This is a genomic window from Agromyces sp. CCNWLW203 (assembly GCF_036576125.1).
Lineage (GTDB): Bacteria > Actinomycetota > Actinomycetes > Actinomycetales > Microbacteriaceae > Agromyces.
In genome coordinates, this window is the sequence record NZ_JAZHYX010000004.1 from 284,345 (window position 1) to 341,634 (window position 57,290).

48 protein-coding genes (2 of these 48 running past the window's edge) are annotated in these 57,290 nt (G+C 70.6%); 21 read left to right on the plus strand and 27 right to left on the minus strand.

What is annotated here, in order from left to right:
• On the minus strand, positions 1–1,091 hold the 5' portion of the coding sequence (locus VPH61_RS11635; protein ID WP_332063648.1) for an amidase. The gene continues 334 nt to the left of window position 1, outside the view; 1,091 of the gene's 1,425 nt are visible here — the first part of the coding sequence; the start codon lies at positions 1,089–1,091; its stop codon lies beyond the left edge, outside the window.
• Positions 1,092–1,139: 48 nt separating this feature from the next.
• Here VPH61_RS11635 and VPH61_RS11640 point away from each other — a divergent pair, with 48 nt between their 5' ends.
• Positions 1,140–1,757, plus strand: coding sequence for a hypothetical protein (locus VPH61_RS11640; protein ID WP_332063649.1), 618 nt, complete (start codon positions 1,140–1,142; stop codon positions 1,755–1,757).
• Positions 1,758–1,811: 54 nt separating this feature from the next.
• Here the strand turns inward: VPH61_RS11640 and VPH61_RS11645 are convergent, their stop codons facing one another.
• From VPH61_RS11645 to VPH61_RS11670, 6 genes are read right to left on the minus strand one after another with little or no spacing between them, the layout of a single operon-like run.
• A complete protein-coding gene (locus VPH61_RS11645) occupies positions 1,812–2,390 on the minus strand; it encodes a GNAT family N-acetyltransferase (protein ID WP_332063650.1) in 579 nt (192 codons plus the stop codon).
• A 57-nt stretch (positions 2,391–2,447) separates the two neighbouring features.
• Entirely contained in the window at positions 2,448–3,143 is a 696-nt protein-coding gene (locus VPH61_RS11650; protein WP_332063651.1) for a uracil-DNA glycosylase, read from the minus strand.
• Positions 3,144–3,875, minus strand: a complete 732-nt coding sequence (locus VPH61_RS11655) for a Type 1 glutamine amidotransferase-like domain-containing protein (protein WP_332063652.1) — start codon at positions 3,873–3,875, stop codon at positions 3,144–3,146. It lies immediately after the preceding gene.
• On the minus strand, positions 3,872–4,396 hold the full coding sequence (locus VPH61_RS11660; RefSeq protein WP_332063653.1) for a phosphoribosyltransferase: 525 nt from the start codon (positions 4,394–4,396) through the stop codon (positions 3,872–3,874). The genes VPH61_RS11655 and VPH61_RS11660 overlap by 4 nt, the downstream gene beginning before the upstream one ends.
• Positions 4,393–5,118: a potassium channel family protein gene (locus VPH61_RS11665; RefSeq protein ID WP_332063654.1), complete on the minus strand. Its 726-nt coding sequence runs from the start codon at positions 5,116–5,118 to the stop codon at positions 4,393–4,395. Before VPH61_RS11665 ends, VPH61_RS11660 begins: the two co-directional genes overlap by 4 nt.
• Positions 5,115–5,900 carry an SDR family oxidoreductase gene (locus tag VPH61_RS11670; protein WP_332063655.1) on the minus strand — a complete coding sequence of 262 codons (786 nt, stop codon included), beginning with the start codon at positions 5,898–5,900 and terminating at the stop codon, positions 5,115–5,117. The genes VPH61_RS11665 and VPH61_RS11670 overlap by 4 nt, the downstream gene beginning before the upstream one ends.
• 96 nt (positions 5,901–5,996) lie before the next feature.
• Here VPH61_RS11670 and VPH61_RS11675 point away from each other — a divergent pair, with 96 nt between their 5' ends.
• The 6 genes from VPH61_RS11675 to VPH61_RS11700 all read left to right on the plus strand — a co-directional run bounded on the left by VPH61_RS11675 (position 5,997) and on the right by VPH61_RS11700 (position 13,047).
• Positions 5,997–7,049: an acyltransferase family protein gene (locus tag VPH61_RS11675; protein WP_332063656.1), complete on the plus strand. Its 1,053-nt coding sequence runs from the start codon at positions 5,997–5,999 to the stop codon at positions 7,047–7,049.
• A 148-nt stretch (positions 7,050–7,197) separates the two neighbouring features.
• Positions 7,198–8,520: a bifunctional o-acetylhomoserine/o-acetylserine sulfhydrylase gene (locus VPH61_RS11680; protein WP_332063657.1), complete on the plus strand. Its 1,323-nt coding sequence runs from the start codon at positions 7,198–7,200 to the stop codon at positions 8,518–8,520.
• A gap of 112 nt (positions 8,521–8,632) precedes the next feature.
• Positions 8,633–9,838: a homoserine O-acetyltransferase MetX gene (metX, locus tag VPH61_RS11685; RefSeq protein ID WP_332063658.1), complete on the plus strand. Its 1,206-nt coding sequence runs from the start codon at positions 8,633–8,635 to the stop codon at positions 9,836–9,838.
• Positions 9,839–9,980: 142 nt separating this feature from the next.
• Positions 9,981–11,138, plus strand: a complete 1,158-nt coding sequence (locus tag VPH61_RS11690) for a sensor histidine kinase (protein WP_332063659.1) — start codon at positions 9,981–9,983, stop codon at positions 11,136–11,138.
• On the plus strand, positions 11,135–12,397 hold the full coding sequence (locus tag VPH61_RS11695) for a hypothetical protein (RefSeq protein WP_332063660.1): 1,263 nt from the start codon (positions 11,135–11,137) through the stop codon (positions 12,395–12,397). Before VPH61_RS11690 ends, VPH61_RS11695 begins: the two co-directional genes overlap by 4 nt.
• Positions 12,397–13,047 (plus strand): response regulator transcription factor, encoded by a 651-nt coding sequence (locus VPH61_RS11700; protein WP_332063661.1) that lies wholly within the window; start codon positions 12,397–12,399, stop codon positions 13,045–13,047. The genes VPH61_RS11695 and VPH61_RS11700 overlap by 1 nt, the downstream gene beginning before the upstream one ends.
• 64 nt (positions 13,048–13,111) lie before the next feature.
• Here the strand turns inward: VPH61_RS11700 and VPH61_RS11705 are convergent, their stop codons facing one another.
• Genes VPH61_RS11705 through VPH61_RS11715 form a run of 3 tightly spaced genes read right to left on the minus strand, consistent with a single transcriptional unit; the run spans position 13,112 to position 16,096 of the window.
• A complete protein-coding gene (locus VPH61_RS11705) occupies positions 13,112–14,386 on the minus strand; it encodes an MFS transporter (RefSeq protein ID WP_332063662.1) in 1,275 nt (424 codons plus the stop codon).
• Between the two features lie 54 nt (positions 14,387–14,440).
• Positions 14,441–14,758: a thiamine-binding protein gene (locus tag VPH61_RS11710; RefSeq protein ID WP_332063663.1), complete on the minus strand. Its 318-nt coding sequence runs from the start codon at positions 14,756–14,758 to the stop codon at positions 14,441–14,443.
• A 36-nt stretch (positions 14,759–14,794) separates the two neighbouring features.
• Positions 14,795–16,096 (minus strand): hypothetical protein, encoded by a 1,302-nt coding sequence (locus VPH61_RS11715; protein WP_332063664.1) that lies wholly within the window; start codon positions 16,094–16,096, stop codon positions 14,795–14,797.
• A 94-nt stretch (positions 16,097–16,190) separates the two neighbouring features.
• On the opposite strand from VPH61_RS11715, the gene VPH61_RS11720 reads away from it, so the two are divergent.
• From VPH61_RS11720 to VPH61_RS11730, 3 genes are all read left to right on the plus strand, one after another.
• Complete coding sequence (locus tag VPH61_RS11720; RefSeq protein ID WP_332063665.1) at positions 16,191–17,021, plus strand: ABC transporter substrate-binding protein; 831 nt, start codon at positions 16,191–16,193, stop codon at positions 17,019–17,021.
• Between the two features lie 92 nt (positions 17,022–17,113).
• Entirely contained in the window at positions 17,114–17,992 is an 879-nt protein-coding gene (locus tag VPH61_RS11725) for an amino acid ABC transporter permease (RefSeq protein ID WP_332063666.1), read from the plus strand.
• Positions 17,989–18,750 carry an amino acid ABC transporter ATP-binding protein gene (locus tag VPH61_RS11730; protein ID WP_332063667.1) on the plus strand — a complete coding sequence of 254 codons (762 nt, stop codon included), beginning with the start codon at positions 17,989–17,991 and terminating at the stop codon, positions 18,748–18,750. The genes VPH61_RS11725 and VPH61_RS11730 overlap by 4 nt, the downstream gene beginning before the upstream one ends.
• A gap of 11 nt (positions 18,751–18,761) precedes the next feature.
• Here VPH61_RS11730 and VPH61_RS11735 read toward each other — a convergent pair whose 3' ends face one another.
• Positions 18,762–19,610, minus strand: coding sequence for an ADP-dependent NAD(P)H-hydrate dehydratase (locus tag VPH61_RS11735; protein WP_332063668.1), 849 nt, complete (start codon positions 19,608–19,610; stop codon positions 18,762–18,764).
• A 23-nt stretch (positions 19,611–19,633) separates the two neighbouring features.
• On the opposite strand from VPH61_RS11735, the gene VPH61_RS11740 reads away from it, so the two are divergent.
• Positions 19,634–20,275, plus strand: a complete 642-nt coding sequence (locus VPH61_RS11740) for an HAD family hydrolase (protein ID WP_332063669.1) — start codon at positions 19,634–19,636, stop codon at positions 20,273–20,275.
• A 24-nt stretch (positions 20,276–20,299) separates the two neighbouring features.
• Here VPH61_RS11740 and VPH61_RS11745 read toward each other — a convergent pair whose 3' ends face one another.
• From VPH61_RS11745 to VPH61_RS11760, 4 genes are all read right to left on the minus strand, one after another.
• Positions 20,300–20,674 (minus strand): VOC family protein, encoded by a 375-nt coding sequence (locus VPH61_RS11745; RefSeq protein WP_332063670.1) that lies wholly within the window; start codon positions 20,672–20,674, stop codon positions 20,300–20,302.
• A gap of 41 nt (positions 20,675–20,715) precedes the next feature.
• Positions 20,716–21,753, minus strand: coding sequence for a hemolysin family protein (locus VPH61_RS11750; RefSeq protein WP_332063671.1), 1,038 nt, complete (start codon positions 21,751–21,753; stop codon positions 20,716–20,718).
• The gene (locus VPH61_RS11755) at positions 21,750–23,078 is read right to left on the minus strand and encodes a hemolysin family protein (RefSeq protein WP_332063672.1); all 1,329 of its coding nucleotides are present in this window, start codon (positions 23,076–23,078) and stop codon (positions 21,750–21,752) included. Before VPH61_RS11755 ends, VPH61_RS11750 begins: the two co-directional genes overlap by 4 nt.
• 136 nt (positions 23,079–23,214) lie before the next feature.
• On the minus strand, positions 23,215–24,654 hold the full coding sequence (locus VPH61_RS11760; protein ID WP_332063673.1) for a GuaB1 family IMP dehydrogenase-related protein: 1,440 nt from the start codon (positions 24,652–24,654) through the stop codon (positions 23,215–23,217).
• A 141-nt stretch (positions 24,655–24,795) separates the two neighbouring features.
• Between VPH61_RS11760 and VPH61_RS11765 the strand changes: the two genes are divergently transcribed.
• Positions 24,796–28,572 (plus strand): multifunctional oxoglutarate decarboxylase/oxoglutarate dehydrogenase thiamine pyrophosphate-binding subunit/dihydrolipoyllysine-residue succinyltransferase subunit, encoded by a 3,777-nt coding sequence (locus VPH61_RS11765; RefSeq protein ID WP_332063674.1) that lies wholly within the window; start codon positions 24,796–24,798, stop codon positions 28,570–28,572.
• An 81-nt stretch (positions 28,573–28,653) separates the two neighbouring features.
• On the opposite strand, the gene VPH61_RS11770 is transcribed toward VPH61_RS11765, so the two are convergent.
• The 3 genes from VPH61_RS11770 to VPH61_RS11780 all read right to left on the minus strand — a co-directional run bounded on the left by VPH61_RS11770 (position 28,654) and on the right by VPH61_RS11780 (position 31,927).
• Positions 28,654–30,858, minus strand: coding sequence for an MMPL family transporter (locus VPH61_RS11770; protein ID WP_332063759.1), 2,205 nt, complete (start codon positions 30,856–30,858; stop codon positions 28,654–28,656).
• Positions 30,859–30,974: 116 nt separating this feature from the next.
• Positions 30,975–31,226, minus strand: coding sequence for a mycothiol system anti-sigma-R factor (rsrA, locus tag VPH61_RS11775; RefSeq protein WP_332063675.1), 252 nt, complete (start codon positions 31,224–31,226; stop codon positions 30,975–30,977).
• The gene (locus tag VPH61_RS11780; RefSeq protein ID WP_442879094.1) at positions 31,223–31,927 is read right to left on the minus strand and encodes a sigma-70 family RNA polymerase sigma factor; all 705 of its coding nucleotides are present in this window, start codon (positions 31,925–31,927) and stop codon (positions 31,223–31,225) included. The genes rsrA and VPH61_RS11780 overlap by 4 nt, the downstream gene beginning before the upstream one ends.
• A 49-nt stretch (positions 31,928–31,976) precedes the next feature.
• On the opposite strand from VPH61_RS11780, the gene aroA reads away from it, so the two are divergent.
• From aroA to bcp, 3 genes are all read left to right on the plus strand, one after another.
• Entirely contained in the window at positions 31,977–33,347 is a 1,371-nt protein-coding gene (gene aroA, locus VPH61_RS11785) for a 3-phosphoshikimate 1-carboxyvinyltransferase (RefSeq protein WP_332063677.1), read from the plus strand.
• Positions 33,348–33,363: 16 nt separating this feature from the next.
• Positions 33,364–34,437, plus strand: coding sequence for a ribosome small subunit-dependent GTPase A (rsgA, locus tag VPH61_RS11790; RefSeq protein ID WP_332063678.1), 1,074 nt, complete (start codon positions 33,364–33,366; stop codon positions 34,435–34,437).
• A gap of 78 nt (positions 34,438–34,515) precedes the next feature.
• A complete protein-coding gene (gene bcp / locus VPH61_RS11795) occupies positions 34,516–34,992 on the plus strand; it encodes a thioredoxin-dependent thiol peroxidase (RefSeq protein WP_332063679.1) in 477 nt (158 codons plus the stop codon).
• Here the strand turns inward: bcp and VPH61_RS11800 are convergent.
• Positions 34,989–35,468 carry a hypothetical protein gene (locus VPH61_RS11800; protein ID WP_332063680.1) on the minus strand — a complete coding sequence of 160 codons (480 nt, stop codon included), beginning with the start codon at positions 35,466–35,468 and terminating at the stop codon, positions 34,989–34,991. The genes bcp and VPH61_RS11800 overlap by 4 nt on opposite strands.
• A gap of 203 nt (positions 35,469–35,671) precedes the next feature.
• Between VPH61_RS11800 and VPH61_RS11805 the strand changes: the two genes are divergently transcribed.
• On the plus strand, positions 35,672–35,920 hold the full coding sequence (locus tag VPH61_RS11805; RefSeq protein ID WP_022893204.1) for a WhiB family transcriptional regulator: 249 nt from the start codon (positions 35,672–35,674) through the stop codon (positions 35,918–35,920).
• Positions 35,921–36,013: 93 nt separating this feature from the next.
• Here the strand turns inward: VPH61_RS11805 and rdgB are convergent, their stop codons facing one another.
• Genes rdgB through murI form a run of 3 tightly spaced genes read right to left on the minus strand, consistent with a single transcriptional unit; the run spans position 36,014 to position 38,264 of the window.
• Complete coding sequence (rdgB, locus tag VPH61_RS11810; protein WP_332063681.1) at positions 36,014–36,625, minus strand: RdgB/HAM1 family non-canonical purine NTP pyrophosphatase; 612 nt, start codon at positions 36,623–36,625, stop codon at positions 36,014–36,016.
• Positions 36,626–36,630: 5 nt separating this feature from the next.
• Positions 36,631–37,404 carry a ribonuclease PH gene (gene rph / locus VPH61_RS11815; RefSeq protein WP_332063682.1) on the minus strand — a complete coding sequence of 258 codons (774 nt, stop codon included), beginning with the start codon at positions 37,402–37,404 and terminating at the stop codon, positions 36,631–36,633.
• Positions 37,401–38,264: a glutamate racemase gene (gene murI, locus VPH61_RS11820; RefSeq protein ID WP_332063683.1), complete on the minus strand. Its 864-nt coding sequence runs from the start codon at positions 38,262–38,264 to the stop codon at positions 37,401–37,403. Before murI ends, rph begins: the two co-directional genes overlap by 4 nt.
• A gap of 55 nt (positions 38,265–38,319) precedes the next feature.
• Between murI and VPH61_RS11825 the strand changes: the two genes are divergently transcribed.
• The gene (locus tag VPH61_RS11825) at positions 38,320–39,639 is read left to right on the plus strand and encodes a nicotinate phosphoribosyltransferase (RefSeq protein WP_332063684.1); all 1,320 of its coding nucleotides are present in this window, start codon (positions 38,320–38,322) and stop codon (positions 39,637–39,639) included.
• A gap of 41 nt (positions 39,640–39,680) precedes the next feature.
• On the opposite strand, the gene VPH61_RS11830 is transcribed toward VPH61_RS11825, so the two are convergent.
• Genes VPH61_RS11830 through VPH61_RS11840 form a run of 3 tightly spaced genes read right to left on the minus strand, consistent with a single transcriptional unit; the run spans position 39,681 to position 43,271 of the window.
• A complete protein-coding gene (locus VPH61_RS11830; RefSeq protein ID WP_056014257.1) occupies positions 39,681–39,968 on the minus strand; it encodes a DUF3039 domain-containing protein in 288 nt (95 codons plus the stop codon).
• Positions 39,969–39,978: 10 nt separating this feature from the next.
• Entirely contained in the window at positions 39,979–41,553 is a 1,575-nt protein-coding gene (locus VPH61_RS11835; RefSeq protein ID WP_332063685.1) for a hypothetical protein, read from the minus strand.
• The gene (locus VPH61_RS11840; protein ID WP_332063686.1) at positions 41,529–43,271 is read right to left on the minus strand and encodes an ABC transporter ATP-binding protein; all 1,743 of its coding nucleotides are present in this window, start codon (positions 43,269–43,271) and stop codon (positions 41,529–41,531) included. The genes VPH61_RS11835 and VPH61_RS11840 overlap by 25 nt, the downstream gene beginning before the upstream one ends.
• A gap of 295 nt (positions 43,272–43,566) precedes the next feature.
• Between VPH61_RS11840 and VPH61_RS11845 the strand changes: the two genes are divergently transcribed.
• Complete coding sequence (locus VPH61_RS11845) at positions 43,567–44,259, plus strand: phosphocholine cytidylyltransferase family protein (protein ID WP_332063687.1); 693 nt, start codon at positions 43,567–43,569, stop codon at positions 44,257–44,259.
• A gap of 81 nt (positions 44,260–44,340) precedes the next feature.
• On the opposite strand, the gene VPH61_RS11850 is transcribed toward VPH61_RS11845, so the two are convergent.
• The gene (locus VPH61_RS11850; protein ID WP_056014263.1) at positions 44,341–44,889 is read right to left on the minus strand and encodes an ECF transporter S component; all 549 of its coding nucleotides are present in this window, start codon (positions 44,887–44,889) and stop codon (positions 44,341–44,343) included.
• Between the two features lie 82 nt (positions 44,890–44,971).
• On the opposite strand from VPH61_RS11850, the gene VPH61_RS11855 reads away from it, so the two are divergent.
• The gene (locus VPH61_RS11855) at positions 44,972–45,784 is read left to right on the plus strand and encodes an ABC transporter permease (RefSeq protein WP_332063760.1); all 813 of its coding nucleotides are present in this window, start codon (positions 44,972–44,974) and stop codon (positions 45,782–45,784) included.
• Positions 45,784–46,551: an ABC transporter ATP-binding protein gene (locus VPH61_RS11860; protein WP_332063688.1), complete on the plus strand. Its 768-nt coding sequence runs from the start codon at positions 45,784–45,786 to the stop codon at positions 46,549–46,551. The genes VPH61_RS11855 and VPH61_RS11860 overlap by 1 nt, the downstream gene beginning before the upstream one ends.
• Before the next feature lie 57 nt (positions 46,552–46,608).
• Here VPH61_RS11860 and VPH61_RS11865 read toward each other — a convergent pair whose 3' ends face one another.
• On the minus strand, positions 46,609–56,646 hold the full coding sequence (locus tag VPH61_RS11865; protein WP_332063689.1) for a calcium-binding protein: 10,038 nt from the start codon (positions 56,644–56,646) through the stop codon (positions 46,609–46,611).
• 161 nt (positions 56,647–56,807) lie between these two features.
• Between VPH61_RS11865 and VPH61_RS11870 the strand changes: the two genes are divergently transcribed.
• On the plus strand, positions 56,808–57,290 hold the 5' portion of the coding sequence (locus VPH61_RS11870) for a hypothetical protein (protein ID WP_332063690.1). It continues 552 nt past the right edge of the window; only the first 483 of its 1,035 coding nucleotides appear in the window; it begins with the start codon at positions 56,808–56,810; its stop codon lies beyond the right edge, outside the window.

Here is a 57,290-nt window from a genome sequence, read left to right on the forward strand (position 1 = left end):
AGCCAGGCGAGCGCCTCCGCGAGCTGGCGGGCCGGCAGCGCGCGGCCCCGTGCGAGCAGCCAACGGGTCAGCGGTTCGAGCAGCGCCTCCCGCTCCCCGTCGACCGGCACGGTCGCGGCACCGGCCTGCCAGATCGTGCGGAACGCCTCGGGGTACCCGGGCTCGGGGGCGGGCGCCATGGCCTCCATGCCATGCCCCAGGCCCTCGAGGGCCTCGATCGCGACGTCGAGCGCCGAGCGGGCCTCAGGGTCGATCACGATGTCGTAGGCCTCGTCCCACGGCGAGTCCGTCATGACGCCGAGCTGGTACCGGCCCTCGCCCCGGATCGCCGCACCGAGGAAGGGTCCGTCGTCGCCGGCGGCCCGAAGCGCGAAGCGATGCGCCGCCGGATACCCCGACGGGGCGATGAGCCCGTCGAGGAGCAGGGCGGCGTCGGCGACCGTTCGGGCGAGCGGTCCGGCCACGCTGAGGCCGGCGAGGCTCGCGATGCCGGAGCCGGCCGGCACCCGGCCGCGGCTGGGCTTGACACCCACGAGCCCGCAGGAGGCCGCCGGGATGCGGACCGAGCCGCCGCCGTCGGATCCGGGTGCGACGGGCAGCATTCCGGATGCCACGGCCGCCGCCGCTCCCCCGCTGGATCCGCCGGCGCCGAGCGCGAGGTTCCACGGATTTCTGGTGGGGGCCGCGCCGACACCCTCGGTGTAGGAGGGCAGTCCGAACTCGGGCGTCTGCGACTTGCCGAGGCTGACCGCGCCGGCGGTGTCGACCGCGCGCACGAGCTCGTCCGAGGAATCGGGCACGAAGTCGGTGAAGGCCCGCGAGCCGAACCGGGCGGGCACGCCCGCGCGCAGGTGCAGGTCCTTGTCGGCCAGGGGCAGCCCCCAGAGCGGCGCGGTCTTCGGCACCTCCGCCGTCACGTGACGCGCCCGCAGGAGCGCCGCCTCGGGCGTCACCGTCGCGAACGCGCCGACCTCGGGATTCAGCCGCTCGATACGGGCGAGGTAGTGCTCCGTCAGTTCGACCGGCGAGACGTCGCCCCGCTGCAGCATCTGGTGGAGTTCGAGGGCGGTGTGATCGTGCAGCGACGTCATGCTCCGAGCCTACGTCCGCGCGCGGTGCCGCGGCGCTATCGTGGGGCCATGCAGGCGATCACGAGGCATCCGCTCGTCTGGGGTGCCGCCTGGGCCGCATTCTTCGGCGCCGTCATCCTCGTCGCCGCCGCCCTCGACTGGCCGACCTGGTCGTGGTTGCTGCTCATCGTGCTGCTCGTGGCCCCGAGCCTCACCGCGACGATCGTCGTGCTGCGCGCGACGCCGCGCGACCACCTCGAGCATCGCAGTTCCGTGTTCGGGCACTTCTTCTCGCGCTACGTGACGCTCATCTTCGCCTTCTTCGCCTGGTCGGGTTCGGTCGTGCTGGGCGCCGCCATCTCGACCTCGATCCAGCTCGCCGCCGAAGGCAAGGAGGACGAGATCACGGGCATCGGCTTCGACGTGCTCTCCGCTCTCACACCGATCGCCGCGACCGTGCTGTGGACCGCGCTCATCGTGCGCTGCTCGTGGTTCCTCGCACGGCTCCGCGGCTGGGGCGAGGCGCCGGCGGCGAGCGAGGTGCCCGACGCGCTGTTCGCGAATCGAGCCGATCTGCGGCGGGTCGCCGTCGGCCTCGCGCACCCGGGCCTGCTGCTCGCCACGGGCCTCGCCTCCGCGTTCCTCGCGATGCTCGCCGCGGAGGTCGAGCTCAGCTTCTTCACGTGAGGCGCGAGGCACATGGCCCGGTGCGCGCAGCGCCCGCGCGCAGCATCCGCTCGGCTACTTGAGCGACTTCTGCAGCAGCACCGTGCCGAGCCAGCGCTCGAACTTGAAGCCCACCCGGCCCATGCGGCCGATCTCCTCGAAGCCGAACTTCTCGTGCAGCGCGATCGACGCCTCGGCGCCCTGATCGGCGATGACGGCGATCATCTCCTTGAGGCCCGCGGCCTTCGACCGGTCGATGAGCTCGGCGAGCAGCACACGGCCGAGTCCTTTCCCGGATGCCGCGGGGCCGAGGTAGATCGAGTTCTCGACCGTGAAGCGGTAGGCGCGCTTCTGCTTCCACGGCGACACGAGGGCGTAGCCGAGCAGCTGCCCGCTCGGCGACTCGGCGACGATGAACGGCATGCCGAGCTTGTCGAGGTAGGCGAACTTGTCCTTCCACTCCCGGAGGGTCATCGCGTCTTCGTCGAAGGTGACCGTGGAGTTGGCGACGTAGTAGTTGTAGATCTCGCGCACGGCGGGCAGGTCGGCGGCGCGGGCCTCGCGGATCGCGTACTCGAACGGCGCTTCTTCGGGCACGGGCCTGCGAAGGTGGGGCGGCAGCACGCGGCGCTCCTGGTATTCCTCTTCGAGCATCGGCCCAGAATACCCGCGGCGTGTTGCCGCCGGGTTACGCGTCTGGTCGCCTGCAGGTCACGCGGGCAGGCTCCAGTCGACCGGTTCGGCGCCCTGCCCCTCGAGCAGCGCGTTCGCGCGGCTGAACGGCCGCGATCCGAAGAAGCCGCGCGAAGCCGAGAGCGGGCTCGGGTGCGCGGATTCGATCACCGGGGTCGGCCCGAGCAGCGGGCGGAGCTTCTGCGCATCGCGCCCCCAGAGAATCGCCACGAGCGGGCCGCCGCGCTCGACGAGCGAGCGGATCGCGTGGTCGGTGACCGCCTCCCAGCCCATGCCGCGATGGGAGCCGGCCGCGCCCGGTGCGACCGTCAGGACGCGGTTCAGCAGCATGACGCCGTTCGCACTCCAGCGCGTGAGATCGCCGTGCACGAGCGGCGCGGTGCCGAGATCGTCGACGAGCTCGCGCGAGATGTTCGCGAGACTCCGCGGCAACGGGCGCACGTGGCCGTCGACGGCGAACGAGAGGCCGATCGGATGCCCCGGCGTGGGGTACGGGTCTTGGCCGACGACGAGCACCCGCACGTCGTCGAGCGGCGCCCGGAACGCCCGGAGCACGTGCTCGCCCGCCGGCAGGTACCCGCGGCCGGCTTCGGTTTCGGCTCGGAGCGATGCGGCGAGCGCGCCGAGGTTCGGCGCCACTGCGGCGAGCGCCTCGGCCCAGCCCGGGTCGACGAGCGACGGCGCGAACTCGTCGGGCAGCTGCGCCGAACCCACTCAGATGCCGATCGTCGAGACCAGTACGCCGCCATCGGTCGGCAGCACTCGCCAGACGCTTCCCTCGCCCTCCGACCCGAGGCGGCCGTCGCCCACGATGAGCGACGTACGCTCGTCGATGCCGAGGCCACCGGCGATGAGCCCGGATTCGACGGCGGCGACGAGCCTGGAGAGCATGCCGCGCTGGGCGACGTGCACCTCGATGGCGACGTCGACGAGTCCGATGCCCGGCTCGATCTCGAGCTCGTGCCACGGCCCTTCGGAGTCCTCCGGGGAGACGGGCACGCCGCCGATGCGCGAGCCGCTGCCGAGCGAGCCCTCGGCCGCGACCATCGCGCCCGCCGAGACCCCGAGATAGGGCACGCCGACGGAGACCAGCCGGCGCAGCTCCCCGAACAACGGCTCGAGCCCGGCGCGCACGTCTTCGACGACGCCGCCGCCCACGGCGATGCCGTCGACCTCGGCGATCGCGGCGAGCGTGATCGGCTCGCCGGGCCGGCCCACGACGGCGCGTGCCTCGATGCCGTCTGCGTCGCCGGCGGCGGCCACCGTCAGGAGCTCGGCGAGCGCAGCGGCCTTCTCCTCGGCCTCGGGGTGCAGCGAGATCACGGCGATGCGCGGCCGGGCGCGGCCGGCCGTGCGCGCGCGTTCGGCGGCTTCGGCGACGAACGGTGTGTACAGCGCGGCATCCGCTTCGGTGGTCGCGCCGCCGCCGATGAGGTGGATGCTCATGCGGCGCCCTCGACGACCTCGACGGGCGGCAGCGCCGACCACGGGAAGACGATCCAGTCGTCGGTGCGGCGGTAGTCGAAGTCGGGCGCGAGCACCGTGTGCGACTTCGTGTAGAGGGTCGCGGTGCGCACCTCGGCGCCCTCGTCGGTGAGCAGGGCCAGGACCTTCGCGAGCGTTCGGCCAGAGTCGGAGACGTCGTCGACGAGCAGCACGCGCTTGCCGCCGAGGGCGGGCGCGTCGAGCATCGGGGGGTGCAGCACGGGCTCGGGCAGGCGCTCGTCGATGCCCGAGTAGAACTCGACGTTGATCGAGCCGCACGCCTTGGTGCCGAGGGCGTAGGAGATCGCGCCGGCGAGCAGGAGGCCGCCGCGGGCGATCGCGATCACGACGTCGGGGCGGAAGCCCGAGCGGAGCACGTCGGAGGCGAGGGTTCGCGCCGCCTCGCCGAACTCCTCCCAGGTGAGGATTTCGCGGCGGATGCCGCCGGATCCGAGGGCTGCGTCGTTCGCATCGAAGGTCATGCCTTCAGGGTATCCGCCGCTCCGTCGGATGGCTCGTCGGGAGTCGTCTCCGGCTCGGCGCCCGCGGGACGCCGCGCACCGCCGATGCGCTCGTTGATGAGCGAGATGATCGTCGCCGACGCGGTGCCGACGATGGCGATGCCGCCGGCCATGAGGAACACGGCGTAGAACCGGCCCTCGGCCGTGATCGGGTACGTGTCCCCGTAGCCGACCGTCGCGACGGTGACGATCGCCCACCAGATCGCGTCGCCGAACGTCGTGATCGAGGCACCCGGCGCGTTCCGCTCGGCCTGCAGGGTCGCGAGCGCGATGAAGTACACGAACACGACCGCGTAGCTCGCCGCGTAGATGACGATGTTGGCCCGCACGGCGTTGCCGCTGCGACGCTGCAGGTACGGCACCTGCCGCAGGAGCGCGAGCACGCGGAACGCCCGGAAGACGGGCACGATGGCCGAGAGCACGTCGACGGGATGCGTCCACAGGAAGGCCCACCGGCCGCCGTGCGGCGTCAACACGACGCGGACGACGATGTCGGCGATGAACACGGCCCAGGTGACGACGAGCACCCAGAACAGCCAGGCATCTGGGCCGCGTGGAATCCAGGGTGCGAGCACGTAGACCGAGTACGCGGCGATGAAGACGGCGCCGAGCACGACGAGCGGCACGGTCGTGCGGCGCTCCCAGGCGAATCGGCGCGGGGCGGCGACCGGTGCGGGCGTCACGACGACTCCGGACGAACGACGAGCGGACCCTTCGTCAGTCGGTACGGCGCGGCCTGGGCGACGGGCTTGACGACGATGAGGTCGAGGTCGACGTGGCGCGGCTTCATGACGGCGTCGGCGACGACCGCCGCGATGTCCTCGGCGACGAGGGGCTCGGGCACGTCGTCGTAGACGGCGTCGGCCCTGGCGCGGTCGCCGCCGAAGCGCACGAGCGCGAACTCGTCGGTCTTCACCATGCCGGGGGCGACCTCGATGACCCGCAAGGGCTCGCCGTTCAGCTCGAGCCGCAGCACCTCGGTGAGGGCGTGCGCGGCGAACTTCGCGGCGTTGTATCCGCCGCCGCCGACGTAGGCGATGTGCCCGGCGATCGAGGTGACGTTCACGATGTCGGCGACGCCGCGCTCGACGGCGCCGCGACGCAGCAGCGGCAGCAGCGTGCTCGTCACGCGCTTCACGGCGAGCACGTTGACCTCGAACATCCACGCCCAGTCGTCGACGTCGGAGGCCTCGACCGAGTCGAGCCCCTTCGCGCCGCCGGCGTTGTTGACGAGGGCGTGCACGGGCCCGGTCGCCTCGAGGTGGTCGCGCAGCCGGTCGACGTCGGCCTGCTTCGTGAGGTCGGCGACGACGACGGACGCCCCGGTCTCCTCGGCGAGCGCCCGCAGGCGCTCCTCGCGACGTGCGACCCCGACGACGTCCCATCCGGCCGCGCGGAATGCCCGCACGGTCGCTGCACCGATGCCGGAACTGGCACCCGTCACCACCACTCGAAGCTCGCTCATGCGCCCATTCTGCCCTGCCGGCCACCGCACGTGCGGTTGAATGGACTGATGCATTCGCGACCGCCGGCACCCCCGACCAAGCGCAGACGTGTCCCCATGTGGGACAACGCCCGATGGATCGCGATCACGCTGGTCGTCGTCGGCCACGGCATCCTGCCGCTCATCGGCGAGTCGAACTCGGCCTACAGCGTCTACCTGTTCATCTACTCGTTCCACGTGGCGGTCTTCGTCACGGTCAGCGGGTACTTCGCGAAGTCCGGCCCGCCGAACGCGAGGGCGCTCCGTCAGGTCCTCACCGACATCATCTTCCCGTTCCTCATCTTCGAGACGATCTGGACGATCATCAAGTGGCTGCTCGGGAGCGAGTTCGCCCTCGACTTCGCCACGGCGTCGTGGACGCTCTGGTTCCTCATCGCCCTCGCGGTGTGGCGCATCGTGCTGCCGTACCTCGTGCTGCTGCGATACCCGCTGCTCATCGCGATCGCGATCTCCATCGGCGCCGGGTACACCGAGTCGATCGACTCGACCTTCGCCCTCTCCCGCACGTTCGGGATGCTTCCGTTCTTCGTGTTCGGCTGGAAGCTGCGGCAGTGGCAGCTGACGGGCCGCTGGCTCGAGCTGCGGTCGGCAGTGGCCTGGCGCTGGCGCGCCGGTGCGATCGCGTTGTTCGGCGTGACCCTCGTGCTCATGCCGCTCGCGATCGAGACGTGGCGCGACCTGAAGCTGCGCCGCTTCATGCTCTACGACGAGTCGTACCAGGCGATCGGCTACGACGAGCCGTGGTCGGGCGCCATCCGTCTCGGGCTCCTGCTCTTCGCCATGCTGCTGTCGGTCGCGTTCCTCGTGCTCATGCCTCGGGGCTCGCTCTGGTTCACGCCGTTCGGCACGGCGACGATGTACATCTACCTGCTGCACACCTTCGTGCTGTTCCCGTTCCGCGAGACGGGCATGCTCGCGGGCGACCAGCCGTTCTGGGTGCTGCCCACGATGATGGTCTTCTGCGTCGCGATCTCGATCGTGCTCTCGCTGAAGCCCGTGCGGCGCGTGTTCCACCCGCTCGTCGAGCCGCGGGCGCGCTGGCTGTTCCGCCCCGAACCCTCGACGGCGACCGGCACGATCGTGCTCCCGCCCGAGGGCGAGCCGCGCTAGCCGCAGCCCCGGTCCCTGCCTCCTTCCGACGAGCGGATGCCGCCGAGTGACGCCGTGTTGCGGCATCCGTTGCCCGTGGTCACCCGCCCGCCTAACGTTGCTCGAAAGCCGCGGCGAACCCGCCCGAGCCGTTCCTGAGGAGACGTCCATGACCGAGACCGCCGACTGGCGCTTCGAGACCAAGCAGGTGCACTCGGGGGCCGCTCCCGACCCCGTGACCAACGCCCGCGCCACGCCGATCTACCAGACCACGTCGTACGTGTTCAACAGCGCCGAGCACGCGCAGAACCTGTTCGCGCTGGCCGAGTTCGGCAACATCTACACGCGCATCCAGAACCCGACGCAGGCCGTGGTCGAAGAGCGCATCGCGGCGCTCGAGGGCGGCACCGGCGCGCTCCTCGTCGCGTCGGGTCAGTCGGCGTCGACCTTCGCGGTGCTGAACATCGCCCAGGCCGGCGACCACATCGTCTCGTCGTCGTCGATCTACGGCGGCACGTACAACCTCTTCAAGTACACGCTCGCCAAGCTCGGCATCGAGACGACCTTCGTCGAGAATCAGGACGACGCCGACGAGTGGCGCCGCGCCGTGCGCCCGAACACGAAGCTCTTCTTCGCCGAGACGATCGGCAACCCGAAGATCAACGTGCTCGACATCCGCCTCGTCTCTGACGCCGCGCACGAGGCGGGCGTGCCGCTCATCGTCGACAACACGATCGCGACGCCGTACCTCATCCGCCCGTTCGAGCACGGCGCCGACATCATCATCCACTCGGCCACGAAGTTCCTCGGCGGCCACGGCACGACCATCGGCGGCGTCATCGTCGACGGCGGCACGTTCGAGTGGTCGAAGAACGTCGAGAAGTTCCCCGGCCTGACCGAGCCCGACCCCTCGTACCACGGCGCGAGCTACACGGCCGCGGTCGGCGACGGACTGGCCTACGTCATCAAGGCGCGCGTACAGCTGCTCCGCGACCTCGGCGCGGCGATCGCCCCGAACAGCGCGTGGCTGCTCATCCAGGGCATCGAGACGCTCTCGCTCCGCATCGAGCGGCACGTGCAGAACGCGCAGGAGATCGCGGAGTGGCTCGACAACCACGCCGACGTCGCCAGCGTCAACTACTCGGGCCTGCCGTCGAGCCCCTGGTACGCGGCCGCGAACACGTACGCCCCCAAGGGCGTCGGTGCGGTGCTCTCGTTCGAGCTCAAGGGCGGCGTCGACGCCGGCCGCGCGCTCGTCGACAACCTGTCGCTGTTCAGCCACCTCGCGAACATCGGCGACGTGCGCTCGCTCGTCATCCACCCCGCGTCGACCACGCACTCGCAGCTCACCCCCGAGCAGCAACTCACGACCGGCGTCACCCCGGGCCTCGTGCGGCTGTCGGTCGGCATCGAGAACATCGACGACCTGAAGGCCGACCTCGAGGCCGGCTTCGCAGCCGCGCGCGCCGCCACGGAGGCCGCTCGCGTCTGACGTCACTCTCGAACACGGATGCCGCGGGCCTGCACGGGCCCGCGGCATCCGTCGTCTCGGCGACCGGCGTAACAATGCACGAGGGGCGCCGCGCCTCGGGAAGAATCGAGACATGGACTGGCAGACGACGGCCGATGCGGTGCCCGCGAGCATCGTCACCGAGGCGCGCGCCGCGACGCTGGCCGGCCGTGCTCCGGCCACCGGCGCCTGGCGCGACGGCGATGCCGTCGGCGACCGCCGGTTCGTGAACATCGGCGACGTCGCCCTCGAGTCGGGGCGCGTGCTCGGGTCCGCGCGCATCGCCTACGAGCAGTGGGGCACGCTCTCCCCCGCGCGCGACAACGCGATCCTCGTGCTGCACGCCCTGACCGGCGACAGCCACGTGGCCGGGCCCGCCGGCCCCGCGCACCCGAGCGCCGGCTGGTGGCCCGGCATCGTCGGCCCGGGTCTCGCGATCGACACCGACCGCTGGTTCGTCGTCGCACCGAACGTGCTCGGCGGCTGCCAGGGCTCGACCGGGCCAGCCTCCCTCGCGACCGACCGCGCAGAATGGGGCATCCGCTTCCCGTTCCTCACGATCCGCGACCAGGTGCGCGCGCAGATCGCGTTCGCCCGCGAGCTCGGCATCGAACGCTTCGCCGCGGTCGTCGGCGGCTCGATGGGCGCCATGCACGTGCTCGAATGGGCGATCATGGCCCCCGACGCCGTCGAGCGCATCGCCGTGCTCGCGGCTCCCGCGGCGAGCACCGCCGACCAGATCGCGCTGAACTCGGTGCAGATCGAGGCGATCCGCACCGACCCGGCGTTCCGCGGCGGCGAGTTCTACGATGCTCCCGACGGCGACGGGCCGACGCGCGGGCTCGCCCTCGCCCGGCGCATGGCGATGCTGAACTACCGCACCGCGAGCGAGCTCAACCAGCGCTTCGCACGCAGCTGGCAGTCCGACCTCGATCCCCTCGGCGGTGACGGCCGCTTCGCCGTCGAGTCCTACCTCGACTTCCACGGCAACAAGTTCACGAGGCGCTTCGACGCCAACAGCTACATCGTGCTCACCGAGGCGATGAACTCGCACGACATCGCACGTGGCCGCGGCGGAGTGGCCGCGGCGCTCGCTCAGGTGACGGCGCGGAGCCTCGTGCTGGGCATCGACAGCGACCGCTACTTCCCGCTCAGCGGCCAGGAGGAGATCGCGGCGGGCCTTCCCGCGAGCATCCACGGGCGCTCGCCCGTCGTCGTCGCCTCCGAATACGGGCACGACGCGTTCCTCATCGAGGATGACGCGATCGGCGCGGCGATCCGCGAACTGCTGGCGGCCTGAGCCTCGTTCGCCGAGGGGCGCGCCCTGCCCGCACCCCTCCCGACCCGATCCCCTGCCCCGCCCTCCCTGCATCCCGTCGACTCCGCTACCCTTTCGAGTGACACCGTGCGATCAGCGGTGCCGACCATGCCGAGGGGGTGTCATGAAGCGCATCCACAAGGAACGCGACCGGCTGCTCCGGAGAATCGCGAGGGTCTCGGGCCTGAGCGGCGCGGTCGGGTCGTTCCTGTGCCTCCTCGTGCCCGGAGCCTCCACCGGCCTCGAACTGATGCTCGCAGCGGTGCTCAGCGCCGGTGCCATCGTCTGCATCATCCTGTTCACGTCGCGCGGTGCGATCGCGCCGGCGCTCGGGCTGGTCGCGTGCTCGGTCGCGCTCATCACGGTGCTCGGCGCGGCGCCCGTGATCGACCCGGTCGCCGGCTCGGCGATGGCCGTCACCGCGTCGGTGACGGCGGCCTCGGTCGCGATCCCGCTCATCGTGCGACCCGACGGCGCCTTCATGCTGCTCGGCCTCATCGCGGCCGTGCTGATCTCGATCGGCGTCGTCGCACTCACCGGCCACCCGATGCAGGTGGTCGCCATCGGCGCGCTCATGGGCTGGGCGGCGAATGCCTCGATCGGCATCTGGCTCGACCGCTCAATCGCCGCGGCGGCGGAGCGCATCCAGGAGGTCGGCCGCGCGCACGAGGCCGAGCGGCTCGCGAGCGAGCTCGAGTCGCAGCAGCGTCAAGACGCCCGGGTGCTGCACGACACCGTGCTCGCGACGCTGAGCCTCCTCGCCCACTCGGGCGTCGGCGTCCGCGCCGGTGCCCTCCGGCAGCAGGCCGGCGACGATGCGCGCCTGCTCAAGCAACTGCGACTCGGTGCACCGCTCGACCGCGGCTCGACGGCGGTCTTCTCCCCCGAGGCCGATGACGACAGTCTCGGCGTGACCTTCGAGTCGGTGCGCCAGCGGTTCGCGCGCATGGGACTCGACGTGAACTGGCACGGCGCCGGTCGGCTCGCGCTGCCGCGCGACACCCTCGACGCGCTCCTCGGCGCGCTCGGCGAGTGCCTCGAGAACGTGCGCCGGCATTCCGGGGTCACCGAGGCCGACGTCACCGTCAGCGACGACGAGCGCACCGTTCGCGCGATGGTCACCGATGCCGGCAGCGGCTTCGAACCCGCGACGATCGACGGTGCCCGGCTCGGCTACGCGGAGTCCGTCGTGGGCCGGCTCAGCGTCGTGGGCGGGCGCGCGCGCATCTTCTCCTCGCCCGGCTCCGGCACGACGGTGATGCTCGAGGTGCCGAAGCCATGAGCGAGCACCACATCGCAGCGAACACGCTCGGACGCCAGTTCCGCCGGCCCAGCCGATCGGCGCGCGCAGCCGGCGACGTGCGCGAGAGTCACGGCGGCCGTCGCCTGGCCATCGGGATCACCATCGCGTCGGGCTTCATCATCATCGGACACTTCGCGCACGCCGTGACCCTCGCCCCGCTCTTCCCGCCCGGTCCCGGTCCGTGGCCGGCCTGGTTCGCCCTCGCGGGCGTCGTCGGCATCGGCGTGATCTCCCGCATGGTGTCGCGAAACACCCCACTGCCCGACGTGCTCTACGTCGTGCTCCTCGTTGCCCTCATCGTGCCGGTGTGGCTCGACGTGACCGCGTCGATGGGGCTCCTGCGCCTCGGCGTCACCCCGACCGCCGCGGCGGCGGCCGGGGCCGTGCTGATGCCGGTGGCCGCGATCCGCGGCACGCGCATCCCGATGCTGGTCGCGAGCCTGATCGGCGCCGTGATCGCGGGCTCGGCGCTCCTCCAGGTCACGACCGCCGGCCATCACACCGTCACCGGGCTCACCGTCGCGGCGACCACGGTGCTGCCGATGGTCATCGCGGTGATCGCGATCGGCGGGTTCCGGCGACTCATCCGTCGCGAGCTCGACCTCTCGCTCGTGCAGAGCACGGTCGCGACCCCGCGCACCGCGGTCGGCATGCGCGCGTCCGAGGAGCTCGCCCAGCTCGACTTCGACGCCGAGGCGCTCCTCGACGACGTCGGATCGGGGCGGATCGCGATCCCCCTCCCGGCCGAGGCGGCCGAGCGAGCCGGCGATCTGGCCGCCCGGCTCCGCGTGCGACTCATCGAGGGCCGCAACGACACCTGGCTCAGGCACGCCGTCACCGAGTCGGCGTACCTCAGCAACCGGGTGACGGTCGACGACCCCGGCGGGCTCGCCGGCGTGCTCTCGCCCGACCAGCGCGACGGGCTGCTGCTCGCGCTGTGGTTCCTCGTGGGTGAGCAGTCGAAGGGAGCCGCCGAGCTCGCGGCCCATGTGACGTGCCGTGAACCGAGCGAGGCGGCCGACCCGGAATCACCCGATCTGCAGCTCTCGATCGAGGTCTCCGGCGTGGTTCGACGCCGCGTCGACCCCGCAACGTGGGATGCACTCGATACAGTCGGTACACACGATGTCGTTGCGGGGCCCGAATCCTTTCGCATCGACATCGACTGCCGGGTCGACCCGAACGCTCCGGCAGGAGTCACGGCCGTCCGCGGGGCGGCCCGTCAAAGGGGAATCTGATGACAGCGAGCGCTCCACCGATCCGCCTGGCGATCGTCGACGACCACCGCATGCTGCTGGGGGCACTCTCCGAGTGGATCCGCACCGCGGCACCCGACATCGAGCTCCTCGCGGCAGTGCCCTCGTGGTCGGAGCTCCTCGCCCATCCCGAGTTCCCGGTCGACGTCGTCCTCCTCGACCTCGACCTGCGCGACAACATCCCTATCTCGCTGAAGCTGTCGATGCTGAAGTCCGCGGGGGTGCAGACGATGCTCATGAGCACGTACTCCGAGCCGACCGTCGTGCGCGAGGCCCTCAGTTCGGGCGCGCTCGGCTACCTCGTGAAGTCCGAACCCGTCGAGACGATCATCGAGGCGATCCGGGCGGCGCGGGTCGGCGAGTCCTACCTGACCCCCGAGCTCGAGCTCGCCCTCACGGCCGAGGGCACGTCGCCGAAGCTCTCGGCGCAGGAGCGACGCGTGATGGCGCTCTACGGTGCCGGCCAGCCCGTCAAGGCCGTGGCGTTCCAGCTCGGCATCTCCGAGGAGACGGCGAAGAGCTATCTCAAGCGCATCCGCGAGAAGTACCGCGCGTCGGGCTACGACGTCGGCACGAAGGTCGCGCTCCGCAAGCGCGCGATCCTCGACGGCATCCTGCTGCAGTCCGACTGAGGCGGGTTCACGACCGGCGGAGCCGGCTCACGACCGGCGGAGTCGGCTCACGACCGCGTGAGCCTCACGACTCCACGGCGTGCATCGCGCCCGTCGCATACGGCACGGCCACGCCGCTGCGCACGCGGGAGCGATCGAGCGCGAACGACGTCACGGCGAGCAGCGCACCGGCGAGCGTGAGCACGAGCCCGATCCAGATGGGGGCGACGTAGCCGAGCCCGCCCGCGATCGCGATGCCGCCGAGCAGGGCGCCGAGGCTGTTGCCGATGTTCAGCGCCGAGTGGTTCAGCGCGGCGGCGATCGACTGGCTGTCGCGCGCGACGTCCATGAGCCGAGCCTGAATGGTCGGCGACAGGGCAGCGGATGCCGCGCCCACGAGCAGCACGCCGGTGAACAGGCCGAACGGGCTCGACGCGGTGAAGGCGAGCAGCACGAGCGCACCGGCGAGCACCGCGAAGAACAGGTACATCGAGCGGCGCACGCTCCAGTCGGCGAGGCGTCCGCCCGCGAAGTTGCCGATGGTCATGCCGATGCCGATCACGATGAGCACGACGGGCACGAGCTCCTCGGGCAGCCCGGTCACGTCGGTGGCGAGCGGTGCGATGTAGCTGTAGACGGCGAAGAGCCCGCCGAAGCCGACGGCTCCGATGCCGAGCGCGAACCAGACCTGGGCGCGGGTGAAGGCCTTCAGCTCGCGCTTCATCGTCGCACCGGGGTCGCCGGCCTGCCAGGGCACGGCGATCAGCACCGCGACGAAGGTGAGCGCGAAGATGGCCGCGACCGCGAGGTAGGCGATGCGCCAGCCCGCGAGCTGGCCGAGCCAGGTGATCGCGGGTACGCCGATGACGTTCGCGATCGTCAGCCCCGAGAGCACGAGTGCGACGCCGCGGGCTCGCTTGCCGGGGCCCATGAGGCTTGCGGCGACGAGCGAGGCGATGCCGAAGTACGCGCCGTGCGGGAGCGCGGCGACGAACCGGGCGACGAGCACGAGCTCGAAGGTCGGCAGTACGGCCGAGGCGATGGTGCCGAGCGTGAAGGCGGTGAGGAGCGCGAGCAGGAGTCGTTTGCGTGGCCACCGCGCCGCGGCCGCCGCGATCGTCGGTGCGCCGACGACGACGCCGAGCGCGTAGGCGGAGATGATCCATCCGGCGTTCGCGTTCGCATCGGCCGACGACTGCGCGTAGAGCTCGGGCAGCAGGTCGTACGCGATGTTCGGCAGGAGGCCCATCGCGACGAATTCGGTCGAACCGATGGCGAATCCGCCGAGGGCGAGCGCGAGGAGCGCGAAACGGATGCGGGCCGGCGACAGTGTCGTCGGCCCGTCGATGGGGAGGGTCACCCGTCGATTCTCGCACAGAAATCGAATCGATTCGATGCTGCCGCCGCCGCGCGGTCAGTCGCCGGTGTCGAGCCCGTCGATCGCCGTCTCGAGTCGTTCGAGCTTGCCCTCGAGCTCGCCCGAGTATCCCGGGCGGATATCGGCCTTCAGCACGAGCGAGACCCGCGAACCGTACTCGCCGACGGCCTCGGTGGCGCGCCGCACGACGTCGAAGACCTCGTCCCACTCCCCCTCGATGGTCGTGAACATCGAATCGGTGCGGTGCGGCAGGCCGGACTCCCGCACGATGCGCACCGCCGCGGCGACGGCGTCGTGGACCGACCCGTCGGTGTTGCCCGTGCCGCTCGGCGCGACTGAGAATGCCACCAGCATGTTCGTCTCCTTCAGTGGTCGTCGGGTTCGTCGAGTTCAGTGGTCGTCGAGTTCCATCGTGCTGCCGACGACGTCGGCCCCGCGCGCGAGCGACCGCGGCGAGCGCTGCGAGCCGAGCCGCCAGATCGAGCGGATGCCCCAGGCGAGCAGTATCACGAGCAGGAGCGACTTCATCGTCAGCAGGAACACGAAGGCCGGGTCGGCGATCAGGAGCCAGCCGTACCAGTAGGGGTAGATGATGTGCGTGAGCAGCGCGATCGATGCGGCGACCAGTGCCGGCACCGCGAACCGCGCGGGACGGAACACGAGCCCGACGATCACGGGGGCGGCGAGCCACGTCGCGAACTGCGGCGAGCCGACCTTGTTCGCGAGCATGAGCACCACGACGAGCGAGAGCGCGAGGGGCGGCAGGAGTCGTCCGAAGGCGGCTCCGCGACGCGCGGCACGCACGCCGACGAGCACGACGGCGAGCACCCCGAGGGCCATGAGCGGAGTGGTGAGGGCCGCCGCGACATCCGCGCCGGGCCCCTCGATCTGGAACGTCAGGATCTGGCGGTCGTAGACGATCTCGACCGTCTTCGAGCCCGCGACGATCTGCCAGAGCCAGGCCACCGCGAGCGGCGCCTCGATCTGGAGCCCCCGCCCGGCCTGCTCGGCGACGAAGCCGATCGCGTTGACGCCGGCACCGGCGAGGAGGCTCACGCCGAGGATCCCGACGCTGAGCGACAGCGCGACGGTGAGCACCTCGAGGCGCCGGCGCGCGGCGATCACGAGCGCTGCGACGAGGGCCGCCGGCCAGACCTTGATCCACGCGCCGATCGTGAGCAGCACGGCGGCCACCCGCGGCCGGCCGGCCGCCCACAGCAGGCCGGTGATCGCGAACGGCACCGTGATCGCGTCGATTCGGCCGAAGGCGATCGGGCCGAGCAGGGCGAGGAAGCCGAGCCACCACCAGGCCGCGATGCGGCGCGGACGTGACAGCGTCGCTCGGCCGATCAGCACGCCGAAGGCGATCGCGTTCAGCACGGTGACGATGGCGAGCCAGGTCTGGGCGTACCAGGCCGAACCGAACGCGAGGGCCGCGGTCATCGGCGCGAAGGCGAGGATCGGGTACACCCAGGGCGCGTCGATGCCCATGCGCAGCCAGCCGTGCGCGGCGTTGTCCGCCCAGACCCGGTACACCGCCGTCACGTCGCCGAGCGGATAGCCGGGGCCGCTGAGATTCAGCCAGACGAGCGCGACGTGCACGAGCGCGAAGCCCGCCCAGAGGGCGGCCCGGGTGCCGAGGAACCTGCGGATCGGGCGAGCGGATGCCCCGCGCTCGTCGCCGTCCGTCATGGCGAAGAGCCTAGCCGAGCGTCACAATCCGCCACGCGCTCCCACGCAGTCGATGGCATCGGCGATGCTTGAGGCACACCCACTGGAGGCCACCATGACCCGACGCTCCCTCACCGCGATCATCATCGCGGCATCAGCGACCCTCGCGCTCGCCGGTTGCGCCGGCGGCACGGGCGACGCTTCGGGCGGGGGCGACCACGTGACCGAGGGCAAGCTCACGATCGCGACCGGCGAGCCCGCGTACTACCCGTGGGTGCTCGACGACGCCCCCGAGTCGGGCGAGGGCTTCGAGGCCGCGGTCGCGTACGCCGTCGCCGACGAGCTCGGCTTCTCGGCCGACGACGTCGTCTGGGTGCGTTCGACCTTCGAGCAGGCCATCGCCCCCGGGCCGAAGGACTTCGACCTGAACCTCCAGCAGTTCTCGATCACCGACGAGCGCGAGCAAAACGTCGACTTCTCGTCGCCGTACTACGAGACGACGCAGGTCGTCATCACCGTCGACTCGTCGCCGGCGGCCTCGGCCACCTCGATCGCCGACCTGAAAGACCTCCTCGTCGGCGCGCAGACCGGCACGACGAGTTTCGACGCAGTCGAAGAGGTCATCGCCCCGAGCGCCGGCGCGCAGGTCTTCACCACCAACGACGACGCCAAGCTCGCCCTGCAGAGCGGCACGGTCGACGCCATCGTCGTCGACCTGCCGACGGCGTTCTACCTCACGGGCGTCGAGCTCGACGGTGGCAAGATCATCGGCCAGCTCCCGGCGACCGCCGGCGGCGGCGACGCCTTCGGCATCGTGCTCGCCAAGGGCTCGCCGCTCACGGCCGACGTCACGGCTGCCGTCGACGCGCTGCGTGAGCGCGGCACGCTCGACGAGCTCGCCGCCGAATGGCTGGGCGGCGAGGGCGGCGCGCCCGTCCTCGAGTGAGCTGGCGATCCGTACCACGAGCGTGTTCGAGCAACGGCTGTGTCCGATGTGCGGATGCCGCGACATCCGCCGACCGCCGATAGCGTGAGCTCGTGACCGACACGACCGACGCCGGCGCCACGACGACCGAGTGGCAGCCGAGCGCCCTCGAGCTCGAACGGCGCGCGTTCCGGAAGCGTCAGACGGGCCGCTCGGTGCTCGTGAGCGCGCTCTCGACGATCGTGCTGGCCGGGCTCCTCGCCTGGGCGCTCATCGGCTCGCCCGGGTGGGCGGAGGTGCAGCAGACGTTCTTCGACCCGGCCGTCGCGGTCGCGTCGCTCCCCCGCATCCTCGAGGGCCTCTTGCTGAACATCCAAGTGCTCGTCGGCGCGAGCATCGGCGTCGTGATCGTGGCCCTGCTGCTGGCGACCCTCCGCACCCTCCGCGGCCCGGTGTTCTTCCCCCTCCGGGCACTCGCGGCGGGGTACACCGACCTCTTCCGCGGCATGCCGCTCATCATCGTGCTCTACCTGATCGGCTACGGCGTGCCGGGGCTCGACTTCTTCCCGCGCGTGCCCGTCGCCGTGCTGGGCACGATCGCGCTCATCCTCACCTACTCGGCGTACGTCTCCGAGGTGTTCCGTGCCGGCATCGAGGCGGTGCACCCCTCGCAGCGCCTCGCCGCCCGGTCGCTGGGCCTCAGCCACGGCCAGACCATGCGGCGCATCGTGCTGCCCCAGGCGTTCCGCAAGGTGACGCCCGCCCTCATGAACGACTTCGTCGCCATGCAGAAGGACGTCGGGCTCATCTCGGTGCTCGGGGCGGTCGACGCCGTGCGCGCGGCCCAGATCGAGACGGCGCATTTCTTCAACTTCACGCCCTACGTCGTGGCCGGACTGCTCTTCGTGCTGCTCGCGTGGCCGATGATCCGGCTCACCGACTGGCTGTCGGCACGCATGCGGGCACGCGAGCAGGTCGGGAGCATCGTGTGAACGCGTCATCCGTTTCGGTCACCGAGCCGGTGCTCCGGCTCCGGGGCGTTCGCCGCGCGTTCGGCGACCATGTCGTGCTCGACGGCATCGACCTCGACGTCGCGGCCCACGAGGTCGTCGCCCTCGTCGGCGCGAGCGGCTCCGGCAAGTCCACGCTTCTCCGAACGATCAACCTCATCGAGCAGATCGACGACGGCGAGATCCTGCTGCGCGGGCAGGACGTCAGTGATCCGCGCGTCGACGCCGACGGCGTGCGCGCCCGCATCGGCGTGGTCTTCCAGCACTACAACCTCTTCCCGCACCTCAGCGTGCTCGACAACGTGACGCTCGCCTCCCGGCTCGTGCATCGCGTTCCGCGGGCCGAGGCCGAGCGCCGGGGACTCGAGCTGCTGGCCTCGATCGGGCTCGCCGACTTCGCCCGCGCGTTCCCCGACCGGCTGTCGGGCGGCCAGCAGCAGCGCGCGGCGATCGTGCGGGCGATCGCGACGGAGCCCGAGCTGCTCCTGCTCGACGAGGTGACGAGCGCCCTCGACCCCGAGCTCGTCGGCGAGGTGCTCGCCCTCGTGCGCTCGCTCGCCGACGGCGGCACGACGATCGTCATGGCCACCCACGAGATGGCGTTCGCGCGCGAGGTCGCCGATCGGGTCGTCTTCCTCGACGCGGGCCGGATCATCGAGGACGCCCCTGCCCGGCAGTTCTTCGAGGCGCCGCGCGAGGAGCGCACGCGCGAGTTCCTCGCGAGGTTCCTCGCCGACTGAGTCGGTCGCGCTCAGCGCGCGAGCAGCGCCCCGATGACGGGCGGGATCGCCTCGGCGATGTCGAGGGCCGTGATCGGTCCGCCGTCGACCGCCGCGGTCGCGCGCCTCGCCGCCTCGCCCTGCACCCAGGCCGCGGTCGCAGCGAGCGCGGTGAGCACCTCGGCGTCTTCGGCGATGCGTTCGTGATGCGTGGCCACGAGCGCGCCGAGGATGCCGCCGAGCACGTCGCCCGTGCCGGCGGACGCGAGCCAGTGGGTCGGCGCGGTGACCGTGTAGCGGTCGCCGTCGGGGTCGCAGATGTGGGTGACCGCCCCCTTCAGCAGCACGGCGACGCCGAGCTCCTTCGCCGCTCGCAGCGCCCACTCCGCCGGGGCGGCGCGCACCTGCGCGATGCTCGTGTCGATCTCACGCGAGGCGAGGAGTGCTGCGAGTTCCCTGGCGTGCGGGGTGATCACCGTGGGCGCCGTGTGCGTGCCGACGAGGTCGAGCGCGCCGGCGTCGAGCACGACGGGCAGGCCCGACGCGAGTGCTCCCTGCAGGTCGCCGAGGAGCATGAATGAGCGCCGGCCCATGTCGATGCCCGAGCCGACCGACCACGCCTGCACCCGGCCCGGAGCCGTGACGGTCTCGGGCCGGCGCGCGAGCACCGCGGTGCGCACGGCGCGCGGGCCGGTGTAGCGCACCATGCCGAGTCCGGCACGATGCGCGGCCTCGACGGCGAGGACCGCCGCACCCGGGTAGTCGGGAGAACCCGCCACGATGCCGAGCACGCCGCGCGAGTACTTGTCGTCATCGGCGCCCGGTGCGACGACCCACTTCGCCGCATCGTCGGCGGTCCATTCCTGCCACGGCGTGTCCATGGTCCAACGATAGGTTGAACGAGATGACTCCGACAGTTCCCGCACCGATCAGCCTCGCCCCCCGCGTCGTCGTGTTCGACTACGGCGAGGTCATCTCGCGCGAGCCCTCCGCCGCCGACCGGGCCGTTCTCCTCGATCGTGCCGGTGTGACGACGGCCGACACCGAGCGGTTCTGGACGTCGTACTGGGCGCACCGGCAGGGCCTCGACCAGGGCGCCACGTCGATCGCCGAGTACTGGCAGGCCGTCGCCGTCGACCTCGGGGCGGAGTGGAGCCCCGTCGACGTGCACGAGCTCTGGGCCATCGACCACCGCGGGTGGCTGTCGGTCGACCCGGGCACCCTCGGCGTGCTCCACGCCCTCGCCGCGGGCGGCACGCGCCTTGCGCTCCTCTCGAACGCGGGCGCCGACTACTCGGGCTGGCTGCGTCACGGCTCGTTCGCGCCCCTCTTCGAGCGCGTGTTCGTCAGCGGCGAGCTCAACCTCGTCAAGCCCGACGCCGCGATCTACGAGCACGTCATCGACGAACTCGGCATCGCGGCATCCGACTTCGTCTTCGTCGACAACAAGGCCGAGAACGTCGAGGGCGCGATCGCGGTGGGCGGCGACGGGCACGTGTTCACGGATGCCGCCGCGCTCGAGTCGTGGCTCCGCAGCCTCGCCTGAGCGCGCAACGGGCCCACGGCGGGGTCAGCTGCGCTGGCCGAGGGCGATGATGTTGCCCTCGCTGTCGTCGAACCAGGCGGTGCGCATGCCGCCGTCGTCGACGATGCCGTTCTCGGTCTTCACGCCGGGCAGGTCGTACTCGTTGAACGTCACCCCGCGCTCGCGGAGCGCAGCCATGTCACGGTCGAGATCATCGGTGTCGATGCCGAGCGCGGTGCTCTTCGCCGTGCCGGCGAACTGCGTCTCGTAGACGAGTACCGGGGTGGACCCGATGCGCAGCATCACGCCGCCCGGCGAGTCCTCGACCGGGTCGAGGTCGAAGACGGTCTTCCACCAGCGCTTCGCACGCTCGAGATCGGAAGCCGGCAGGACGGCATAGCCTTCAGCGGATTCGAACATGATGAAACCTCACCTCTCGGGTCGGTGCCGAGTCTACGCGCTCAACCGCGCCGAGTCGCGTCCTGCACCTCGCCCACGAGTTCCTCGATGATGTCCTCGAGGAACAGCACGCCGGCCGTCGCGCCGTCTTCATCGAACGCCCTCGCCACGTGCGTGCCGAGGCGGCGCATCGTCGAGAGCGCGTCTTCGAGGTCGGTGCCCGCGTAGATCGACACGAGACGGCGGATGCGCTTGGCCGGGATGGGGTCGTCGAACTCGTCCTCGTCGAGGTCGATGACGTCCTTCAGGTGCACGTACCCGTCGGGGTCGCCCGACTCGTCGAGGATCGGATAGCGCGAGAAGCCGCGGCGGGCCACCGCACGCTCGACGTCGGCCGGCGTGGCACCCGGCGGCAGGCTGACGAGCGAGTCGAGCGGCACCGCGACATCCTGCACCCGCTTGGTCGTGAACTCGAAGGCGGCCGTCAGAGTGCCGCTCGCGTCGGCGAGCACGCCCTCGCGGCGCGACTGGTGCACGATCGTCTGCACCTCCTCGAGCGTGTAGGTCGAGGTGGCCTCGTTCTTGGGCTCGACGCCGAAGAGGCGCAGCACCCCGTTCGCGGTCGCGTTCAGGGCGATGATGATCGGCTTGAACACGCGCGCCACGAAGACGAGGGGCGGCGCCAGCAGCAGCACCGCACGGTCGGGGATCGAGAACGAGAGGTTCTTCGGCACCATCTCGCCGAAGACCACGTGCAGGTACGACACGAGCACGAGCGTCACGATGAACGCGATCGTCGAGACGACCTCGGTCGACCAGCCGGTGAGGTGCAGCGGCACTTCGAGCAGGTGGTGGATCGCGGGCTCCGACACGTTCAGGATGAGCAGCGAGCAGACCGTGATGCCGAGCTGGCTGGTCGCCAGCATCAGGGTCGCGTGCTCCATGGCCCAGAGCGCGGTCTTCGCGCTGCGCTTGCCCTGCTCGGCGAGCGGTTCGATCTGCGATCGGCGCGCCGAGATGACGGCGAACTCCGCGCCGACGAAGAAGGCGTTCGCGGCGAGCAGCACGATCAGCCAGGCGATTCCGGCCCAGTCGCTCATCGTTCGCCCCCCTCGAGGTCGTCGGCTTCGGGCGGCGGGTTCGGCACGAAGCGCACGCGGTCGATTCGGCGCCCGTCGAGTCGCTGCACGACGAGCGTGCCCTCGTCGATGAGCACCTCGTCGCCGACGACGGGCAGTCGCCCGAGCTCGGCCATGACGAATCCGGCCACGGTCTCGTAGTCTCCGTTCTCTGGGACGCGGATGCCGGTGCGCTCGAGCAGCTCGTCGGGTCGCAGTATTCCGGGGAAGCTCACCTCGTCGCCGCGCCGCACGATGCCGGCGCGGGTGCGATCGTGCTCGTCGGAGACCTCGCCGACGAGCTCCTCGACGAGGTCCTCGAGGGTCGCGACACCGGCGGTGCCGCCGTACTCGTCGACGACGACCGCCATCTGGTACCCGCGGCCTCTGAGTTCACCGAGGAGGGTGTCGAGCTTCATCGTCTCGGGAACGCGCAGCGCATCGGACTGCAGGGCCGATGCCGGCACCTCCGAGCGCTTCTCGCGCGGCACGGCGACGGCCTGCTTGACGTGCACGAGGCCGACGACGTCGTCGAGGTTCTCGTCGTACACCGGGAAGCGCGAGTACCCGGTCGTGCGTGCGAGCTCGAGCACGGTCTCCGCAGGTTCCAGGCGCTGCACGGCTGCGACCCTGGGGCGCGGGGTCATCACGTCGGATGCGTCGTGGTCGGCGAAGCGCAGGGTGCGCCCGAGCAGGGTCGCGGTGTCCTGCTCGAGCATGCCGGCGCTGGCCGATCGCCGGACGAGCGACGACAGCTCCTCGGCCGAGCGGGCGCCCGAGAGCTCTTCCTTCGGCTCGATGCCGAAGGAGCGGAGGATTCCGTTCGCGCTGCCGTTCAGCAGCGAGATGGCGGGGCGGAACACCCAGGTGAACGCCGTCTGGAACGGGATCACGAGCACGGCGGTCTGCCGAGGCAGGGCGAGTGCGAAGTTCTTGGGAACGAGCTCGCCGATGACCATCGACAGCAGGGTGGCGACGACGACGGCGGTGATCGTGCCGACGGGGCGCACGAACGCCTCGGGTACGCCGATCGCGGCGAGCGGCCCCGCGAGGAGCGACGAGATCGCCGGCTCCATCGTGTAGCCCGTGAGCAGGGTGGTCAGCGTGATGCCGAGTTGCGCACTCGAGAGGTGCGTCGAAGTGATCTTCAGCGCCGCGATGGTGAGCGCGAGTCTCGTCTCGCCTCTCGCGCGGCGCGCCTCGAGGTCGGCCCGATCGAGATTGACGAGCGCGAACTCACTGGCGACGAACAAGCCCGTGCCGATCGTGAGGAGGAGCCCGATGCCGAGGAGTATCCACTCAGACATCGCCACCTCCGCGAGCAGTCACGGGCGGGGGTCTATGACCTGGAGCAGTGGCAGAGGGAGGTTCGTCCATTGTCGCCTCAGTATATCGGCGCACCCCGTGCGCCCGCCCAGCCGTAACCAGAGCGTCACACGCAACTCACCAGCTGACCGGCAACGCCTTGCCCTCCTCGTATCCCGCCGCCGACTGGACGCCGACGAGGGCGCGGTCGCGGAACTCCTCGAGCGTGCGCGCCCCCGCGTACGTGAACGAGCTGCGCACCCCAGACGTGATCATGTCGAGCAGGTCCTCGATCGAGGGTCGCAGCGGGTCGAGCGAGATCGCCGACGACGAGATGCCCTCCGCGAAGAGCTCCTTGCGCGCGAGCTCGTAGGGCGACAACCGGTCGAAGCGCTCGCGCACGGCCTTCGTCGACGCCATACCCCAGCTCTCCTTGTAGAGGCGACCGGATGCATCGTGCCGCAGCAGCCCCGGAGCCTCGATGGTGCCCGCGAACCACGACCCGATCATGACCGACGCCGCCCCGGCGGCGAGCGCGAGCGCGACGTCGCGCGGGTAGCGCACCCCGCCGTCGGCCCAGACGGTCGCACCGAGCTCGCGCGCGGCCTCCGCCGTCTCGAGCACCGCCGAGAACTGCGGCCGGCCGACCGCCGTCATCATGCGGGTCGTGCACATGGCGCCCGGGCCGACGCCCACCTTCAGCACGTCGGCGCCGGCTTCGACGAGGTCGGCGACGGCATCTGCCGTCACGATGTTGCCCGCGACGATCGGCAGCCCGAGGTCGAGGTCGCGCACGATGGACACCGCGCGGAGCATGCCCTCCTGGTGACCGTGCGCGGTGTCGATGACGAGCATGTCGACGCCCGCGGCCGCGAGCGCCGTCGCCTTCGCCGCGACGTCGCCGTTGATGCCCACGGCGGCGGCGACCCTCAGTCGCCCTGCCGCATCGACGTTCGGCTCGTAGATCGTGCCACGCAGTGCGCTCCGGCGGCTGAGCGTGCCGACCACGCGACCGTGCTCGAGCACCGGAGCGAACTCGAGGCCGGCCTCGACCATGAGGTCGAAGGCGCGGCGGGGCGTCGACACGTCGTCGGCGTCGAGCGAGGCGAGCCCGCCGTGCACGAGGTCGCCGAGCCGAGCGTCGGGCAGCGCGGTCGCGAGACGGTCGGCGGGGATGCATCCGACGTACTCGCCTCTGGAGTCGTGCAGCACGATGCCGTGGCCCGCGATCGGCGGCAGCACCTCGAGGGCGTCGGCGGCCGAGGCATCCGGGCTGAAGTCGTACGGGGTGTCGAAGCGCGGCGACTGCGCCTTGACCGCGCGGATCGCCGCGTCGAGGTCCTGCAGGTGCATGTCCTGCGGCAGCACGCCGAGGCCGCCGCGGCGGGCGAGCGTCGCGGCCAGGCGCGGGCCGGTGATCGAGTTCATGTTCGCCGACACGAGCGGGATCGACGCACCCGACCCGTCGTCGGGTGCGAGCGAGACGTCGAGACGGCTCGTGACGGCGGAACGACTCGGCACGAGGAACACGTCCGAGTAGGTGAGGTCGTGGCTGGGTGTCGTCCGGTAGAACTCCATGCCGCCACGCTACCGCCGCGCCGTGCTCAGGGGGCGATTGAGGGGATTAGGCTGGGAGGCGGTGATTCGACGTGCCCGCGCGCACGGCGAAGCCGCGAAGCAGGTAATTCCAGCATCAATGGAGAGAGTGGGCGAGAGGCTGTGTCGAGCCAATTGACCGGGTCGGGATCCGACGAGACGACGTCGGGCGAATACGGAGCCAACGAATGGCTCGTCGACGAGATGTACGAGAAGTTCCTCGTCGATCCCCAATCGGTCGACAAGACCTGGTGGCCGGTGCTCGAGCACTACCGCCAGGTGAAGACCGAGGGCGGCGACGCGTCGACCACCACCACACCGGCTCCGGATAGCGCGCAGGCGACGCCCGCGACCGATGCCGCGCCGGCAGCACCCGCCGCGCAGGCGACGCCAGCAGCTGACGCCGCAGCACCCGCAGCGCCGTCCACGGCGCCCGTGCCCGTCATCGGGCAGACCCCGGCCGCACGCACGACCTCGGTCGCCCCGCGCACGCAGCCCGTGCCGGCCGACGTGCCCGTCACGAGCCCGCAGCCCGTCGTCGCCGACGCTCCGAAGGAAGACGAGGTCGTCACCCTCAAGGGCATGCCGAAGGCGCTCGCGGCCAACATGGACGCCTCGCTCACCGTGCCGACCGCGACCAGCGTCCGCACGATCCCGGCGAAGCTCATGATCGACAACCGCATCGTGATCAACAACCACCTGCGGCGTTCGCGCGGCGGCAAGATCTCGTTCACCCACCTCATCGGCTGGGCGCTGATCCAGGCGCTCAAGGAGTTCCCGAGCCAGAACGTCTACTACGCCGAGCCCGACGGCAAGCCGAGCCTCGTCAAGCCCGCCCACATCGGCCTCGGCATCGCGATCGACATCCCGAAGCCCGACGGCACCCGCGCCCTCCTCGTGCCCGCGATCAAGCGCGCAGAGACGATGACGTTCAACGAGTACCTCGCGGCCTACGAAGACCTCGTGCAGCGCGCCCGCCAGAACAAGCTGAAGGCCGACGACTTCGCCGGCGCCACGGTCTCGCTGACGAACCCGGGCGGCATCGGCACCGTGCACTCGGTGCCCCGGCTCATGAAGGGCCAGGGCTGCATCATCGGCGCCGGCGCCCTCGAGTACCCCGCCGAGTTCCAGGGCGCGTCCGAGAAGACGCTCGCGCACCTCGCGATCGGCAAGACGATCACGCTCACCTCGACCTACGACCACCGCGTCATCCAGGGCGCCGGCTCCGGCGAGTTCCTGAAGAAGGTGCACGAACTGCTGCTCGGCCAGCGCGGCTTCTACGAGAACCTCTTCGCGGCACTGCGCCTCCCCTACGAGCCGATCCGCTGGGCGCCCGACATCTCGGTCGACATCGCGAGCGCGATCGACAAGACCGCTCGCGTGCAGGAGCTCATCAACGCGTTCCGCGTGCGCGGGCACCTGATGGCCGACATCGACCCGCTCGAGTACGTGCAGCGCTCCCACCCCGACCTCGACATCGCGAGCCACGGCCTGACCTTCTGGGACCTCGACCGCGAGTTCGTCACGGGCGGCTTCGGCGACACGCGCACCGCGCAGCTCCGCGACATCCTCGGCGTCCTCCGCGACTCGTACTGCCGCACCATCGGCATCGAGTACATGCACATCCAGGACCCCGTGCAGCGCAAGTGGATCCAGAACGAGGTCGAGCGCAGCTACGAGAAACCGACGCACGACGAGCAGATGCGCATCCTCGGCAAGCTCAACGAGGCCGAGGCGTTCGAGACCTTCCTGCAGACGAAGTACGTGGGCCAGAAGCGCTTCAGCCTCGAGGGCGGCGAGTCCGTCATCCCGTTGCTCGACGAGATCCTGCAGGGCGCCGCGAAGGAGGGCCTCGACGAGGTCGCCATCGGCATGGCGCACCGCGGCCGCCTGAACGTGCTCACGAACATCGCCGGCAAGACCTACGGCCAGGTGTTCCGCGAGTTCGAGGGCACGCAGCAGTCGAAGGGCTTCACCGGCTCCGGCGACGTCAAGTACCACCTCGGCACGCAGGGCACCTTCACCGCCGACGACGGTCACCAGATCCCCGTGTCGCTCGCAGCGAACCCCTCGCACCTCGAAGCCGTCGACGGCGTGCTCGAGGGCATCGTGCGTGCGAAGCAAGACCGGAAGCCGATCGGCACGTTCTCGACGCTGCCGATCCTCGTGCACGGCGACGCCGCGATGGCCGGCCAGGGCGTCGTGCTCGAGACGATGCAGATGTCGCAGCTGCGCGGCTACCGCACGGGCGGCACCATCCACGTCAACATCAACAACCAGGTCGGCTTCACGACGGTGCCGGGCGACGCCCGCTCGTCGATCTACTCGACGGATGTCGCGAAGACGATCCAGGCTCCGATCTTCCACGTGAACGGCGACGACCCCGAGGCCGTCGTGCGGGTCGCCGAACTCGCGTTCCGCTACCGCCAGGAGTTCAAGCGCGACGTCGTCATCGACCTCGTCTGCTTCCGCCGGCGCGGCCACAACGAGGGCGACGACCCCTCGATGACCCAGCCCCTGATGTACAACCTCATCGAGGCGAAGCGCTCGGTGCGCAAGCTCTACACCGAGGCCCTCGTCGGTCGCGGTGACATCACCGAAGAGGAGTACGAGGCGGCGCACCGCGACTTCCAGGACCGCCTGGAGCGCGCCTTCGCCGAGACGCACGCCGCGCAGACCGGGGCGATCCCGATCATCGGGGCGACCGATTCCACGAAGCCCGAAGAGCCCGTCGCCGGCGAGCTCGAGACGACCGGCGTCTCGACCGAGGTCGTGCACGCCATCGGCGACGCCTTCAACAACAAGCCCTCGGGCTTCACCGTGCACCCGAAGATCCAGCAGCTCCTGACGAAGCGCCTCGACATGAGCCGCAACGGCAAGGTCGACTGGGGCTTCGGCGAGTTGCTCGCACTCGGTTCGCTCCTCCTCGAGGGCACCCCGGTGCGCTTCGCGGGTCAAGACGCCCGTCGCGGAACGTTCGTGCAACGGCACGCAGTGCTGCACGACCGGGTGAACGGCCAGGAGTGGCTGCCGCTGCAGAACCTCTCCGAGAACCAGGCCCGGTTCTGGATCTACGACTCACTGCTCTCCGAGTACGCGGCGATGGGCTTCGAGTACGGCTACTCCGTCGAGCGCGCCGACGCCCTCGTCATGTGGGAGGCGCAGTTCGGCGACTTCGCGAACGGCGCGCAGACCATCATCGACGAGTTCATCTCCTCGGCCGAGCAGAAGTGGGGCCAGCGCTCGAGCGTCGTGCTCCTGCTGCCGCACGGCTACGAGGGTCAGGGCCCCGACCACTCGAGCGCCCGCATCGAGCGCTACCTGCAGCTCTGCGCCGAGAACAACATGACGGTCGCGCGCCCCTCGACGCCGGCGTCGTACTTCCACCTGCTGCGCCGTCAGGCCTACGCCCGCCCGCGCCGGCCGCTCGTCGTCTTCACCCCGAAGGCGATGCTGCGCCTGCGCGGCGCGACGAGCGAGGTCGCCGACTTCACGCAGGGCAAGTTCGAACCGGTCATCGACGACGCCCGCATCACCGACAAGGCCGCCGTCAAGCGCGTCGTGTTCGTCTCGGGCAAGATCTACTACGACCTGCTCGCCGAACTCGACAAGCACGAGAACACCGAGGTCGCACTCGTTCGCCTCGAGCAGCTCTACCCGCTGCCCGCAGGAGAGCTGAAGGCCGTCGCCGACGCGTACCCGAACGCCGAGCTGATGTGGGCGCAAGACGAGCCCGAGAACCAGGGCGCCTGGCCGTACTTCATCATCGAGACGAACAAGCTCGGCGATCGTCCGGTGCGCGTCGTCGCTCGCACGGCCGCGGCATCGCCCGCCACCGGTTCCGCGAAGCGGCACGCCACCGAGCAGGCCGAGCTCGTGCGAACGGCGACCACGCTGTAGCCGCCGCGCGACGCGAACGACGAAGCGAGCGGATGCCCCCCGGGCATCCGCTCGCTTCGTCGTTTCTGCGGTTCAGGCAGGTCAGGCCTTGCCGCGCGACAGCCTGCTCGGCCACCAGATGGTGCGCCCGATGTCGTAGGCGAGCGCCGGCACGAGAAGCGTGCGCACGAGGAACGTGTCGAGCAGCACGCCGAATGCCACGATGAAGGCGATCTGCGCCAGGAACAGGATCGGCAGCACGCCGAGCGCCGCGAACGTCGCTGCCAGCACGAGTCCGGCCGAGGTGATCACGCCCCCGGTGAGCCGCAGACCCCGGATGATGCCTGAGCGCGTGCCGAACCGCAGGGACTCCTCGCGCACCCGGGTCATCAGGAAGATGTTGTAGTCGACGCCGAGGGCGACGAGGAACACGAATCCGAAGAGCGGCACCGACGGGTCGGCGCCCGGGAAGTGGAACACGTGCTCGAACACGAGCGCGGAGACGCCGAGCGCGGCGGCGAATGAGAGCACCACACTGCCGATCAGGATGAGCGGGGCGACGATCGAGCGCAGCAGCAGCATGAGGATCAGGAGGATCGCAGCGAGCACGAGCGGGATCACGAGGGTGCGGTCGGCGATCGCCGCGGCGTTCGTGTCGAGCGCGACGGCCGTCTGGCCGCCGACGAGCACGTCGGTGCCGACCTCGTCGAGGTTCGAGCGGAGCTCGCCGACCGTCGCCTCGGCCTCGAGGGAGTCCGACGGGTCGGTCAGCGTGACCTGCAGCTGCACCTCGCCGTCGACGACGGTCGGGTCGGGCGCCGGAGTGCCGGGAGGACCGAACGCCTCGATGCCGTCGCTCGTGACCGGCGCTGTGCCGGCGGGCGAGTCGGCGCTCACCACGGCGACGGAGTCCACGCCGGCAGTGTCGAGCGCGACATCCGCCATCTGCTGCAGCTCGCTCTCGGGGCCGATGACGATCGCGGGCGTGCCCGACCCGGCTGGGAAGTGCTCGCCGAGCATCTCCTGGCCGTCGCGCGCCTGCGACTCCCCCAGCACGAACTCGCTCGATGCGACGCCGTCGGCGTCGAGTTGCACGAGGCCGAGCGACATGACGCCCAAGACCAGCACGGAGACGATCCAGACGGTGCGCGGTCGCTTCGAGACGAGGCGGCCGACCCCGGCCCAGATTCCCCGGTCTGGCAGGTCGGCCTCGTCGGGTGCCGAGGCGTCCACGACGCCGGCCGCGTGTCGGGCGTGCACCTCGGCGGCGTCGCCGACGCGGGCGACCTTCCTCGGCCAGAAGGCGGCGCGCCCGGCCCAGAGCAGCAGCGCGGGCAGGAGCGTCAGCGCCGCGAGCACGGCGAAGACGATGCCGATCGCCGCGACGGGCCCGAGCACCTTGTTCGACGTCAGCTCGCTCACGAGCAGGATCAGGAGCCCGACGATGACGGTGCCTCCCGAGGCGACGATCGGCTCCCACGAGCCTTTCAGCGCCGCCCAGGTGGCGTCCCACTTGCGCTCGTACTGCGCGAGCGTCTCGCGATACCGCGAGATGTAGAGCAGCGCGTAGTCGGTGGCCGCACCGATCACGAGGATGAACAGGATGCCCTGCGTCTGCCCAGAGAGCAGCAGGATGTCGGCGCGTGCGAGCGCCACGACCGTGAACACCGACGCGCACAGCGCCGTGAGGCTCGTGAAGAGCACGATGAACGGCAGCAGCGGCGAGCGGTAGACGATGATGAGGATCAGGAAGACGGCCGCGAGCGCGACGCCCAGGAGGAGCCCGTCGATGCCGCTGAACGCGGCGGCGAGGTCGGCCGTGAAGCCCGCCGGGCCGGTGACGGCGGCCGTCGTGCCGTCGACGGGGTGCTCAGCGAGTACCGTCCGCACCTCCGCGACGATGTCGCCCGGGCTCTCGCCGCCCTCGACCTGCTCGATCGGCAGGATCATCTGCACCGCGGCGCCGTCCTCCGAGGGCAGCACCGGCGAGGCGGCGTCGCCGTTCACGCCGTCGACCGCGAGCAGGTCGACCCGCAGGTCGTCGATCGCCGCGAGCTGATCGTCGTCGAGGGCCTCGTCGCCGGCGATCACCACGATCGCGGGAACGTCGTCGGAGTCGCGGAAGCCCTCCTGCAGCTCGGTCACCTCGGTCGCCTCGGCCGACGCGGGCAGGAACTGCGCCTGGTCGTTCGTCGAGACGTCGCTCAGCGAGCCGAACGCGGCGCCGCCGGCGCCGAAGAGTGCGAACCAGATGAGGATGAGGGCAGCGGGGATGGCGACGCGGAGCCACGTGGGCACCCGGCGCATCGTCGTTCGGTCGGAGTCGTCGATCACATCATCGACGCTACGGGTCGACCGGATCGCCCGCATCGAACGAACGATTGAGAACGCGCGCCGCTCGGCAGGTCAGGCGACGTGCGCGGTCAGGCGACGGTGTGCGTCGACTGATAGATCCTGATCTGCGAGAGCACCTGCATCCGCAGCTGCTCGGGCGCGCTCTCGCGGCACGCCCGCTGCACCACTTCGGTGATCGCGACGCCGACGCGCAGTTCGGCCTGGCAGTCGGGACAGTTCTCCACGTGCTCGCGGATGTCGGTCGCATCCGCCGCCTGCAGCTCGTTGTGCAGGTACTCCTCGAGTTCGGCCCTCGCCTTGTCGCAGCCGCAGTCGGTCATTTCTTGCTCCTGGTGGTTTTGGCCTTCTCGCCCGCGGCGAATCCCTGTTCGCGGGCATAGTCGGCGAGGGATTCGCGGAGCAGGCGCCTGCCACGGTGCAGACGGCTCATCACGGTCCCGATGGGGGTGTTCATCATGTCGGCGATCTCTTGGTACGAGAAGCCCTCGACGTCGGCGAAGTAGACGGCGAGCCGGAAGTCTTCGGGCAGCGCCTGCAGCGCGTCCTTGACGGCGCTGTCGGGCAGGTGGTCGATCGCCTCGGCCTCTGCGGAACGACTCGCCCGCGCGGTGGTCGACTCCGCACCGCCGAGCTGCCAGTCCTCCAGGTCGTCGATCGTGCCCTGGTAGGGCTCCCGCTGCTTCTTGCGGTAGCTGTTGATGAAGGTGTTCGTGAGGATCCGGTACAGCCACGCCTTCAGGTTGGTGCCCTGGGTGAACTGCCCGAAGGCGGCGAACGCCTTGACGAACGTCTCCTGCACCAGGTCTTGCGCGTCGGCCGGGTTCTTCGTCATGCGCAGCGCAGCGGCGTAGAGCTGGTCGATGAACGGCAGCGCCTGTTCCTCGAAGAGTTCGCTGAGAGGACGTGCGGCCTCCGCGGTCTCGGGGTCGTTCGGCGTCGCGTCGATCTGGTCAGTCATCACCGGCCATCCTAGATCGTCGACCCCTGCGACTGCGGGGCGTTCGAGCACTCCGATCGACATGCGTGGCACCGACTCCTTCTGCGTTTCCGGACGCTACTGTTGATAACCGATGCAGATTTCGAAGTATTCCGCACCCGAATTCGATCCGTACGGCGATGCACGGCAGACCGAGACGGATGACGGTTGGCGCGCGCCGGTCGCGGCGGCTCCCCTCGCCGCGGTGCTGGGCCTGCCGGGCTCGAAGTCGCTCACCAATCGCGAACTCGTGCTCGCGGCGCTGGCCGACGGCCCGTCGACGCTCCGCGCCCCGCTCTGGTCGCGCGACAGCGAGCTCATGGTCGAGGGCCTGCGCTCCCTCGGCACCGGGTTCGAACGAGTGCCCGGCCGCGGCGGGTTCGGCGACGACCTGCGCGTGACTCCTGCCGACGAACTGCTCGGCTCGACCACGATCGACTGCGGGCTCGCCGGCACGGTCATGCGGTTCCTGCCGCCGGTCGCCGCCCTCGCACTCGGCCCGACGATGTTCGACGGCGACGAGCACGCTCGTCACCGCCCGATGTCGGGCGTGATCGACGGGCTGCACGCCCTCGGCGTCGACCTCGACGACGACCGGCGCGGCACGCTGCCGTTCACCGTGCACGGCACCGGCCGAGTCGGCGGCGGGCCGCTCGAGATCGACGCCTCGGCGTCGAGCCAGTTCGTCTCCGCCCTGCTGCTGTCGGCCCCGCGGTTCGAGCGCGGCATCGACCTGAAGCACAGCGGCGAACGGCTGCCGAGCCTGCCCCACATCGAGATGACCATCGAGACCCTCCGTGCCCGCGGTGTCGAGGTCACGAGCCCCGAGCCCGGCCGCTGGCAGGTCGCTCCCGGCCCGATCCTCGCGATCGATGTCGACATCGAGCCCGACCTCTCGAACGCCGCGCCGTTCCTCGTCGCGGCGCTCGTCGCCGGCGGCTCCGTCACGATCACCGGCTGGCCCGTCGAGACCACGCAGGTCGGCGCGCAGCTCGCGCGCATCCTGCCGCTGTTCGGCGCTCGAGTCGAGATCGACGGCGACCGACTCACGGTGCACGCCCCCGCGCACGGCGAGGGCGGCAGCCGCGGCATCCGCGGCGTCGACCTCGACCTCTCGGAGGCCGGCGAGCTCGCACCGAACCTCGTCGCCCTCGCGGCCCTCGCCGACGCGCCGTCGACGATCACCGGCATCGGCCACATCCGCCATCACGAGACCGACCGGCTCGCGGCCCTCACCGCCGAGATCAACGGGCTCGGGGGCGTCGTCACCGAGCTCGACGACGGCTTGCGCGTCGAACCGGCACCGCTCCACGGCGGGCCGTGGCGCGCGTACGCCGACCACCGCATGGCCACGAGCGGCGCGATCATCGGCCTCGCGGTGCCCGGCGTCGTCGTCGACGACATCGCGTCGACCGGCAAGACCCTCCCCCAGTTCACCGCGCTCTGGGAGCAGATGCTGGCATGACCCGGTGGAGCGCAGCATGACCTGGTGGTCCACTGACGACGACGAGGACGACGAGCCAGAGTTCGACGAGTCCGACGTGCGGGTGCGGCCGAGCCGCCGGGGCAGCAGGCCCCGCACGAAGCAGCGACCCGAGCACGCCGATGCCGTCACGGGCATGGTGATCGGCGTCGATCGAGGCCGTTACAGCGTGCTCGTCGACGAGAACGGCCCCGACGAACGCACCATCACCGCGGCGCGTGCGAGCGAGCTTCGCCGCAAATCGGTCGTCACGGGCGATCACGTCGACCTCGTCGGCGACACGTCCGGCGAGCCGGGCACCCTCTCACGCATCGTCCGGGTCGGCGAGCGCACCACTCTGCTGCGACGCAGCGCCGACGACACCGACGAGGTCGAGCGCGTCATCGTCGCGAACGCCGACCAGATGCTCATCGTCGTGGCCGCGGCGAACCCCGAGCCGCGCATCCGGCTGCTCGACCGCTACCTCGTGGCGGCGTTCGACGCCGGCATCCGCCCGCTCCTCGTCATCACGAAGACCGACCTCGCCGACCCCGCCGAGTTCCTCCGCAACTTCGCGGGCCTCGACCTCACGGTGTTCCTGAGCGGTGAGGATCAGATGCCGCTCGACGAGATCGCCCGCGTGCTCGTCGGCCACCGCACCGTGTTCGTCGGCCACTCGGGCGTCGGCAAGTCCACACTCGTGAACGCGCTCGTGCCGAGCGCGAAGCGCGCCACCGGGCACGTCAACGTCGTCACGGGCCGCGGGCGCCACACCTCGTCGTCGACGGTCTGGTTGCGCTTCGACGCCGCCGATCTGCCGGGCGCCGAGCCGGGCACAGGCTGGGTCATCGACACCCCCGGCGTGCGCTCGTTCGGGCTCGGCCACGTCGACCGCGCCAACATCCTGCGCGCCTTCACCGACCTCGACCGCCTGGCCGAGCGCTGCCCGCGCGGGTGCACCCACCTGCCCGACGCACCCGACTGCGCCATGGCCGAGGCCGTCGCCGCCGGAGAGCTCGGCGAGACGGGCCCGGCGCGCCTGGAGTCCCTGCAGCGGCTGCTCACGACCTTCGCCGGCGGCGCCGCCGTCTGACCCCGCGGCGAGCCGATTGCGTCGTCCTGCGGGCGCTCTGCGGCCCGCGGCATCCGTCGACGTGCCTACCATGGAGGTATGACCGACGCACGACTCGCCCCCGGCGACCTCGCTCCCGACTTCACCCTGCTCGACCAGAACGGCGACCCGGTCACCCTCTCGGAGCTCCGCGGCTCCAAGGTGGTGCTCTACTTCTACCCCGAGGCCATGACCCCGGGCTGCACGACCGAGGCGTGCGACTTCCGCGACAACCTGAACTCGTTCGCGAGCGCCGGCATCCGCGTGCTCGGCGTCTCGAAGGACGACGTCGCGAAGCTCGCCGCGTTCGCCGAGCGCGACCGACTGACGTACACCTTGCTCTCCGACGCCGACCTCGCCGTGCAGCAGGCCTACGGCGTCTGGGGCGAGAAGTCGCTCTACGGCAAGATCGTCGTCGGTTCGATCCGCTCGACGTTCGTGATCGCCGAAGACGGTCGCATCGAGCGCGCCTTCTACAACGTCAAGGCGACCGGTCACGTGGCGCGACTGCGCCGCGACCTCGGCCTCGACGGCTAGGAGTCCTCGGGGCGGGTGTATGCGAGACGCACGGGAGCCCACAACAGCAGCCCGATGACGGTGATCGCGGGCACGAGCAGCACCCAGCCGACATCGGGGCGTGCGAACAGGCCCTGGAAGGCGCCGACCGCGATCGAGAGCTGCAGGATCTGCCAGACGATCGCCGCCGCACGTGACCACGACGCCTGCCGGAGCGATCCGAAGGCGACCGTGACGACCCAGATCGCCCCGATCGCGACGAGCACGAGCAGTGCGATGGCCGTGGCGTACGACGACGGTTCGAGCGCGAACAGGTCGATCACGAGCCAGATGACGAGGGCCAGCATGGCCGCGGCCTCGAGGAAGAGCAGCACGCTCACGACGACGAGTGCGACGCGAACACCGGATTCGGGGGTTGCCGCGCCGCCTGCCGTGTCGTCTCGTGCCTCGACCGAGTCGTCTCGCGCATCGAAGGCGGCGTCATCGCGCCGATTCACAGCGTTATCCCATACACAGCTATTGATTCGAACTCTCCGCTATGCGACCATTTATGAGGCCGAATTGATGCTCACAGGGACGTGAGCCGATCAGAACTGATCCTACTTCCCGAGATTCGGCTTTCCCCCTGCAGCAGCCGGTTTCGGCAAGCGCAATCGTGCGCGTCTGCGATCGAAGTACACCCCGCAAGGAGCATCCCCATATGGATTGGCGCGACAAGGCCGCCTGCCTCACCGCAGACCCGGAACTCTTCTTCCCGGTCGGCAACACCGGCCCCGCCGTCGACCAGATCGAGAAGGCGAAGACCGTGTGCGGTCGCTGCACCGTCACCGAGATCTGCCTGCAGTACGCCCTCGAGACCGGCCAGGACTCGGGCGTGTGGGGTGGCCTCAGCGAAGACGAGCGCCGCGCCCTCAAGCGCCGCGCCGCGCGCGCCCGCCGCGCCTCCTAGCGACCGTTCGGCGGCCGGAGGACCCGGCCGCCGACTCGCTCACCATTCAGACGGCCGACGGCCCTTCCCGTTCGGCGAGGTCGTGCGACCCGCTCACTTCGCGGCGATGATCCGCTCGAGCTCGGGGATGAGCGCCGCGAACGCGCGCGCCCGATGGCTGTGCGAGTTCTTCACCTCGGGCGCGAGCTCGGCTGCCGAGACCTCGAAGCCCTCGGGCACGAAGATCGGGTCGTAGCCGAAGCCGTGCGCGCCCGACTCCTCGAGCGCGATGCGCCCGGGCCAGAGCCCGACGGCCGCGTACTCGTGCGGGCCGCCGGCCGCCTCGGGCACCACGAGCGCGATGGTGCAGTGGAAGTGCCCGGTGCGGTTCGGGTCGCGGATGTCGCTGAGCTGCGCGAGCAGCAGGTCGAGGTTCGCCTGCGCACCCCGACCGGGCCCGGCCCAACGGGCCGAGAAGATGCCCGGCGACCCGCCCATGACGTCGACCGCGATGCCCGAGTCGTCGGCGAGGGCGATGCGTCCGGTGTGCTCCGCAGCGGCCCGCGCCTTGATGAAGGCGTTCGCCTCGAACGAGGTGCCGTCTTCGACCGGCTCGGGCCCGTCGTAGGCGAGCACCGTGAGTCCCGGCATCCGCTCGCCCAGGATCTTCTGGAACTCGTCGACCTTGTGCTGGTTGTGGGTGGCGAGCACGATCTCGAGGCCCATCGGCGTCACTCCCCCGCAGCGGCGACGGCGGCGGCGAGCACGCGCTGCTGGATGAGGGTGAGCTCGGCGGTGCCCGCGAGCGCGAGATCGAGCAGCGCGTCGAGCTCGCGGCGGTCGAACGGCGCGCCCTCGGCGGTGCCCTGCACCTCGACGAAGAGGCCGCGCCCCGTCGCCACGACGTTCATGTCGGTCTCGGCGCGCACGTCTTCCACGTAGGCGAGATCGAGCATCGGCGTGCCGTCGATGATGCCGACCGACACGGCGGAGACCGTATCGATGAGCGGCTGGGCGCGCTGGCCGACGAACTTCTTGCCACGAGCCCACTCGATCGCGTCGGCGAGTGCCACGTAGGCGCCCGTGATCGCGGCCGTGCGGGTGCCGCCGTCGGCCTGCAGCACGTCGCAGTCGATCTGGATCGTGTTCTCGCCGAGCCCCTTCATGTCGACGACCGCGCGGAGGCTGCGGCCGATCAGGCGGCTGATCTCGTGCGTGCGACCGCCGATGCGGCCCTTGACGGCCTCGCGGTCGTTGCGCGTGTTCGTCGCGCGAGGCAGCATCGAGTACTCGGCGGTGACCCAGCCCTTGCCCTTGCCGTTCATCCAGCGGGGCACGCCGTTCGTGAACGACGCAGTGCAGAGCACCTTCGTCTTGCCGAACGAGATGAGCGCGCTGCCTTCGGCGTGCTCGCTCCAGCCGCGCTCGATGGTCACCTCGCGCAGTTGGTCGGCGGTGCGCCCGTCGGCGCGGATGAGGGTGGTGGGCTCGGATGCCTCGGTCATGCGTTCTCCTGTCGAAGCCGGCTGCGCGTGGTCGCAGATCGGTGGTCTGGAATGGTGACGGCACCCGTCTGCACGAGCTCGACGCTCGGGATCTCGGGGCCGATGAGGCGATGGGCGAGGTCGAGGAACGCGCTCGTGGAGCGACCGGTGGCCTCGTAGCGGTAGCTCGGCGGGGTCGCCGCCCGGCGCTCGGTACCGGTGCCGACGAGCACGCGGTAGACGTCGTTGGCCGTCTCGACGTCGCTCGAGACGAGCGAGACCTCCTCGCCCATGACGTAGGAGATCGCACCCTTCAGGAACGGGTAGTGCGTGCAGCCGAGCACGAGGGTGTCGATGCGCGCGCGCTTCAACGGCGCGAGATACTCCTCGGTGACCTCGAGCAGCTCGTCGCCAGTCGTCACCCCGGCCTCGACGAACTCGACGAAGCGCGGGCACGCCCGCGAGAAGAGCTCGAGGTGCGGGGCCGCGGCGAACGCGTCATCGTAGGCGCGCGAGCCGATCGTGCCCGCGGTGCCGATGACGCCGACCCTGCCCGACTTCGTGGCCGCGACCGCGCGTCTGACGGCCGGCTGGATCACCTCGACGACCGGAACGTCGTAGCGCTCCCGTGCGTCGCGGAGCATCGCGGCAGAGGCCGTGTTGCACGCGATCACGAGCATCTTCACGCCCTGCGCCACGAGGTCGTCGAGCACCGCGAGCGCGTAGCCGCGCACATCGGCGATCTTCTTCGGCCCGTAGGGCGAGTGCTCGAGGTCACCGATGTAGAGGATCGACTCGTTGGGCAACTGGTCTTTCACGGCCCGGGCGACGGTGAGCCCGCCGACCCCGGAGTCGAAGATCCCGATCGGTGCATCCGTCACGACATGCAAGCGTAGCGCTCCCCGCTGACTGCACCCGCATCGGTAGGCTGAGCTGGTGACCGGCTCAGCAGCGCTCTTCACCGATCGATACGAACTGACGATGGTCGATGCCGCGTTGCTCGACGGCACCGCGCATCGCGAGAGCCTGTTCGAGGCCTTCGCGAGGCGCCTGCCCGACGGCCGGCGCTACGGCATCGTCGCGGGCACGGGGCGCCTGCTCGAGCTGATCCGGCGATTCCGCTTCGATGAGGCCGAGCTCGAGTGGCTCCGCGAACACGAGGTGGTTCGGCCCGCCACGCTCGACTGGCTCGCCGACTACCGGTTCACCGGCGACATCTGGGGCTACCGCGAGGGCGAGGCGTACTTCCCGGGCTCGCCGCTGCTCACGATCCAGGCGACGTTCGCCGAAGCCGTCATGCTCGAGACCGTCGTGCTCTCGACCCTCAACTACGACTCGTCCGTCGCGAGCGCCGCCGCGCGCATGGTCTCCGTCGCGCTCGGCCGGCCGATCGCCGAGATGGGCTCACGCCGCACGAGCGAGGGTTCGGCGATCGCCGCCGCACGCGCCGCCTACATCGCGGGCTTCGACGCCACGTCGAACCTCGAGGCCGGGCGCACGTGGGGCATCCCGACCATGGGCACCGCCGCGCACGCCTTCACGCTGCTGCACGACACCGAAGAGGGCGCGTTCCGCGCGCAGGTCGAGGCGTTCGGGCCGAAGACGACCCTGCTCGTCGACACCTACGACATCACGAAGGGCGTCGAGCTCGCCGTGAAGGTCGCGGGGCCCGGACTCGGCGCCGTGCGCATCGACTCGGGCGACCTCCCGACGGTCGTCGCAGCGGTGCGCGAACAGCTCGACACGCTCGGAGCCGTCGACACGCGCATCACCGTCACGAGCGACCTCGACGAGTTCACGATCGCGGGCCTCTCGGGCGCACCCGTTGACGCCTACGGCGTCGGCACCGCCGTCGTGACCGGTTCGGGGTTCCCGGCGGCCGGCATGGTGTTCAAGCTCGTCGCGCGACGCGACGACGCCGGCGAATGGGTGTCGGTCGCGAAGGCCTCGACGCAGAAGGCGAGCGTCGGCGGTCGCAAGAACGCCGCGCGACGCCTCGACGCGACGTTGACCGCCCGTGAAGAGCTCGTCTTCGTCGGCGACGGCCCCGGCGGCGAGGCGGAGTTCGAGGCGGGCAGCCGGCTGCGCCCGCTCATGGTGCAGCTGATGCGCGGCGGCGAGGCCGACCCCGCGTTCCTCGGCACGACCGGCACGGAAGCCGCTCGCGCGCATCGCGCCACCGTCATGCAGGAGCTGCCGATCGAGGCGTTCCGGCTGGGCCGCGGCGAGCCCGTGATTCCGACGACCTATCACTGACCCCGTGGTCGAGTGACGAACGCCGGAGAGCGTATCGAGACCTACTCGGCCTTCATCTTCTCGTAGATCGCCTTGCAGGTCGGGCAGACCGGGAACTTCTCGGGGTCGCGCCCCGGGGTCCACTTCTTGCCGCACAGCGCCTTCACGGGCTTGCCGGTGAGTGCCGACTGCAGGATCTTGTCTTTCTGCACGTAGTGCGAGAAGCGCTCGTGGTCGCCCGGCTCGATGGCCTCTTCGTTCAGGAGCTTCTCGAGTTCGCGGTCGAGAACGTCGGTGCCGCCGCCGGGCGAACCGGGGTCGGCGATGCTGACGCGCACGGAGGAGATCATGCGTCCGATTCTACGCGCGGATCGCGGCACCGATGATCTCGGGGCCGCGACGGTCGAAGACCCTGCCGCCGGCCGTCACGCCGATCACGAGCACGAGAAGGCCGAGGCCGACACCCGAGGCGAAGGATGCCGCGTGCCACGCGGGATCGACGAAGATGCCGAGCCAGGCGAACACCAGCGCGGGCAGCGCGATGAGGAGCGAGCCGACCATCGTGATCGACTGCACGAGCGCGGTGATGGTGCCGGTGGCCTGCGGCTGCTGGAACGGGCTGTCGCCGGGCTTGACCGCGGGGTATGGGAACCGGGCCGACGTGATCGAGCCGACGCCGAGGCCTGCGAGGAGGAGTGCCGTGCTGACGCCGAGGAGCGACGGCAGCAGTCTCCAGTCGTTCAGCACGAAGACCGTGAGCGCGCTGCCGAGGCCGATGACGAGCACCCCGGCGATCAGCACGGGAACGAGCCGGCCGACGCGGTCGGAGACGCCGCGCACGCCGGAGACGACGTGCAGCCAGACGGCCGTCGAGTCGTAGGCGGTGTCGTTGTGCAGGCTCCAGCCGAGGAAGAGGCACATGAGCGGCACGGGAATGAGCCAGAGGTATTCGGTCGGCACGCCGGCGAGGTTGAGCGGCACCATGACGATGATCGGCACGATCGGCACCATGACGAGCGAGACCCAGTAGCGGGCATCGCGGAACCAGTAGGTGAAGCTGCGTGCCGCAACGGCGCCGGCGGCGCCCTGCGGCATCCGGTCGAACCAGCCGAGTCCGCGGTAGCTCTTCGCGGAGGCCTCGCGCCCGGGCGTCACGAGCATCTTGGCGACGAGCGCCTGCCAGCCGAACCAGACGAGCACGAGCGTGCCCGCGGCGATGAGGAACTTGACGATCGCGGCGCCCCACTGGCCCGCGGCGGCGTCTCCGGGCACGGCGAAGGCCGCACCGAACGGGGTCCAGGAGAGCACGCCTGCGATCGACTCCATGACGGCCGTGCCGGAGCTCTCCCAGTCGACCGAGACGAGCACCACGATGATCGGCGAGGCCATGACGATCAGGAGCAGGCCGAGCACCCCGCTGAGCTCCCGGGCTCGCCGTGTGGCGAGCAGCAACGAGGCGATGCCGGTGGCGACGCGTGCGAGCAGGAGGCACGTGGCGAAGGCGATCGCCGCCGCGAGGATCGCGAGGAGGGTCTCACCGAACCCGCGCGACCAGGTGACGACGGTGCCGAGCAGCACGATCGCGAGCACGAGGGCGGGGATGCCGATGACGGCCGCGACGGCGAGGCCGATCGCGAGCGAGCGGTCGGGCAGGCCGAAGAGCGCGAAGCGCCGGGGATCCATCGTGTCGTCGACGCCGAAGATCAGCGGGACGATGATGAAGCCGAGCACGGTGGCCGACCCGGCGACGACGAAGGCGTCGCGGATGACCTCGACGTCATCGACGAAGCGCAGCCCGACGAGCGAGGCGAACAGCAGGGCGGCGAGGCCGAGCCCGTAGATCAGCCCGATGACGATGCCGACGACCTGCCAGGTGCTGCGCCGGAAGATGTTGCCGAGCAGCCGCAGTTTCAGTCTGAGAAACTGTGCAACCATTCCATGCCTTCCGCAGCCTTGCGTCCGCCGGCGAGCTCGACGAATCGGTCTTCGAGGGTCTGACCGGCGCGCACCTCGTCGAGCGTGCCCGCGGCGAGCACCCGCCCGGCCACGATGATCGCCGCCGAGTCGCAGACGCGCTCGATGAGGTCCATGCCGTGGCTCGAGAGCACGACCGTGCCGCCGCCGGCGACGTAGCGCTCGAGGATCTCGGTGAGGTTCGCGGCCGACACGGGGTCGACGGATTCGAACGGTTCGTCGAGCACGAGGAGGCGGGGCGAGTGGATCATGGCGCAGGCGAGGGCGATCTTCTTCGTCATGCCCGCGGAGTAGTCGGCGACGAGCCGGTCGACGGCGTCATCGAGGCCGAATGCCGCGATGAGGTCGGTGCTGCGCTCGCGCACCGTGCGGCTGTCGAGCCCGCGCAGCACGCCGGAGTAGTAGAGGAGCTGCGCTCCGGTCAGCCGATCGAAGAGTCGCAGCCGGTCGGGCAGCACGCCCGTGGCGCGCTTCGCCGCCCGCGGGTTCGCCCAGGCGTCGATGTCGTGGATGCGCACGCTGCCAGCGTCGGGGCGGAGGAGCCCGGTGACCATCGACAGCGTGGTGGTCTTGCCGGCGCCGTTCGGGCCGACGATGCCGAAGAACGAGCCGGCGCGCACCTCGAGGCTGATGCCGTCGACGGCGGTGTTCTCGCCGAACTTCTTGACGAGGCCCTCGATCGCGAGCACCTTCGGCGCCGTCGCCGGGGGCGCAGTGCGGGCGGGCCGGAGCGAACGCTTCTTGCGGGCCGCGGGCTTCTTGACCGGCTGGATCACGGCGACGGCCTGGGCTGCGCTGCCGGATGCCGCGGGGTCGCCCGTCTCGACGACTGCCGGCGCGGCGACGGGCTCGGCCACCGGCGCAGCGACAGGCGCGGCGACAGGCGCGGCCGGAGCCTCGGCGGCGGCCTCTGCAGGTGCGGCCTCGGCCACTTCTGGAACCGCGACGGACGCGACCGCGGCGGATGCAGCCGCGGCAGCGGCGGGCCGCTTCGGCGCGCGTTCGACGGTCTCCTCGTCGATCTCGGACCGCGACGAGGGGGTCTCGGGTGCGACCGGCGGCTCGGACACCGTGGCGGCGACCGTGTCGGGCGCTCTACGGGTGGGTCGCTCGGCGGCCGTCGTCTCGGTGGTGAGGGCCGCGGCGACCTGCTGCGACTGACGACGCGAGGCCGCCGTGGCGACGGCTTCGGTGCGACTGCTCGCGGCGCCCGCCGTGCTCTTGGCCGCCGATGCGCGCGGCGTTCTCGTGGCCTTCGCTGCCTCCCCGCGAGTGGCGGCGGCCTTGGCCGAGGCCGTGCGCGAGGCCGGGGTGCGCTTGGATGCGGGCGCCGGCTTCTCGCTCGCCGACGAAGCGGACGACTCGGCGGACTCGACGGACGCGGCCTGCTTCTTCGCGGCCGAGGTCTTCGCAGCAGCAGTCTTCGCGGCAGCAGTCTTTGCGGCGGCGGTCTTCGCAGCAGCGGTCTTGGCCGCCGCGGACTTCGCCGAAGCGGTCTTCGCGGTCGTCGATTTCGCAGCAGTCGTCTTCGCGGCGGTCGTCTTCGTCGCGGACGAGCGCGCAGGGCGCTTCGCCGCCGCTGCCGACTGCACCGGCTGGGACTCCGGTGCTTCGGACGCCCCCGCTCCGGTGCCTTCGGCAGTTTCGTCGTCGTGTTCGGAGCGCGAAACGGAAGTCACCCAGACAACCTATCAATCAGCACCGCCGTTGCGGGCCTTGTCGCAAGGTGATTGCCGGGAGAGACTGGGTATCGGCTGAGCGTCGTATCACGATCCCACTACGACCGTGTCCCCCAGATGGTGGGCGGCGGGCGGCCAAGTTATCCTGAGTACCGGCATAACGGCGTGTCCATATGTGAACTTCCGGATGAAATCCGGGCCAACTCTCGGCGATGAGGAAGAGTCCTCGGTGACGAGGAGCCCCTCGGCGACGAGGGCGGAGGCCCGGGGCATCCGACCCACCGAAGGAGATGCAGTGAACACCCAGATCGTGATTCTCGCGGCCGGCATGGGGAGCCGGCTCGGGCGATCCCTCCCCAAGCCCCTCACCGAGCTCAGCGACGGCCGCACCATCATGCGCCAGCAGTTCGACAACATCGAGCACGCGTTCGGCGCGGGCGCCAACGTGACGATCGTCGTCGGCTACAAGCTCGAGCACATCATCGAGGCGTTCCCGCAGGCGTCGTTCGTCTACAACGAGGAGTACGACCAGACGAACACCTCGAAGAGCCTCATGCGTGCACTGTCGGCCTCGCAGCCGGGCGGCGTGCTCTGGATGAACGGCGACGTCGTCTTCGACCCGTCGATCCTCGACCGCGCCTTGCCGTTCATCGCTCGCGACCAGTCGATGGTCACCGTCAACACCTCCAAGGTGTCCGACGAAGAGGTGAAGTACACGACGAGCGCCGAGGGCTACATCAAGGAGCTCTCCAAGACCGTCAAGGGCGGTCTCGGCGAGGCCGTCGGCATCAACTACATCTCGAGCCGCGACAAGGCCACCTTCCTCGCGCACCTGCAGCGCGTCGGCGACCAGGACTACTTCGAGCGCGGCCTCGAGCTCGCGATCGAGCAGAACGGCCTCCTCGTCGAGCCGATGGACATCTCCGACCTCTACGCGGTCGAGATCGACTTCGCCGAAGACCTGGAGCGCGCGAACCACTTCGTGTGACCTGCACCACAGCACTGAACAAGAAGAGAGCGGATGCCACGTGGCATCCGCTCTCTTTCTTGTCTCGCGTGTTCGTGGGGCTCAGCGCCCCGTCGTAAGGGTGCGCGCGACGCCAGCCCTGGCGAGCGAGGCGGCGATCACGCGGCCGAGCCACGTGAACGCGATGGGACTCAGGGCGAACATCGCGAGGTACAGCGCCCAGAACCAGGGCGCGTAGTGCTCGGGGCCGAGTGCGATGAACGTGCCCGCGGCGAGAATGAGTCCGGATGCCCCTGCGGCGACGTAGTACAGCCACGGCGACCAGTTCTTGTAGCGCGTGATGAAGAACGGCAGCTCGAGCAGAGCGCCGACCAGGAGGCCGGTGCCGAGGAAGCGCAGGATCCAGTGGGGGGCGAAGGCGGCACCCACGAGGCCCGCGATGAATCCGGTGAGGATGCCGACGCCCGGACGCTTCAGCAGCGCGAGCGCCACGGCGCTCGGCAGGAAGTGCGAGCCGATGGTGATGCCGTAGAGCATCGGGGCGATGCCCGCGATGAGGCCTGCTGCGTATCCGGCTCCCGCGGCGAACAGACCGCCGCCGACGCCGATCGCGGCGCAGCTCAGGATCACGCGGGTGCTGGTGCGGTGCACGAGGCTCCTTCCGACTGGGCTCGGCACTTGCCACCCGTCTGAGACAAATCTACCCCGGTACGGCATCTACGATGAGAGCGTGATGAGCACGGTGTCGAGAGCATACGGTGATGCCCATCCGCTGCAGCGGACGCCGTGGGCCAGGTACCGTCATTCGCTCTGGCTGCTCACGACGCGCGACCTGAAGGTGCGCTACTCGACCTCGGCCCTCGGCTACGTGTGGTCGGTGCTCGACCCGCTCGTGATGGCGGGCATCTACTGGTTCGTGTTCACGCAGGTGTTCGAGCGGCCCGTGGGCACCGACCCCTACATCGTCTTCCTGCTGTCGGCCCTGCTGCCCTGGATGTGGTTCAACGGCGCCGTCTCGGACTCGACGCGTGCGTTCCTGAAGGACGCGAAGCTCGTGCGCTCGACGATGATCCCCCGCACGATCTGGGTCAACCGCATCGTGCTCTCGAAGGGCATCGAGTTCCTGCTCGCACTGCCGGTGCTCGCGCTGTTCGTCGTGGTCTTCGGTGCTGACGTGCACTGGGAGCTCGCGCTCTTCCCGCTCGCGATTCTGCTGCAGGCGATCCTCACCGCCGGTGTCGCCCTGATCGTGGCACCGCTCGTGGTCTTCTTCCGCGACCTCGAGCGAGCGGTCAAGCTCGCGCTGCGGTTCCTGTTCTACGCCTCCCCCATCATCTACGGCGTCACCGACCTGCCCTCGCAGTTGCACTTCTGGGCGGCCTTCAACCCGCTGTCGGGCATCTTCGGCCTCTATCGCGCCGGGTTCTTCCCCGAAGAGCTCGACTGGTTCAACGTCGCGATCTCCGCCGTCATGTCGCTCGCGATCCTCGCCGTCGGCCTCTGGGTCTTCCGATCCTCCGAGCGCCAGGTACTGAAGGAGATCTGATGACCGACGCCACGACCGCCGTCTCCTCGGCCCCCTTCGCGATCCGCACGACCGGGCTCGGCATCCGCTTCCGCCGCAACCGCCGCGGTCGCCGCTCCTTCAAAGACCTTCTGGCCGGCCGTCGTCGCCGCACGCGTCCCGGCGAGTTCTGGGCGCTGCGGAACGTGTCGATCGAGGTGCGCCCCGGCGAGGCGATCGGCGTCGTCGGCCGCAACGGCCAGGGCAAGTCGACGCTCCTGAAGCTCGTCGCGGGCGTCATGATCGCCGACGAGGGCACGGTCGAGATCACGGGCGGCGTCGCCCCGCTCATCGAGATCACGGGCGGATTCGTCGACGACCTCACGGTGCGCGACAACGTCTATCTGACGGCCGGCCTGCACGGCATGACGAACGCGCAGATCGACGCGAAGTTCGACGAGATCATCGGGTTCGCCGACATCGGCGACTTTCTCGACACGCCCTACAAGCACCTCTCGAGCGGCATGAAGGTGCGCATCGCCTTCGCGGTGATCTCGCAGCTCGAGGAGCCGATCATGCTCGTCGACGAGGTGCTCGCCGTCGGCGACAAGGCGTTCCGCGAGAAGTGCTACCGCCGCATCGACGAGATGCTCGCCGGTGGTCGCACGCTCTTCTTCGTCTCGCACAACGAGCGCGACCTGCGGCGCTTCTGCACGCGCGGCCTGTACCTCGACAAGGGCTCGCTCGTGCTCGACGGCCCGATCGACGACGTGCTCGCCCGCTACAACGCCGAGCACGGGGTCGGGTAGCAGCGACGCAAGCGAGGATGCCGCGGGGCGCCGGCCCCGCGACATCCGCACCGCTCGTCAGTCGCTCGTGCAGATGAAGTCCTCGAAGTGGCCGGGCGTGCCCGAGAACGCCTTGCCGGTGTTGTTCTTGAGGTCCTTCGTGTAGACGATCGCCGCCTCCCGGTGCGCCGAACCGCCCGAGGCCTGCACGTCGCCGAGCGTCGGTGCGCCGTCGAAGTCGGAGCGGGCCCCGGTAACGTAGGCGAGCTTCTCGAGCCCGAGCAGGTTGTTCGGGTCGATCTTGCGCACGTCGTTCCAGCCGCCGTAGGCCGAGTTGCACGCGGTGTACAGGTTGTACGCACCGCCCCAGTCGAGCAGCTTGTCGCCGTCGTTCGGACCGTTGGCCGAGACATCCGCCTGCAGCACGTCACGGTCCCAGCCGCCGTACTGCCAGTCGGTGCCGTGGTGGTGCTGCCGGGTCTCCGCTCCGGTGTTCTCGGGCGCCGAGTCGGCGTACGCCGCCACCATCGTCTCCCAGGCGCCCGGATCGACTCCGGGTCGTGGCTGGTAGTCGATGATGTCGGCGCCGGCTTCGGTCGCGTTCGCGCCGTACCCGCCGAAGAGCACGTCGATCCACTGCCCATCGGCACCCGGAGCGTTCCGGCCCGGAAGGTCGGGCGCACCGACCACCGGGTTGCCGCGACCGCCCCACATGGCGTCGGCACCGTCGTCGCCGTAGGCGTAGTCGCCGCCGGAGTCGCCGTTCATCAGGTCGGCGCCCTCGCCGCCGTGCATCGAGTCGTGACCCGGTCCGCCGCGCATCTGGTCGGCCCCGCCCGCCTGGTGCCCGTTCAGCGCGAGCACCGAGCCGTCGCGGTCGTGCGTGAGCGACGTGCCGCGATACAGCGGATGCGCCTCGAAGGGATGCAGCACCGCGTCCTGCGCGCCCGAGTCGGGTCCGCCGATGTTGATGCCGGGAGGGCCCTGGCTCGTGTGCGTGACGATGTCGGGGTCGTCGGCATCGCTGCCGTCGACCTCGACGAAGCGGGTCTGCACGCCGCCGCGGTCGCCCACCATGGCATCCTCCCCGTCGCCGCCCCACATGGTGTCGGCCCCGAGTTCGCCGAACTGGTCGTCGTCGCCGTCCTCGCCGAAGAGCCGGTCGTCACCGTCCTGGCCCCACTGGCTGTCGTCGCCGTCGCCCGCTCCCGCCGAGATCAACGGGTTGGTGCCATTGCCGCCGAAGATGAGGTCGGCGCCCCAGACTCCAGCACCCGCGGGTGCTCCGACGTCGTAGCGGGTCACGTCGCGCTCGATCACCGCTGAGCCGTCGGCCGGCGGGTCGTTGTCGGGGTAGCGCTCCTCGTACACGGCGTACGCGGCATCCGGCCCCTCGTCCTCGACCGTGCGGTTCAGCTCACCGTTGTCACCGAGCTGGAAGTCGGCCTCGCCGTCGCCGAACAGCCAGTCGCCGGTATCCCGGTGGCCGGCGAGGTTCGAGCCGCCGAACTGGTCGTCCTGGCCGTCGGCCTCGGCCGGGCCGACGAGCGCGCTGCCGACGCTCGGCGCGCCGGGCAGGCCAGACGGCGGCGACACGATCGTCGGCAGCACACCGCCCACCTCGGGCGGCAGGAGGATGCCGGCGTACTGGTCGAGCTGCCGGTCGCCCACGACGACATCCGCGCCGCCGTTGCCGTGCTGGAAGTCGGCACCGCCGTCGCCGAACAGGAAGTCGTTGCCGTCCTGCCCGAACTCGGCGTCGACACCGGAACCGCCGTTCAGGATGTCGCGGCCGAACTCGCTCGCGGCGGGCCCGTCGAGGTCGTGGTACACGAGACCTCGCTTCGTCTCCACGTCGAGCTGGCTCGTCACGTAGTGGAATTCGCCCGGGGCCGGCGTGTCGAGCGCGGCGCACGAACTCGGGTCGAAGTCGATGCCGGGCACGTCGCGGACGATGCACGCGTTGTCGCCTGCGAGCACGTCGGCACCGCCGCCGCCCCACAGCATGTCACCCGCGTCAGGCTGGTCGGGGAAGGAGGAACCGCCGAGGAGGTCGTCCTCGTCGCCGTTGCCCTCGAGCCAGTCGCCGTCCTGGTCGCCCTCGACGAGGTCGTCGTGCGCGTTGCCCTGCACGAGGTCGTTGCCGCCCTCGCCGAACATCCGGTCGTTCTCGTCGTTGCCGACCATGAAGTCGCCGCCCGAGACGGTGTCGAGGTCGGCTCCGGTCTTCTCGGTGTCGAGCAGGCTCACCTCGCGGAACACCCCGCCGGTCACGGGATCGGTTCGCCAGGCGTCGGCGTCATCAGGGTCGGGATGCCGCGTCAGCACGGCGTTGTCGCCGGTCATGACGTCGTCTTCGCCATTGCCCTGCATCTCGATCTCGCCCTCATCGGGTGCCAGGTTCGCGCCGTCGGGGTCGGCGAGCGGATTCACCGGCGACGACCCTCCGATGAGGTCGTCGGCACCATCGCTCGCGTGGTCGGAGTCCTCGTCGAAGCCGAAGATCCGGTCCTGTCCGCCGTTGCCCTCGAGATGGTCGTCGTGTGCGCCGCCGCGCAGCGTGTCGGTGCCGTGGCCGCCGTAGCCGCGGTCGTCGCCGCCCGTCGGCCACGAGGCATCCGCCGTGTCGAAGTCGCCCCAGATGGCGTCGTCGCCGCCGACCGCGGGAGCAATGAGGGTGATCTCGGTCACCGGCGAACCGTTCGGCGTACGCGCATCCCAGCCGCCGGACGGCGGATCGACGAGGCGCGCCGGCGGTGCGATGGTTCCCCGGTCGCCGACGAGGTCGTCGGGACCGGCGCCGCCGACGAGCCGATCGCCGTCGAGCTCGCCGAACAACTGGTCGTAGTCATCGGCACCGTACAGGGCATCGACCGCGTCCTGGCCGTGGAACTCGTCGGAGCCCGTGCCTCCGTCGCCCGTGTCGGGCCCGTAGGTCGTGGCATCGGCCGAGGGCGTGATCGTCACCTCGTCGAGCGCGTCGAGCAGGCCGTCGGGGCCGAGCGCGATGTCGACGTCGTCACCGAACGCACGGTCGTCGTCGGCTCCGCCGTACATGACGTCGCCGACGTCGGCACCGGTCAGTCCGTTGTGGCCACCGACGATGAGGTCGATGCCCTCCTGTCCGTGCAGCTGATCGCTTCCCGCGTTGCCGAACACCACGTCGCTGCCGGGGCCGCCGTAGCCGACATCGGCATCCGCGTCGCCCCACACCTCGTCGTCGCCGGTCTCGCCGTGCAGTTCGTCGGCGCCGCCGTTGCCGTGCACGAGGTCTCGGCCCGCGCCGCCGTAAGCGAAGTCGGCACCTCCCTCGCCGGAGATCTCGTCGTCGCCGTCGCCACCGCCGAGCCTCGGGTCGCCGGCGCCCACGGTCTCGCTCGGGTGGGCGACTCGCGCGCCGGGCGCGCCGTCGATCGTGCCGTTGTCGCCGAGCACGAGGTCGTCGCCGCCGCCGCCGTCGGCGGTGTCGCCGCCCATGGTCGCCTCGTCGGCGCCGTCGCCGTCGCCGATGAGCTCGTCATCGCCGCTGTCACCGGTGATCGTGTCGGCGCCCGGGCCGCCCCACAGCTTGTCGTCGCCGTCGCCGCCGCCGACCGCTGGGTCGTCGTCGGACTGGCCGTGCACCTCGTCGGCACCCGCCTCGCCGGCGATGGTGTCGCCGCCCCGGCCGCCGTAGAGCAGGTCGGCTCCGCCCGAGCCGAACAGCTGGTCGGCGCCGTCGCCGCCTTGAATCTGGTCGGCGGAGCCGTCGGCCCCGGTCGTCGCGAGCCGGAAGCCGCCGAAGAGCAGGTCGTCGACGCCGCCGCCGTAGATCAGGTCGGCTCCGGCCTCGCCCTCGATCCGGTCGTTGCCGTCACCGGTCTGGGCCGGCGGCGTCTCATCGGCGATGCCCTCGGCGATCTCGGTGTCGCCATGCAGGCGGTCACCACCGCTGCCGCCGAGGATGACGTCGTTGCCCGCGCCGCCGATGATCGTGTCGTCGCCGTCGATCTCGTTCTCCACGCCCTCGGGCAACGGCGCGCCCGGCGGCACCTTGAGCTTGTCCTTGCCGCCGCGCAGCGTGTCGTTGCCGGCGTCGCCGGCGATCCGGTCGCCGCCCAGGCCTCCGTCGATCACGTCGTTGAGTCCGCCGCCGCCGAGCGTGTCGACGCCGTCGCCGCCCGTGATCTGGTCGACGCCGTCGCCGCTGCCGTCTCCGTTGTCACCGAAGGCGGTGTTCGTACCGTCGCCCAGCGTGACGGTGTCGTCTCCGGTGCCACCGGTGACGGAGTCGTCGCCCGCGCCGGTCACGATGGAGTCGTTCCCGACGCCGAGGAGTGCCTCGACCGGGGCGGTGAACGGCCAGCGGTTCGGCTCGGCGGGCGGAGGATCGTCGTCGACATTCGACTCGTTCTCCGGGTCCTCTCCGGCCTGGGCTCCCTCTCCCGATCCGGAGAACAGGAAGGAGTCGTTGCCGGTTCCCGCATCGAGCTTCACGCCGACGCCCGAGTACGGCTGCGTCTCGCCGAACGCCGAGACGCTGAACGCGAACTCGCCATCGCCGTCGGCCACCCGGCTCAGCTGCCTGACCGTGAAGTTCTCGTTCTCGACGTCGGTGAACGCGGTGCGGTCGCCCGCCCTCGGCCCGACGTTCAGCACGACCCATCCGCTCGAGTCGTCGGCGAGGATCGGCGTGTTGTCGGCGCACGACGAGGAGAACTCGAAGAGCGTGATCTCGGCGAGCCGCCAACTGTCGGAGTAGCAGAACGGGCACACGCCGAACTCGGCGAACACCTCGAGGAACGCCACGAGCTTGCCTTCGATGTCGAACAGGCAGATCGGCGTCGGGAACTTCTCGATGATCTCGTCGATGTGCATCCGGCCATCGGCCTCGGGCGTGTCGTTGAGGTTCAGCCCGAAGGTCGCGGTGATCCCGCCGCGCACGCCTGCCTCGGCGATGAAGATGTCGAGCTTCGCCCCCGCGGTGATCGTGCCCGAGACGGAGAATTCCGAGATGTCCTTGCCCGCGGCATCGAGGTCGGTCAGGTACAGGCTCTGCAGGAACGGTGCACCGATCGTGGCCGCATCGAGGCCCGCCTCGCCGGCGACGATGCGCTCGCCGAGCATGCGGATTCCGCGGGTCGACACTCCGGCGCCGAGTTGGGCGTTCGCGTCGAGCGCGCCGCCGATCGTCACGTAGAGCACACCGAAGAACGGTCCGAAGCTCATCGTGTACTCCATGTGCACGGTCAGGGGGTCGGGTCGCCACTCGACGACCGCGCAGTCCTTGCCGAGGAGCAGCCCGACGAGGCATTCGGGCTCGTCGAAGACGGGGATCGTGAAGTCGGACTCGTCGCCCGATCCCTGCGACTCCCCGAGTGCGTCGAAGGCGCCGGCCTGACCGGCGTCGGCGAGCGGGCTCTTCACCGATGCGGTGAACGCGGCCGCGTCGACGTCGACCGAGTCCTCGTCGTAGAGCTCTTCGACCTCGTCGGGGGTCGGGGGTGACGACGACCTCGCGGCATCCGCCGACAACGAGAGTTCGTCGACGAGGATGACCGATCCGCCGTTCGCGAGCTCCTTGGCGGCCGCGAGGAAGTCGAGCACCTGGTTCAGGTCCTTCAGGAGCGACACGTCGACGGCGCCCGTCGCCTCGGCGAGGTCGACCATCGTCACCGGCGGGCCGTCGAAGAACTCGGAGAGATCGCTGATCACCGGAATCGGTGAGAACAGGAATTCCCGGATCGGCTCGATCGGCTCGATGATCGGGTTGATGGTGTCGAGCACCTTGCCGAACATCTTCGTGAACAGCTCGCCGGCCTTGACACCGATGTCGTCGAGCCTGATCGTCGGATCGCTCGAGGTGTCGCCCGTGAAGCTCCAATCGAGCACGAAGTCGGCGGTGAAGCTCGGCAGCGTCGTGTTGACGCTGCTGTGGTTCGCGGCACCGGCTGCGATGCCCGTGTCGATGCCGAGGTCGAGGTGGATGCCGCCCGTGATGCTCGGTTCGCCGAGGAACTGGCCCACCTCGCCAGAGAGGAACGAGGTGATCGGGATCACACCCGTGCAGTGATCGGCGGGTGCCGCGATGCCGGCTCCGAACGGGGTTCCGTCGAGGTCGTCGCAAGCGGATGCCACGACGCCGAGTTGCGCGGTCAGGCTCGCCCCGCTCGCCTCACCTCCCGGCCGGTTGTCGGTCGCCTCCATGCCGATGAAGCCGATCCGTCCGGCGATCGGCACCGCCTCGACGAGGTGGGCGCCGAGATTCACGCGGATCTCCTCGGGACCGCCTGCCGCCTCCGGGTCGGCCAGGCCCGTTCCGGGCACGGGGTTGTCGAGCAGGTAGAAGCCGTCATCGCGCGAGATGCCGAAGCCGAGCTCGATCGTCCACCCCGCCTGCGCGGTGACCGTGCCGGTCAGCGAGAGCGGGAGGCCGGGCAGGCCGAGGTCCAGCGGGATCTCGGCGGTGCCGGGGCAGGCCGTGGCGTCGGGGCATCCGTCGCCCGCGATCGTGCGAGCACCCTGCCCGAGCTCGAGCTCGATGCGCAGGTCGAGGAGGTCGGTGAGCGGGGCGCCCGCAGGACACACCACCTCACCGCCAACTCCGTCGTCGCACACGGGGACGACGCGGAGGTCGGTGGCACCCGCGGTCGTGTCCCCGGCGGCCTCGGCGGGCCAGGTGCCGACGGCGCCGTATTCGGAGTCGCGCAGGACGCCGGCAGCGATGAGCTTGTCGGCGAGCGCCTGCCGCACGCCCTGCGGGCCGAACACCGCTTCATCGACGGTCGCGCCCGGCATGCCGGGGATCTGCGGGTCGTCGAGGAAGGCCTTCACGTCCGCAAGTCCGTCGGCGAGCGCCGTAAGATCCTCGCCGACGACGGGCAGCTGCCCGCCGGCCTGACTCGCCTGGATCGCGAGGTTCAGCAGCATGCCGATCGACTTCAGCCCGTCGGTCAGGCTGTCGAAGCTGAAGTCGAGCGCGTCGAGCGCGGTCGCGAGGGCGGCAGGCGCGTCGACCTCGGGCACGCTCGTCAGGTCGTCGATCGTCACCGTGAGGTAGTCGTCGGCGCTCGGGGTCTCGCGCGGTGCGCCGCTCAGCGTCTGCAGTCCCGTACCAGGGTCGTACAGCACGGGAAGCGCGGCGCAACCGAACTCGCCCGTGATCGGCGCCTGTCCTGGCGCCGCGCACTCGTAGCCGCCGTCGACCGGGGACACGGCGGTGAAGCCGAACGTGCCCGAGAAGAAGTCGCCGACGGGCAGCGGCGCCTCTGCGGCGTCGCCGGGCTCCGGGGCATCCGATCGCTCGAGCCCGAACTCGACGCCGACCGCGATGCGGCCGGTCTGGTTCGCCGCATCGCCCAGCTGGGCCGCGAACGGCCCGAGGTGCACGGCGAGCTCCGTCGCACCGGGCGACGATTCGGCGACCTCGGCCGTGATCGACAGGCGACTCGAGTCGAGCAGCCGCGGCGCGCTGGGGGCGTCGCCGGGTTCGAGGCCGACGACGACGCCGATCTGGAGCGCCGCGGCCAGCTCCGCGTGCAGTTCGCCCGCGCCGCTGGTGCCCGCGATCGCCGGGATGTCGGCATCGGCGAGCGAGAGCGGCACGTCGATCGCCGCGGCCTTCTCGCCCGAGAGGTCGATGACGAGCACGGGGTCGAGGGCGCCGCCGGCGTCGAGGTCGCGGAGACGGAACGCGACGCCGAGCCCGAGTGCGGCCTCGAGTTCCGTCTCGAACACGGCGAGGTCGACGGGCAACTGGCCGCCGCGGAACGCGTTGTACGAGTCCTTCAGCCCGGTGACGTCGCGCAGCAGACGCTCGATGCCCCGGTTCAGGAACGGCACGGTGGCACCGCCGCCGAGGGCGGAGTCCACCGAATCGAGGGCGTCGACGACCTCGCCGAGGCCGTCGAGCGCGCGCCCGAGGAGTCGGTCGGGTGCCGAGGTGTCGACGTCGAGGGCGCGAAGGAGCGCCATCTCGTCGTTCGCGCCGTTCGCCGTGAAGGTCGACGGATCGAACCCGGTGCCGGAGACGGTGATGGTGCCGGGATCGGCGGTGAAGTGCTGGGCCGGATCGGCGCCGTGGCCGTGCACCTCGAGTGCCGCGGACACCGAGGCGCGGCGGGTCGCCTCGGCGAGCGGGTAACTCGCGGCGCCGCCGCCGTTCGCATAGAGGCCCGCGAGGAGGTCGGTCAGTCGCGGGGTGGCGTCGCCGCCGGCGGCCGGATCCACATCGGCTTCGGTGGTCGCGTTCGAGCCGTCCTGTTCGAGCTCGTAGGTCCCCGTCACCGAGGATGGCACGAAGCCGATCTGCCCTTCGCCCACCAGGTCGACGGCGACCTCCTGCGTGAGGCGCACCTCGGCCCCGTCGACGAGTTCGGTCTCGAACCGCTCGTAGACCATCGGGTCCTCGAACTCGACGACCGCGGTCGCCGGGTCGTCCAGCCCTGCGGCCCCATCGCTGGATGCCTCGGAGAGGTCGATCACGATCGGCAGGTCGACCTCGACGGCGACATCCGTCGCCGGTGGCTGGGCGGCGCCCGCGGCGCTGACGCCGCGGAGGCCCGTCTGATCGAGGAGCTGGTCGCCGAAGGCGAGTTGCGCCGAGGGTTCCGGTGCCGGGAGGTTCGGATCGATCGGCGGCAGCACGACCTCCGGTACGCCGTCGAGCTGCGTCTCGACGTCGAAGTCGAGTCGCACCGACTCGTCATCGCGGTCGAAGACGGGCGTGATCGTGGCGTCGGCGCCGGTGATCTCGCTCGAGATCGCGTCGGCGAGGTCGCCGACGGTCGTGATGTCGACGGTGATCAGCGGCTCGACGGGGTCGGTCGGGTCGTCACCGGCAGGCTGGGTGACGGTGACGAGCGACTCGGCCAGTGCGGAGAACTCGCCGCCGAGGTCGTAGAGGTCGGCGAGGGTGCCGCTCAGCAGCGGCAGCTGCGCGTTGACCGAGGGGTGGCGTTGCAGCGCACGCAGCAGCGTGGCGTACTGCACGAGCCCCGAGACCAGGTCGACCGGGCCGATCCTCGTGAACGACTCGAATGCCGCGAGGTCGCCGTCCGTCGCGGTGAGCTCGGCGAGCAGGTCGGGGGCCGTCGCGAGGTCGGCGTCGAGCGAGAGCGACGGCGGGGTGATCGCGTCGAGCCCGAGCAGCGAGGAACCGAAGCGGATGTCGGCGGTCGCCTCACCGGAGACGTCGAACGTCGTGAGCTGCTCGGCGGGCATGGTCAGCTCGCCGGGAGTCTCCTCGCCGCCCTCGAAGGCCGGCGGCTCGAACATCGCGAGCCGGCCGTCGCCGTTGACGTCATCGATCGTCCCGCTCCATTCGGCCGTGACGTCGACGGAGCTGTCGCCGAGGATCTCGACGTCGCCGACGCCGACGGCCGCCGCGCCGCCCGGGAAGGCGAAGGCGTCGTCGCCGGCGAGGGCAGCGCTGAAGACGACCTCGGGTTCGCCGCCGGTCGTGTCGAGCCAGAATCGGAGCCCCTGCGGGTCGGTGCGTACGACTCCGGAGAAATCGAAAGCGAGGTCGTAGGGTGCCGGGTCGGCTTCGGCGGTGACGAGGCGGAGCGGTTGGCCGCCGGGGCCGTCGGGGTCGACGATCGCGAGCGCTGAATCGACGGTGCGCGACACCGTGATCGCGAGGTCGAAGCCGCGTGCATCCCCTGAGTCGACGAGGTTGCCGGTCGACAGCTCGAGGTGCGTGCCCGCGATGTCCGCATCGAGCCCGTCGACGGCGGCCATGAAGTCGGCCGTCGTTGCAGACTCGGCGAGACCCAGCAGTGCGGTCTTGACGCCCGTCTCGAGCGTGGCGGCGAGTTGCATCGCCGCGCCGGGCTGCACGACGGTCGCGCCCGGTGCGACATCGGCGAGCGGGAGCGCGCTCGCGAGCGGGCCGACGTCTTCGTAGTCGCCGAGCGCCACTTCGGCCAGCGCCGCGATGCCGGCACGCAGCTTCGCGACGTCCTGAGGTTCGGCGACCGGGTCCGCGTACGCGACCTGCGCGCCGGTCAGGGCGAGCGCCCATGCGCCGATCGAGGCGACGACGGCGAGACCGGGTCTCCAGTCGCGGCGTCGATGCTGGCCGTCACCGCCGATCGAGTGCAGGGTCGAGCGGTACAAGTCGTTCTGGGCACGCATGATAATCCCCCCGGGTGATGCCACCCCCGCGCATGCGGGTCGTCATGCGCTCGAGGCCCGTTCTACTCCCCTGCAGACTTCGCCGACAAGAGAAACCCTCACTTTGGGGGGCAAAATTGACCCCACGGCCGACTTCCGACTCCGCCGCCTACAATCTCCACATGCAAGACCGCGTGCACACGATCACCTCGATGGGCTCCGGCGCGCCGCGAGAGGGCGGCCCGGAGTCGGACCGTTCCGGGAGCGGCGCACCCCCTGGATCCGTCGCCGACGAGGGACGGGCCCACGGCGTCGAGCGCGCCATCGACCGCGCGCTCGCGATCCAGCGTCCGATCGTCGTGGCGCACCTCCGCAGCATCCGTCGCCGTGTACCCGACGCGACGCCCGAGCGGCTCGTTCGCGTGCTCGAGCGCCGCTACCTCGCCGCGGTCACGACGGGCGGCGCCGCGGTCGGCGCGACGGCGGTCATCCCCGGCGTCGGCACCGGAGTGACGCTCGCACTGTCGGGCGTCGAGACCGCGGGATTCCTCGAAGCGACGGCGCTCTTCGCCCAGTCGGTCGCTGAGGTGCACGGCATCCCGATCGACAATCCCGAACGGGCGCGGGCCCTCGTCATGACGCTCATGCTCGGCCGCGAGGGCAGC

What these genes read in the sequence shown, in the direction of transcription:
- VPH61_RS11640 (WP_332063649.1), top strand. Translation starts at nt 1,140, where the DNA reads ATGCAGGCGATCACGAGGCATCCGCTCGTCTGGGGTGCCGCCTGGGCC.
- VPH61_RS11645 (WP_332063650.1), bottom strand. Translation starts at nt 2,390, where the DNA reads ATGCTCGAAGAGGAATACCAGGAGCGCCGCGTGCTGCCGCCCCACCTT.
- VPH61_RS11655 (WP_332063652.1), bottom strand. Translation starts at nt 3,875, where the DNA reads ATGAGCATCCACCTCATCGGCGGCGGCGCGACCACCGAAGCGGATGCC.
- VPH61_RS11660 (WP_332063653.1), bottom strand. Translation starts at nt 4,396, where the DNA reads ATGACCTTCGATGCGAACGACGCAGCCCTCGGATCCGGCGGCATCCGC.
- VPH61_RS11670 (WP_332063655.1), bottom strand. Translation starts at nt 5,900, where the DNA reads ATGAGCGAGCTTCGAGTGGTGGTGACGGGTGCCAGTTCCGGCATCGGT.
- VPH61_RS11675 (WP_332063656.1), top strand. Translation starts at nt 5,997, where the DNA reads ATGTGGGACAACGCCCGATGGATCGCGATCACGCTGGTCGTCGTCGGC.
- VPH61_RS11680 (WP_332063657.1), top strand. Translation starts at nt 7,198, where the DNA reads ATGACCGAGACCGCCGACTGGCGCTTCGAGACCAAGCAGGTGCACTCG.
- metX (WP_332063658.1), top strand. Translation starts at nt 8,633, where the DNA reads ATGGACTGGCAGACGACGGCCGATGCGGTGCCCGCGAGCATCGTCACC.
- VPH61_RS11690 (WP_332063659.1), top strand. Translation starts at nt 9,981, where the DNA reads ATGAAGCGCATCCACAAGGAACGCGACCGGCTGCTCCGGAGAATCGCG.
- VPH61_RS11695 (WP_332063660.1), top strand. Translation starts at nt 11,135, where the DNA reads ATGAGCGAGCACCACATCGCAGCGAACACGCTCGGACGCCAGTTCCGC.
- VPH61_RS11700 (WP_332063661.1), top strand. Translation starts at nt 12,397, where the DNA reads ATGACAGCGAGCGCTCCACCGATCCGCCTGGCGATCGTCGACGACCAC.
- VPH61_RS11710 (WP_332063663.1), bottom strand. Translation starts at nt 14,758, where the DNA reads ATGCTGGTGGCATTCTCAGTCGCGCCGAGCGGCACGGGCAACACCGAC.
- VPH61_RS11715 (WP_332063664.1), bottom strand. Translation starts at nt 16,096, where the DNA reads ATGACGGACGGCGACGAGCGCGGGGCATCCGCTCGCCCGATCCGCAGG.
- VPH61_RS11720 (WP_332063665.1), top strand. Translation starts at nt 16,191, where the DNA reads ATGACCCGACGCTCCCTCACCGCGATCATCATCGCGGCATCAGCGACC.
- VPH61_RS11735 (WP_332063668.1), bottom strand. Translation starts at nt 19,610, where the DNA reads ATGGACACGCCGTGGCAGGAATGGACCGCCGACGATGCGGCGAAGTGG.
- VPH61_RS11740 (WP_332063669.1), top strand. Translation starts at nt 19,634, where the DNA reads ATGACTCCGACAGTTCCCGCACCGATCAGCCTCGCCCCCCGCGTCGTC.
- VPH61_RS11745 (WP_332063670.1), bottom strand. Translation starts at nt 20,674, where the DNA reads ATGTTCGAATCCGCTGAAGGCTATGCCGTCCTGCCGGCTTCCGATCTC.
- VPH61_RS11750 (WP_332063671.1), bottom strand. Translation starts at nt 21,753, where the DNA reads ATGAGCGACTGGGCCGGAATCGCCTGGCTGATCGTGCTGCTCGCCGCG.
- VPH61_RS11755 (WP_332063672.1), bottom strand. Translation starts at nt 23,078, where the DNA reads ATGTCTGAGTGGATACTCCTCGGCATCGGGCTCCTCCTCACGATCGGC.
- VPH61_RS11760 (WP_332063673.1), bottom strand. Translation starts at nt 24,654, where the DNA reads ATGGAGTTCTACCGGACGACACCCAGCCACGACCTCACCTACTCGGAC.
- VPH61_RS11770 (WP_332063759.1), bottom strand. Translation starts at nt 30,858, where the DNA reads ATGCGCCGGGTGCCCACGTGGCTCCGCGTCGCCATCCCCGCTGCCCTC.
- rsrA (WP_332063675.1), bottom strand. Translation starts at nt 31,226, where the DNA reads ATGACCGACTGCGGCTGCGACAAGGCGAGGGCCGAACTCGAGGAGTAC.
- VPH61_RS11780 (WP_442879094.1), bottom strand. Translation starts at nt 31,927, where the DNA reads ATGTCGATCGGAGTGCTCGAACGCCCCGCAGTCGCAGGGGTCGACGAT.
- aroA (WP_332063677.1), top strand. Translation starts at nt 31,977, where the DNA reads ATGCAGATTTCGAAGTATTCCGCACCCGAATTCGATCCGTACGGCGAT.
- rsgA (WP_332063678.1), top strand. Translation starts at nt 33,364, where the DNA reads ATGACCTGGTGGTCCACTGACGACGACGAGGACGACGAGCCAGAGTTC.
- bcp (WP_332063679.1), top strand. Translation starts at nt 34,516, where the DNA reads ATGACCGACGCACGACTCGCCCCCGGCGACCTCGCTCCCGACTTCACC.
- VPH61_RS11805 (WP_022893204.1), top strand. Translation starts at nt 35,672, where the DNA reads ATGGATTGGCGCGACAAGGCCGCCTGCCTCACCGCAGACCCGGAACTC.
- rdgB (WP_332063681.1), bottom strand. Translation starts at nt 36,625, where the DNA reads ATGGGCCTCGAGATCGTGCTCGCCACCCACAACCAGCACAAGGTCGAC.
- rph (WP_332063682.1), bottom strand. Translation starts at nt 37,404, where the DNA reads ATGACCGAGGCATCCGAGCCCACCACCCTCATCCGCGCCGACGGGCGC.
- VPH61_RS11830 (WP_056014257.1), bottom strand. Translation starts at nt 39,968, where the DNA reads ATGATCTCCTCCGTGCGCGTCAGCATCGCCGACCCCGGTTCGCCCGGC.
- VPH61_RS11835 (WP_332063685.1), bottom strand. Translation starts at nt 41,553, where the DNA reads ATGGTTGCACAGTTTCTCAGACTGAAACTGCGGCTGCTCGGCAACATC.
- VPH61_RS11855 (WP_332063760.1), top strand. Translation starts at nt 44,972, where the DNA reads ATGAGCACGGTGTCGAGAGCATACGGTGATGCCCATCCGCTGCAGCGG.
- VPH61_RS11860 (WP_332063688.1), top strand. Translation starts at nt 45,784, where the DNA reads ATGACCGACGCCACGACCGCCGTCTCCTCGGCCCCCTTCGCGATCCGC.
- VPH61_RS11865 (WP_332063689.1), bottom strand. Translation starts at nt 56,646, where the DNA reads ATGCGTGCCCAGAACGACTTGTACCGCTCGACCCTGCACTCGATCGGC.